General features: G+C 72.7%; 35 protein-coding genes. 14 read left to right on the top strand and 21 right to left on the bottom strand.

Features of this window, described 5'->3' with window-relative positions; all coding sequences use genetic code 11:
- Nucleotides 1–162 precede the first annotated feature (162 nt).
- On the top strand, nt 163–342 hold the full coding sequence (locus ABZ457_RS21890; RefSeq protein WP_359159672.1) for a winged helix-turn-helix domain-containing protein: 180 nt from the start codon (nt 163–165) through the stop codon (nt 340–342).
- Complete coding sequence (locus ABZ457_RS21895; protein ID WP_359159674.1) at nt 312–872, top strand: transposase; 561 nt, start codon at nt 312–314, stop codon at nt 870–872. The genes ABZ457_RS21890 and ABZ457_RS21895 overlap by 31 nt, the downstream gene beginning before the upstream one ends.
- A gap of 131 nt (nt 873–1003) precedes the next feature.
- On the opposite strand, the gene ABZ457_RS21900 is transcribed toward ABZ457_RS21895, so the two are convergent.
- The 11 genes from ABZ457_RS21900 to ABZ457_RS21950 form a co-directional block, all read right to left on the bottom strand.
- A complete protein-coding gene (locus ABZ457_RS21900; RefSeq protein WP_359159676.1) occupies nt 1004–1330 on the bottom strand; it encodes a hypothetical protein in 327 nt (108 codons plus the stop codon).
- A 16-nt stretch (nt 1331–1346) separates the two neighbouring features.
- Nucleotides 1347–6056, bottom strand: a complete 4710-nt coding sequence (locus ABZ457_RS21905; RefSeq protein WP_359159736.1) for a polymorphic toxin-type HINT domain-containing protein — start codon at nt 6054–6056, stop codon at nt 1347–1349.
- Nucleotides 6037–7965 carry a hypothetical protein gene (locus ABZ457_RS21910; RefSeq protein ID WP_359159678.1) on the bottom strand — a complete coding sequence of 643 codons (1929 nt, stop codon included), beginning with the start codon at nt 7963–7965 and terminating at the stop codon, nt 6037–6039. The genes ABZ457_RS21905 and ABZ457_RS21910 overlap by 20 nt, the downstream gene beginning before the upstream one ends.
- 315 nt (nt 7966–8280) lie before the next feature.
- Nucleotides 8281–12357, bottom strand: coding sequence for a LamG-like jellyroll fold domain-containing protein (locus ABZ457_RS21915; RefSeq protein ID WP_359159738.1), 4077 nt, complete (start codon nt 12355–12357; stop codon nt 8281–8283).
- 702 nt (nt 12358–13059) lie between these two features.
- Entirely contained in the window at nt 13060–13578 is a 519-nt protein-coding gene (locus ABZ457_RS21920; RefSeq protein ID WP_359159680.1) for a universal stress protein, read from the bottom strand.
- Between the two features lie 203 nt (nt 13579–13781).
- Complete coding sequence (locus ABZ457_RS21925) at nt 13782–13997, bottom strand: EF-hand domain-containing protein (RefSeq protein ID WP_359159682.1); 216 nt, start codon at nt 13995–13997, stop codon at nt 13782–13784.
- A 107-nt stretch (nt 13998–14104) separates the two neighbouring features.
- Nucleotides 14105–14749, bottom strand: coding sequence for an ADP-ribosyltransferase (locus ABZ457_RS21930; RefSeq protein ID WP_359159684.1), 645 nt, complete (start codon nt 14747–14749; stop codon nt 14105–14107).
- Between the two features lie 484 nt (nt 14750–15233).
- Nucleotides 15234–15737, bottom strand: a complete 504-nt coding sequence (locus ABZ457_RS21935; RefSeq protein ID WP_359159686.1) for an ATP-binding protein — start codon at nt 15735–15737, stop codon at nt 15234–15236.
- A 274-nt stretch (nt 15738–16011) separates the two neighbouring features.
- The gene (locus ABZ457_RS21940) at nt 16012–16779 is read right to left on the bottom strand and encodes an enoyl-CoA hydratase-related protein (protein ID WP_359159688.1); all 768 of its coding nucleotides are present in this window, start codon (nt 16777–16779) and stop codon (nt 16012–16014) included.
- A 106-nt stretch (nt 16780–16885) separates the two neighbouring features.
- Nucleotides 16886–18136, bottom strand: a complete 1251-nt coding sequence (locus ABZ457_RS21945; RefSeq protein WP_359159691.1) for an Ig-like domain-containing protein — start codon at nt 18134–18136, stop codon at nt 16886–16888.
- A 268-nt stretch (nt 18137–18404) separates the two neighbouring features.
- Nucleotides 18405–19631, bottom strand: a complete 1227-nt coding sequence (locus tag ABZ457_RS21950) for an Ig-like domain-containing protein (protein ID WP_359159693.1) — start codon at nt 19629–19631, stop codon at nt 18405–18407.
- Between the two features lie 338 nt (nt 19632–19969).
- Between ABZ457_RS21950 and glgX the strand changes: the two genes are divergently transcribed.
- Nucleotides 19970–22261 (top strand): glycogen debranching protein GlgX, encoded by a 2292-nt coding sequence (gene glgX / locus ABZ457_RS21955; protein ID WP_359159740.1) that lies wholly within the window; start codon nt 19970–19972, stop codon nt 22259–22261.
- A gap of 66 nt (nt 22262–22327) precedes the next feature.
- On the opposite strand, the gene ABZ457_RS21960 is transcribed toward glgX, so the two are convergent.
- The 4 genes from ABZ457_RS21960 to ABZ457_RS21975 form a co-directional block, all read right to left on the bottom strand.
- Nucleotides 22328–22990, bottom strand: coding sequence for a response regulator transcription factor (locus ABZ457_RS21960; protein WP_359159695.1), 663 nt, complete (start codon nt 22988–22990; stop codon nt 22328–22330).
- The gene (locus ABZ457_RS21965) at nt 22983–24218 is read right to left on the bottom strand and encodes a sensor histidine kinase (protein WP_359159742.1); all 1236 of its coding nucleotides are present in this window, start codon (nt 24216–24218) and stop codon (nt 22983–22985) included. Before ABZ457_RS21965 ends, ABZ457_RS21960 begins: the two co-directional genes overlap by 8 nt.
- Nucleotides 24219–24418: 200 nt before the next feature.
- A complete protein-coding gene (locus ABZ457_RS21970; protein WP_359159697.1) occupies nt 24419–25186 on the bottom strand; it encodes an ABC transporter permease in 768 nt (255 codons plus the stop codon).
- A gap of 419 nt (nt 25187–25605) precedes the next feature.
- A complete protein-coding gene (locus tag ABZ457_RS21975) occupies nt 25606–26562 on the bottom strand; it encodes an ABC transporter ATP-binding protein (RefSeq protein WP_359159699.1) in 957 nt (318 codons plus the stop codon).
- Nucleotides 26563–26723: 161 nt separating this feature from the next.
- Between ABZ457_RS21975 and ABZ457_RS21980 the strand changes: the two genes are divergently transcribed.
- The 6 genes from ABZ457_RS21980 to ABZ457_RS22005 all read left to right on the top strand — a co-directional run bounded on the left by ABZ457_RS21980 (nt 26724) and on the right by ABZ457_RS22005 (nt 37089).
- Nucleotides 26724–28616 carry an ABC transporter ATP-binding protein gene (locus tag ABZ457_RS21980; RefSeq protein ID WP_359159701.1) on the top strand — a complete coding sequence of 631 codons (1893 nt, stop codon included), beginning with the start codon at nt 26724–26726 and terminating at the stop codon, nt 28614–28616.
- The gene (locus ABZ457_RS21985; RefSeq protein WP_359159703.1) at nt 28613–30565 is read left to right on the top strand and encodes an ATP-binding cassette domain-containing protein; all 1953 of its coding nucleotides are present in this window, start codon (nt 28613–28615) and stop codon (nt 30563–30565) included. Before ABZ457_RS21980 ends, ABZ457_RS21985 begins: the two co-directional genes overlap by 4 nt.
- A 542-nt stretch (nt 30566–31107) precedes the next feature.
- Nucleotides 31108–33135 carry a M4 family metallopeptidase gene (locus ABZ457_RS21990; protein ID WP_359159705.1) on the top strand — a complete coding sequence of 676 codons (2028 nt, stop codon included), beginning with the start codon at nt 31108–31110 and terminating at the stop codon, nt 33133–33135.
- Nucleotides 33136–33335: 200 nt separating this feature from the next.
- Entirely contained in the window at nt 33336–33980 is a 645-nt protein-coding gene (locus ABZ457_RS21995; RefSeq protein WP_359159707.1) for an ABC transporter ATP-binding protein, read from the top strand.
- Entirely contained in the window at nt 33977–36271 is a 2295-nt protein-coding gene (locus ABZ457_RS22000) for an ABC transporter permease (RefSeq protein ID WP_359159709.1), read from the top strand. The genes ABZ457_RS21995 and ABZ457_RS22000 overlap by 4 nt, the downstream gene beginning before the upstream one ends.
- A gap of 74 nt (nt 36272–36345) precedes the next feature.
- Nucleotides 36346–37089, top strand: a complete 744-nt coding sequence (locus ABZ457_RS22005) for a Clp protease N-terminal domain-containing protein (RefSeq protein WP_359159711.1) — start codon at nt 36346–36348, stop codon at nt 37087–37089.
- 112 nt (nt 37090–37201) lie between these two features.
- On the opposite strand, the gene glgP is transcribed toward ABZ457_RS22005, so the two are convergent.
- The 6 genes from glgP to ABZ457_RS22035 all read right to left on the bottom strand — a co-directional run bounded on the left by glgP (nt 37202) and on the right by ABZ457_RS22035 (nt 46780).
- Complete coding sequence (gene glgP / locus ABZ457_RS22010) at nt 37202–39865, bottom strand: alpha-glucan family phosphorylase (protein ID WP_359159713.1); 2664 nt, start codon at nt 39863–39865, stop codon at nt 37202–37204.
- A 221-nt stretch (nt 39866–40086) separates the two neighbouring features.
- Nucleotides 40087–41397, bottom strand: coding sequence for an FAD-dependent monooxygenase (locus tag ABZ457_RS22015; RefSeq protein ID WP_359159716.1), 1311 nt, complete (start codon nt 41395–41397; stop codon nt 40087–40089).
- 48 nt (nt 41398–41445) lie between these two features.
- Nucleotides 41446–42612 (bottom strand): monodechloroaminopyrrolnitrin synthase PrnB family protein, encoded by a 1167-nt coding sequence (locus ABZ457_RS22020; RefSeq protein WP_359159718.1) that lies wholly within the window; start codon nt 42610–42612, stop codon nt 41446–41448.
- Between the two features lie 79 nt (nt 42613–42691).
- Nucleotides 42692–44134: an MFS transporter gene (locus ABZ457_RS22025; RefSeq protein ID WP_359159720.1), complete on the bottom strand. Its 1443-nt coding sequence runs from the start codon at nt 44132–44134 to the stop codon at nt 42692–42694.
- Nucleotides 44131–45624, bottom strand: coding sequence for a 4-hydroxyphenylacetate 3-hydroxylase N-terminal domain-containing protein (locus ABZ457_RS22030; RefSeq protein ID WP_359159722.1), 1494 nt, complete (start codon nt 45622–45624; stop codon nt 44131–44133). The genes ABZ457_RS22025 and ABZ457_RS22030 overlap by 4 nt, the downstream gene beginning before the upstream one ends.
- 112 nt (nt 45625–45736) lie before the next feature.
- Nucleotides 45737–46780 carry an AraC family transcriptional regulator gene (locus ABZ457_RS22035; protein ID WP_359159724.1) on the bottom strand — a complete coding sequence of 348 codons (1044 nt, stop codon included), beginning with the start codon at nt 46778–46780 and terminating at the stop codon, nt 45737–45739.
- Nucleotides 46781–46897: 117 nt separating this feature from the next.
- Between ABZ457_RS22035 and ABZ457_RS22040 the strand changes: the two genes are divergently transcribed.
- The 5 genes from ABZ457_RS22040 (at nt 46898) to glgB (ending at nt 57007) form a co-directional block, all read left to right on the top strand.
- Nucleotides 46898–47845: an NmrA family NAD(P)-binding protein gene (locus ABZ457_RS22040; protein ID WP_359159726.1), complete on the top strand. Its 948-nt coding sequence runs from the start codon at nt 46898–46900 to the stop codon at nt 47843–47845.
- Between the two features lie 340 nt (nt 47846–48185).
- Nucleotides 48186–50183 carry an alpha-1,4-glucan--maltose-1-phosphate maltosyltransferase gene (locus ABZ457_RS22045; protein WP_359159728.1) on the top strand — a complete coding sequence of 666 codons (1998 nt, stop codon included), beginning with the start codon at nt 48186–48188 and terminating at the stop codon, nt 50181–50183.
- A complete protein-coding gene (gene treS, locus ABZ457_RS22050; RefSeq protein WP_359159730.1) occupies nt 50180–51949 on the top strand; it encodes a maltose alpha-D-glucosyltransferase in 1770 nt (589 codons plus the stop codon). Before ABZ457_RS22045 ends, treS begins: the two co-directional genes overlap by 4 nt.
- A gap of 216 nt (nt 51950–52165) precedes the next feature.
- Entirely contained in the window at nt 52166–53542 is a 1377-nt protein-coding gene (locus tag ABZ457_RS22055) for a maltokinase (RefSeq protein ID WP_359159732.1), read from the top strand.
- Nucleotides 53543–53611: 69 nt separating this feature from the next.
- Complete coding sequence (glgB, locus tag ABZ457_RS22060) at nt 53612–57007, top strand: 1,4-alpha-glucan branching enzyme (RefSeq protein ID WP_359159734.1); 3396 nt, start codon at nt 53612–53614, stop codon at nt 57005–57007.
- Nucleotides 57008–57078: the final 71 nt, after the last annotated feature.

Consider the following 57078-nt stretch of genomic DNA (forward strand, 5'->3'; position numbering starts at 1 on the left):
AACTCTTCCGGATAGGGCTTGGGCACAGCGACATCCTTCCCACCTGCCTCACAGGGCAAGCCAGTTCAGATGTCACCCGATCGTGCACCAGACCCCAGCGGTGGACCCTGGCGAGGGTTGCGGAGTTGATCCACCTCCTGTTCGGGTACCGGTACACGCCACGTGGGGTGTCGTCTGTTGCACCGGCTGGGCTGGTCACCGCAGGTCCCCGCGCACCGGGTGGTCGAGCGCGACGAGCAGGTCGTGGCCCGGTGGCGGTCGGAGCAGTGGTCACGGGTAAGAGGACGGCCCAGCTCCTGGGCGGGTGGATCGTGTTCGAGGACGAGGCCGGGCAGGACCTGAAACCCGGCAAAAGCCGGACCTGGTCACGGCGCGGGCGGACGCCGCTGGTCAGAGTGACGGGCAAGGGTTCCGGCCGGGTCCTGATGGCCGGGATGATCTGCGTCAGACCGGGCCGTGAGACCCATCTGATCTACCGGACGCAGACGTACCGGGGCCGGACCGGCGAGAAGAAGGGCTTCCGGGCCCGCGAGTTCGCGGACCTGCTGACCTCCGCCCACCGGCAGCTCGGCGATGCCCCACTGATCGTGCTGTGGGACAACGCCAGCACCCACCACGCCAAGGCGTTGCGGGAGTTCTGCGACCGCAACAGCGACTGGCTCACCATCGTCAAGCTCCCGCCCTACGCACCCGACCTCAACCCCGTCGAAGGCGTATGGGCCCACCTGAAGAAATCCCTGGCCAACCTCGCACCCCGCACGATCGACAACCTCACCCCACACGTGAAGAACCGCCTGCGCACCATCCAACGCCGACCGCAGATCCTCAACGGCTTCATAGCCGAGACCGGCCTCGGACTGGAGCCCCCGTAGCCCCGTCACCCTGCCCTTTCAACCTCAGCGTCAACTACTGCCGTCAGGGCAGGATGTAAGGCCTCATACCGGTCATGAAGCGGCCCTGCCTCTTCGCCTGAGCGAAGAGGCAGGGCCACCCCTGTGGATGATCAGGCGATTGGCTCGCCCGCCACTCCGCTAAATCCAACGAGTCCGTTCCTCTTCGCCATGTCGAGAATCTCCGGGAGATAGTCAAGCTGGCGAACCGAAAGGGTCAGGAGGACGTACTTGGATGCATCGTCAGGCTCCTCCTCCAGGTCAAACTGAGACGGCTCCAGAACGTCGTTCACGTCCGGCCACCTAGCCAGCAATTCTTCCCGAAACCGCAACACGTCGGGGCTTACGGCGAGGGCGCTAGTGTCACCTTCAGCGAGGGCGTCAAAGACTTCCTCGGGGTCCCCGACGCAACGCTTCCAGAAGCCGAAGTCGCTACTCACTGGCCATCCTCTCAGGTTAGGGGTTGCAGATCGGACACTCTGTACTGCGACGGACTACCGAGGTTTCAAACCCGTACGTCTTCGCTAGCCATTCGTCCTTCCTTCGCTGGCCCCTTGTGTAGTTCGATTTATTCACCTTCACCTCGTAAAGGTGAAGATTGCCGTTTGGCTGCCTGACCGCGATATCCACTTGACGAACGCCATAGGGAGTCCAGAGTTCGAGCCCGTTCCCGTAGCTCTCGCTGTATATATCGGACTTCTTGTAGAACTTCTCAAACGTCGCCGTCATTTCATCAACGCCGGCGGCACCCCTGGCTTTGTCGTGCTGACGCACGCCACAGTTGCTGTTGTGAACGAGTACCGAAGTCTGACCCGCCAGCACATAGTACGTGTGGAGGTCAGCGATGGTGAGGTTGTGGACCTGAGTCGGCTGCTCTGCCCGATCAATGCGCTGGATACGGACGGACTCGCCGTCAGAGGTTTCGAGATGCTGTCCTGTCTCCAGATCGCCAGCGTCGACCCACTCAGTGCCCCCCGGTAGCCAGAAGGGGTGGTTGTCGGTCGCCGTGACCTTCACCTTCTTGCCGTCAACGGTAAGGGTGATCGTCACCAGGGACTTCAATCCCGTGCTGGTGATCTCGGCGGTCACCGTCTTGACCGTGGTCTGGCCGGTTTCAGGGTCAGTGGCCAGAACCTTGTCACCGATCCGGACATCCTCGATGGGCTTCGTTGTTCCATCCGCCAGGAGGACGTGCGTACCGGGCACAAAGCTACTACAAGGCAACCTCTCGGCCTTCAGGACCCTGAGGCCCTTCAGTACGCGTGCCCAGGGGAGGTCAAGAGCGGCGCTTCCACAGGCGGTGACGCTTTGCCCGCCAAGACAGCTCTTCCAGGCGTCGACGTCGGGGACGACCAGTGCCGTGACGATGCGTTCGAAGCGGTTGGGTGTGCGGTCGATTATTCCAAGCGCTTCTGCAGCGCCACAGAAGGACTTTGTCTGATCCTGCACGATGTAGCAAAGACTTTCCGCCCAGGCTTCGAGCCTCTTTTCCTCGCCATACTGAGGGAACCTTGCCTCCAGTTCCCGCGCCGTGAGGATTTCAACTCCCTCGATCGTCACCCTGCCGTTTTTCTTGCCGATGACAATCGTTCCGGACGGGGAGCTGCTGGACTTCCCCTTTCCTCCGTTCCCCTTACTGCCGTTGTTCCCCTTCTTCTTCGGCTTCTCGTGACAGCTGTAGGTGGTGCAACCAGGGCCGTTGCCCTTGTCGGGGGCCCAGACGGAGTCGGGGTTACCGGCGCTGCACCCGTCGCAGTAGAGGCCCGAAGGGTCGGAGAAGGTGAGGGGGTTGTTGTTGGCGTAGGCGTAGCCGTTGATCTGCTGGGGGTCGGTCAGGTCCATGATCGGGTCGACCGACAGGAAGCGGCCGGTTGCCGAGTCGTAGGAGCGGGCGCCGACTTGGGTCAGGCCGGTGGACTCGTCGATGGTGCCGCCGACGAAGCCCTTGGTGCCGGGCCAGGTGGCCGGCTCAGGGCCGCGGGTGCCGCCGAAGGGCAGAGTGCGGCGCTGGCTGAGCTGCTGGGTTGCTGCATCGATGGCGAGCAGGGCTGTGCCGTGGTGATCGGCGGTGGTGAAAGAGACCTTCCCGTCGTCGGCCTGGACGGCCTGATGGCCGCCGCCGAGAGCGATGTAGCGGGTGGCCTTGGGGGTGGTCGTGCCCTTGGCGACCGTGATCTCGGTGCCGTCGAGGTAGAGGACGGCCTGGGTCGGAGTGCGGGCGATCAGGCGGTTGCCGTCGGCGTCGTAGAGGTACTCGGTGACCTTCGGTGAGCCGCCCTCGACCGGTTCGGTGACCTTGACGAGCCGGCCCTCCGCGTCCCACTTGAGGGTCTGGCTGGTGCCGTCGCCCAGGGTGCGGGTCTCGGTGTTGCCGGTGGCGTCGTAGGTGAAGAAGTCGCCCTGGGTGACGCCGGGGCCGTTGCGGGTGATGGATGTCAGGCCGTGCGGGCGGACCGCGTTGGCTCCGGGCGCCGGGTAGTCGTAGGTGCTCGTGACGTTCTTGGTGGTGTCACCGGCCGTGTTGTGCTGCGTCTCGGTGGTGCGGTTGCCGGTCTTGTCGTAGCCGTAGGAGGACCAGTACGGGGCCGGTCCGCCGACGACCGCGGCACTGGGCGCGTCCGCGCAGGTCTTGGTGGACTGGGCCCACGCCTTCGTCAGGCGGCGCAGGTAGTCGTAGGTGAAGCACTGGGTGTCGGTGCCGGCGCGCGAGGTGTCCGAGACGGACAGGACATTGCCGGCCTCGTCGTAGCGGAAGGTCGACGCCTGGTCCACGCCCGCGACGTCCTCGCGGTCGACCCGGGTGTACGAGAGCCGCTGGGTGCCGGCCTCGTACTCGTTCGTCACCCAGGTCTTCTTGCCGCCCGCGTTGGACAGTTCGTGCTGCAGGGGCTTGCCGGTCAGGCTGTAGGACGTCGTGGCCTTGATGCCCTCACGGCCGTCCACGGCAAGCGGACGCAGTGTCGCGTCCTCGTAGACGAAGACGACGGACGAGGCGGCCAGGCTGCCCGCCTTGGGCAGGCCGATCCCGCTGACCAGGCCGGATTCCTTGTAAGTGGCGCTCGACTGGTAGGTGCCGGCGAGTCCGGCGTTGGCGGTGGTGGCCGGGATCGTCACGGAGGTGCGAAGCGGCCGGTAGAGGCGGTCGTAGGCGATCACCTTGTTGACGTAGGCCGAGCCGTCGTCCGCGTACCGCGTGGATTCGGCGAGGTGGCCCTTGGCACCGCTGATGGTGTCGTACGTCCACTTGGCTCGCAGGGCGCCGGTCGACGAACCGGAACGAATCTCGGTTCTGCGGCCGAGACCGTCGTAGGTGTAGGCGAGCGTGGTGTTGCGGGCGTCCTGGGTGGAGGTGAGACGGCCGCGGTCGTCGTAGAAGTACTTGAGGGTGCCCTTGTCGGGGTCCTTGGTCTGCTTGACCTGCCCGAGAAGGTCGTACTCGTAGGTCCATTCGTTGCCCGCGGGGTCCGTCGCCCTGGACAGGGACCCTGCCGGGGTGAAGTCGTACTTGGTGGTGTCGAACGAGGCGCCGGCCGTGCGCTGGTGGTGCTGGCGGAGTTCGGTGGTCTGGCCCCGGGCATCCGTCAGGGTGGTGGTGGCGGTGCCGCCCTGGGGCGGGATGACCGTGGTGCGGTCGCCGCCGTAGACGGTGCGGGTGATGCCGAGGACCTGGCCGCCGTCGCCGTTGCCGAAGATCTGCCGGTGCTCCGTCTGCCTGCCGAGCCCGTCGTGGGTGTAGCGGTTCTGGGTCTCCACGCCGAGGGCGTCCTGCGGCTTGACGAGCGTGGTGGAGGGCTTGTTGGTGGCGTAGTAGGGCAGGAACTCCTTCGCCGTCAGGCCGCGTTCGTCGTAGAAGACATCGGTGAGCAGCCGTCCGCCGTTGGGCCCGGGGGCCTGCGTCTGCCGCGGGCGGAGGAAGCCGTCGTAGAGGACATAGGAGGTGTCCTGGCCGCCGTTGTTGCCGATGGTCTTGGTACCGACGGCGACGGGCTGGTTCTCCGCGACGGTGTAGGTGTACTCGTAGGTGGGGGTCTGGCCGGTCAGACGGTCGGCGAGCCAGACCTTGGTCTTCCGCCCCAGCGCGTCGTAGGCGAAGTTGGTGACCTTGTTGTTGGTGTCCGTGATGCTGAGCTGCATGCCGCGGAGCGGGTCGCGGACGGTGGTGGTGGTCTGCGCGGTGGCACTGTCTCCGGTGGTGACCGGCGGCGTCGTGACCTTGGCCGAGTCCGGGAAGCCGGTGCTCGGGGTGTAGGCCGTGGTGGTAACGCGGCCGTCGTTGCGCGCGGTCCGGGTCACCGTGTCGTTCTTGACGGTGACAGTGCCGCTGAGGTCGTTCGTCGTGAGCCTGCGGCCGTAAGCGTCGTACGTGGCAGCGGTCTCGGTGTAGGTGGCCGTGGTGCCGTCGTGCGACTTGAGCATCGCCGTCGCCGTGGCGCTGCCCTTGGTGGGCGCGGCGCCGTAGGCGAGGCCGTCGTAGGCGGTGCGGACGTCGGATATCACGTCACCGGGGCGCGTGGGGGTGGTGCCGCATGCCTTGGAGACCGCTTCCACCCGGGCAGGCAGGGTGAGGATCGCGCCCGCCGACGGGTAGGAGGTGCGGGTGCACTTGTCGTCGGTGGTGGTGGAGTCGTCGCCACGGTCGTCGATCTGGGTGATGCGTCCGGCGACGGTGTCGAACGTGTTGACGGTCGTGGTGGTCCGCCAGCGATTGCCCGCGCCGTCGTCGAGTGACGTCCAGGCGCGGGTCTGGGCGGTGCCGGTGAGGTTGGCGGTCACCGTGCCCCAGGAGCGGACCTTCTTTGCCGTCTCGTGGTGCCAGGGGCGGCTCACGGTCTTGCTGAGCACGCGGCCCTGGGAGCCGGAGTACTGCACGGTCTTGTACTCGAAGCCGGCGGCCGACTCGTGGTCGGTGAGCTGGGCCCCCTCACCCTCGCCCAGGGCGACGGTGACGGACTTGGTGCCCCCGTCAGGCGTCTTGCGGTCGCCGTCCATGCCGCGGAGGAAGTAGCTGTCGGCCTGGGACTTCATCGCGGCGGCGCCGCCCTGCCCGCCCGTCCTGACGCGGACGTGGCCGTAGCCGCGCCACTGCGACCAGGTCTTGGCCTTCTCCTTGGTCAGCCCGTCATCGTCGTCGTAGTGCCAGGCGGCGTCACCTAGGTAGTCGTACATCGTGACCTGGTCGGGAGCGCCGCCCGTGCGGTCGGTCAGCGTGACGGTGGAGGTGACGTACTTGTTGAACCAGTGCAGTTCCGGGTCGTCGCTGCCGCTGCCGCCGATGTACTGGGGAAAGCAACGGGTGATGTTGGTCTGCGGGGTGGGCAGCGCCGAGGCATTGCACACGGGCGCCGAGTAGTTGACGTCGATCTGTCCGCCTGCCTCGTCGGCGACGGAGGCAAGGCGTTCCTTGATGAAGGGGGCGTAGCCGTCGCCGGTCCGGTCGAGGCGGTTGGCGTGCTGGGTGTACCCGAGAGTGGTCTTCGGCAGGGTGATGGCCGGACTGGCGCTCTTGCCGGTGCGCTGGATGGACTGCAGCAGAAGCTGGTAGTCCGTGTCGGCCTGCCCCCACCGGTGGCCCAGCGTCCACGAGTCGGTCCGCGTAGGTGCCGTTCCTCAGGACCTGGGTGGCGACGGTGGCGAGGCGCTTGGTGGTGAAGAAGACGGGTGCCAGCCGTCCCTGGTCGCAGGTCGCACCGGCGTTGCAGTTCAGGTCCCAGGGGGTGTCGTACCAGTGGAAGGCGTCGGTCTCCACCTCGGCGCAGGTGCTGCCGCCTGCGGGCAGGCACCGCTTGCCGTTGGTGAAGTCGACCTTCGCCAGGGCCTGGGCCGAGTACATGCTGGTGGAGCGCAGTCCGTACTCGATGCGGTCGAGGGAGCCGCCGCGGACATAGCGAGTATTGGCCTTCTCGTCCAGGTTGCGGCCGTAGGAGTTCGACTCCTTGTCGTAGTAGTAGGCGATCGCGTTGCCGTGCGGGTCGACCACGTAGTCCAGGTTCCAGCGCCAGCCCTGCTGGCACCAGGAGTCGGCGAACGCGGAGGCGTGGCACGGCTCGTTCGCGTCGTCTCCGAAGACCGGGGCGGTCCAGGTGGAGTCGGTGGTCTCCTTGCCGGATGCCCAGCCGGGCAGCCGGTTGTATCCGAAGTAGTACTGCACTCCGTCCGGGGTGGTGACCTTCCAGTACTCGTCGTCACGGGCGCCGTTGGCACGTACGTCCGTGCTCGTCCCTCTCAGGCGCTGGACCTTGGTGCCGTCGTCGTCACGCAGCCGGAAGGTGTCGGCACCGGTCGGCACGAGTTCGCCGCCCTTGCCGTTGAAGGAGATGAACGCGTTGTCGTAGGCCCAGCACAGGTCGGCCGGCTTGGCTCCGTCGGGGCGCTCGACTCCGTCGTCGGCGCACGACTTGTAGCGGCGCTCGATGGAGCCGGGCCACAGGTCGAACCCGTCCCCGACCCATGAGGCCTGGTTGTTGCTGTTACCGGTGCGCCCGTCGATGGACCCCGAGGAGTACGAGAGACCGACGCTCGGCGCCAAGCCACCGGGGACCTCGGGCACGTTCATGGCGTACGACCAGGAGAAGTCACCGGTGTTGAGACTGGTGCTCCACTGCGCGGAGGGCGAGAGCGGGGTCGCCTTGTAGTCACCACCCATACTGGCGTCGTCGGCGACGGCCGCCAGAACCGTGGCACGGGAGGGCGCGAGGGTGACACTCCGGGCGGTGAGCGTCTGCTTCTCGGTGTCGTTGACGGTGTCGACGGGCTCGGCGGAGCGGCATTCGGCCTTTTCCGGCGTCGACACCGCACAGGCCGGCAGCTCGACCAGCTTCAAACGGTCGGCGTAGCCGCCACCGAAGGCCGCGGCGAAGGCCGAATAGTCGAGACGGGCGCGGACGGACGTCGTGGACCTGGTGGTCCCGGCAGCCTCCAGGCTGAACAGCGGGCCGTCCGCTCCCGCACGACGGGCCGCCTCGCGGTCGAGCATGCGGGCCCGTACGGACGCGGAGGCCCGGGAGTTGCCCAGGGCGATGGGAAGCTTTCCGGCACGGACGACGGACGAACCGCTCTTCGGCACCTCGACGGTCACGGTGCCCGCCTCCGGCCAGACGGCTCGCGGGACCCGAACGGGTGCCCCGGACTGGGCAGGATCTCGTGGAACGAACGGGACCGGCGTGACCGCCACCGGCTTCTCCGAGGTCGGAAGGTCGGGACGGCCCGTGCCACGATCGACCGCGGAGGCAACGGGCTGGGTCGCCGCCTGGAGCAGGGTTCCCATCATGACCACGGCCGAGGCCAGCGCTATTCGGCGGCGCAGGGAACGGACTCGCGTCCGCTGTCTACCGTTCATCCTCATCCTTCGTCGTGCGAGTCCGTCAGAAAGTGCGTAGGTGGCAGTCGGTGGTCAGTCGCTTCCGGGGACGACGGTGTCGGCACCGGGAATTCCTTGGGACAGGTGGCCGATGGCGGTCTCGCTGAGCGCCCCCTGGAAGGTCCACACGTCCGAGACAGCACCAGGCCAGTACTCGCCCCAGGTGTTCGCGCCGGTCTTCGTCCGGCCGATGTGGAGCCCTTGCGAAGCCTTGAACGTGATCACGTTCTCGGCGCGGGAGATCCTCTCCTCACAGGCGGAGTCGTCCGCCACACCGTCGCCGTCGGTATCGGCACATGCCGTCTCCTCCAGCTCACCGCCGACGTAGAGACGCAGCTCCCGAGCGAATCCGTCGTAGACCAGGGCGACGTGGTGCCACTCCCCCACTCCGCCGAACGGTCCGTACGCCACATCGGTCCCGGTGGCCGACGTGGTGTCGGCCTGGTTCGTGGTGATCTGCCAGCGGCCCCCGGTGTCCGGTGTCGCATTCGGGACGTAGCGGACCTCGAAGGCGTTCTTGCTGCCTCCGGGGGCACTGATGAGAACGGCCGGTGCGGTCGGCGTGGCCGCGGCCTGGACGAACGCGCTGACGGTGAAGCTTCCGGAGGTGTCGACGGGAACAGCGCCGGCCGTGGTCGCGGCGTAGTCGTCCACGCCGTCGAGCTCCAGACCGCCGTCCACCCAGCCCGATCCCAGCCTCGCGCCGTTGTGCAGGCTCAGACCCACGCCCGTCGGAGACGCGTCCGGTGTGGTGGGCGGCGTGGCCGAACTGGCCGTCTCGAACTTCCAGCGAGCCTTGACAACGGGACGCTGCCGGAAGAGCTGCTGGACCTCCTCCGCCGAGACCGGCCGGTCGTACAGCCGCACATCGTCGATCTGTCCGGGGAAGAACTGGGTCAGCTGTCCGCCGTCGATGCTCAGGGCACCGACCTGGACCCGCCCGCCCGCGTACCAGGGGGCGGCCTGCGGCACGCTCCCCACCTTGGTGCCGTTGACGTACAGGGTGAGCGTCTTGTCCACTGCGTCATGGACGCCCACCAGGTGCACCCATTCTCCCGGCCTCGCGGTAGTGCCCTCCGGCTGCACGACCCGGATCTGCTGAGCCCCGGGAGTATCGGCGGAGTACTGGGTGAAGCCCCACCGGTTGTGGGTCTTCGAGTAGTACAGCTCGAATCCGGGCCGGTTCGTGCCGAGTTGAGCGACCACGGTGGCCGCCTGACTCGGGGTCCGGGCGAGCTTCGCCCACGCCGAAACGGTGAACGGGCGCTGGGTGTCGGTGTGGGGTGATGTGGTGTGCGCGTAGTCGCCCGCGCCGTCCAGTTCCAATGCCTTGCCCGCGACACCGGGACTCCCCAACCGCGCATCGCCGGCGAGAGCGAGGGGCTGGGTGTCGGCCCGACCGGTGACCTGGGTGGCCCCGGCATCCTCGTCCATGGGGAAGACGGCGCGCGCCGTCCGCCCGGTGCCGATGGGTTCCAGGTTGTGCAGGCGGGTCACCTCGGTGGCGCTGACGGGCTTGTCGAAGATGCGCAGCTCGTCGATGGCTCCGGGGAAGTGGTTGGTCACGGAGCCGTTCAGGTTCGCTGCGCCGACTTGGAGCCCCCGCCTGGCGTCCCAGGCGGTCGTGTACGGCGTGGAGCCGGCCAGCACTCCATTGACGTACAGGCGCAGTTCCTTGTCGCCACCGCTGTAGACACCCACCAGGTGGGTCCAGGTGTTCGCGGTGACGCCGCCGGCCTGCGGGGCCATCGCCCGTGCGATCGAAGCGCCCGCCGTGTCGGAGGTGTACTGGTTGAAGACCCAGCGGTTGTAGCCGTGGGAGTAGTACAGCTCGAATCCCGGGGAGTGGTTGCCCGGCTGTGTCGCCACCACGGCGGCACCCGTGGGCACTCGGTCGAGTTTGACCCACGCGGACACGCTGAATCCGTTGGCGGTGTTGACCGTCGGGATGTCGGTCGCCGCGTACCCGCTCGTGCCGTCCAGGTGGAGGGCCTTGCCCAGCTTGCCGGTGGCTCCGGTCGTGGCGCCACCGTGCAGCACGGCGGCGCGGGCACCCGAGGAACCCGCGGCCTGACGCGCCGCGCTCCCCTCGTCGAGCGCCCAGACCGCCCGCTCGGGCTGTCCTGCCTTGACTCTGAACCGGTAGGTCCGGGTCTCACCGCCGTTGCCCGCTTGGTCGAACGCCCGGGCTGTGACGAAGCTCAGCCCCGGCTTGGCCGGCAGCAGCGGGATGCTCCGCGCGGCGCCTCCGGACGTCGGGAGCGTGTTCTCGGGTTTGGGGTCGCTGTTGATGCCGAACCAGTACTTCGTCACGTCACTGTCGGCGGCCTTGAACGTGAAGGTGCCGTGCTTGCCCACTCCGTCGTGCCAGGGGTCGTTCGGGTCCTCGGGATCGGATGCCGGGTAGTCGCCGGAGGTAATGGTGGGCGCCTTGGGGAGAGCTGTGTCGTAAACGAAGTAGCAGCCCGTCGGATCACCGGCGGTCGACCAGGGGGAGTACTGGGCCCCGTCATAGCTGCGGGCGTACCAGAAAACCTGCTTGTTCTTCGGTACCGAGGAAGGCAGGCTGACGACGAAGTCGGAACCCGACTTCTTCGAGGTCGTCCGCCCCGACTTCCACCGGACGATCGTGCCCTTGCCGTCCCCGGAGTCCCACTGGGCCTCGAACTCAACGGCGACATTGTCGCCGTCCGGGTCGGTCACGCCAGTGGCGTATATCTTGCCCAGGGTGCGCACGCGGGCCGCGTCGGACGGTCTCTTGCAGGTGCCGCCGTACTCCGCCGAGAGCTGCGACATCTTGATCTGCGACGGCGCCCGGTTGTACTTCACCCGCAGGTGCGCCTTGTCCGAGAAGCGCTTCCAGGCGTAGCCGTCGTTCTCGTTGGCTGCCTGCAGGCCGAACGTCATGGTCGGCCTCTTGTTGTTCGCGGCGGCCTGCAGCGCCGACTTGACGTCGAACTCGGCGTCCTTGGCCGAGCAGCCCGTATAGCCGTGAGCGAACGAGTCGGAGTCCAGGTGCTCGATCCAGAAGCCGGAAGCCTTCTGACTGTTCCATGTGGTCGACGAGGAAATGCCCTCCGTCCTCCACAGCTCGACGGAGCGCGGCGAGCAGGACGCCGACCAGGTGTTGCGGACCACGAACTCCGCGGACAGGATCGTCTTGCCCGCGAACCGGGACACCGGGATCTGGTAGAAGAGCCGCTTGGTGTCGTGCGGAGCGCAGTAGGACCAGTTGCAGTACCCGAGCCCGGCGTCCGGATCCCCGTTGAACTTCCACTGCGGTGCCGACGCCCAGTACCGGGACGCCATCGTCCACGCCGTGTTCCGCGGGGTGTACCACTGCGGATCGATGAACACCGGGTAGACGGTGTCGTCCGACCGCAACACCTCGGCGTCCGGGGTGAGCACCAGCTCCGCCTGCCCGGCCGGCACCTCCACTCCCACCGGAGCGAGCTTGCCCGACTCGCCTGCGCCGGGCTCGGTCCCGGCAGCCTCGGGGGCCCCGGCAGCCTCAGGGGCGTCCTGCGAGCGGGCCGCCCTCGCACCCGCCGGGGATGCCTTCCCCACCGGGGCGGTGGCCGCGGTTCCCGGGCCGGGGCTGGAATCCCACATCATCGGCTTCGGCGCCTCGAAGACTGCCGCTCCGGCGCCGGCGTCGACGGCCTCCAGGCCGTCCTCGTCCGTCACCCGGACCTCCAGCTTCTCCGTGGAGAGCCTCAGCCGGAGCTCCTCCAGCTGGGGACTCCGGGCGGCTTCCGCCGACTTCACCACCAGGAGCTGAGTGAACCCGTCCTCCTGGGCGGTCATGCGCAGGTCGACGCCCGGCAGCACGGACTCGTACGTGGCCACCGGCCCGTCGAGTCGCGGGGCGGGCAGCGAACCGGGCCATGACAGGCTCAGCTCGCGGCCGGAGCGCTCCAGCCGGACGAGCGGATCGTCAGCACCCCCTCCGGAGAACTCCAGATTCACCGTGGACGCAGCAGGTGCAACCGCCCCCTCGTGCGTGGTCGCCAAGTCGGTGTCGACGCGCTTCCACGTACCGTCGGCCCGAGTCCACACCGGCCGCAGGTACTCGCGGGCCTCCAGATCGCCTTCAGGGGTCACGAACACTTCACGCGTCTCGCCGCGGAGCGCGGTGAGCTCCACCGGATTGCCGGTCCGCGAGGCCTTCGCACGCGCCTCCGCTTCCGACGGCGCTTGCTCGCCGGATCCGGCAGCGTCTTCGCGGGACGACTGCGCCACAGTATCGGCGGGCGCACTTCTCTCCACCGCCTCTGCGCTGCCGACTGTGGACGGCAGGACACCGAGAAGCAACGGCACCCCGAGCAGGGCGGCAACAGCCGGGCCAACGTACCGATTTCGGGTACACACCTTCGGCGCACCATGCCCGCGAAGCATCCACAGTTTTCTCACAGGCACAACCAACACTCACCCGTGACAGAAGGTCAACGGAGATAAACCGGGCGTCAACGACACGAAAGCCCGGCAACATTCCTGTGATCTTCGGCACGTCCTGCTCGGGCGAACCGGTCCCTGCCCGGTCAACGGCAACTAACCGCTGGTGGAACGGATCTGGAGACGACCAGCGTCTCTGCGATCTCGTTCGCGGAGCCCTTGGGGGGGACCACTCATGCGCGTTCACGCCCTGTGCCGTACGCCGATGCTCGTCGCTCTGGTCACCGGAGCGCTGCTCGTTTCGGGATGTGCCGTACGCCGATGCGGATCCCGGGCGACCGGCAGATCAAGCGTCTGCGGGACGCCCCGAAGCCCTGACGTCGCGCAGATCGCCGACGGCAGCCCCCCGGGCCCGGTTCACGCCGCCAGGTCGCGGACGCGTACCGGGAGGTGCCAGCGGTTGCGGCGGTGGAGGCGGTCGAGGTCGGCCTGGAGTGGGGAGGGCGGGACGGTCAGGACCGGGCAGGTGGCGCGGGTGCGGCAGTAGCCCGCGACGGAGGGGCGCAGGCGGCGCAGCGCGCGGCGGGTGCCGGTGCCGACGACGATCAGGTCGGCGGGGCCGTCCGCGAGGTCGACCAGGGCGGCGCCCGGGGTCGCCTGGGAGACGACCGCGTGCAGGGGGACGTCCGGGCCGGACGGGCCGAAGAGGGTGGTCAGGAGGGTGCGCAGGCGGTCGGCCGCCGCGTCGCGGCAGACGGTGGTCATGCAGGTGCCGGGACCGTGGCCCGGGCTGCCGATCCCGGCGCCCGGCGCCTGCCAGGCGAGGACCGCCCACAGCTCGGCGTCCCGGGCCCGCGCCTCGTCGAGTGCCCGGCGCAGTGCCGTCGCGCTTCCCGGGGTGCCGCTCGCACCCGTGACCACCCGAGGCCGCCGCATGGTCCCCACCCCCTGTCCGTCCCCTACCGGTGCCTGCTCGGATGCCCGCTCGCGCCGGTTCCACGCACACCCGCCGCGCCCGACGCTGCGCCCGGGCCGGGGAGTCCGGGTGGAGGGCCGGTCGAAGGGCCCCGGGGAACGCGACGGCCCCGGCCCCACCGCGCACGTGGTGGGGCCGGGGCCGTCGGCGGGACGGGCGGGCGTCAGCTCTTGTTCAGGCTCGCCCAGAACTCGTCGAACGACAGGAGCTTGTCCCGGTCGGTGTCCGAGGCGGCGATGACGGCCGCGGCCACCGTCGCGGTGACGTTCCAGTCGCCCATCTGCGCCATCGCCGTCTTGTACTCGGCCGCAGTGATGAAGCCGTCGCCGTCCGCGTCGTAGCGGTCGAACGCCTTGCGTGCTTCCTCGATGTCCGCCACCGGTCCACCCCTTCTTGGTGCCTTACTGACGGGGCCCGGATTATCGGGCCGTGCCGGCGGTCCGGTGGGCGAGGGCGGGCGGGGACGCGGGCCGGTCCGGTCGCGGGTCAGCCGCGCCACGGGCGGTAGTGCGGGTTGTCCACGCACCCGCTCATGATCTCCCGCTTGGCCTGGCGGTCGACCGGGCAGGCGCCGACGACGAACTCGCGGGCGATGCCGCCCGGGAAGGCGACCTCCTGCTGGTCGGCCCACTGGTGGGTGTCGCCGATGGTGCGGTTCACATCGATGCCGCCGGGGGCGTCGATGTAGTAGTTCCAGGCGCTCTTCCACTGCTTGTAGAGGTCGTGGTCGTAGGTGGTCGAGACGAACGGCGAGGGCTGGTTGACCAGGACGTAGCTCTCCAGGTCGTACTGGCCGTCGAGCGGGGCCTTGGGGTGGAAGCCCTCCTCGAAGACGACGGCGGGAGCGCGGCCGTCGGCGCGGTAGAGCTGCCCGCAGGAGGCGCGGTGGACGGGCTCCGGGGTGACGCGGTCGACGTCGACCCGCTTGTCGGCCGCCGCGTGCAGCCGGTCCGTGACGACGGGGCAGACCGCGGCCGCCGCGGCGGCGGGAGCGGCCGGGGCGACCACCGGGCGGACCTGCGCGGGGGCCTGCGCGGCACCGGCGGCGGTGGAGACGGCGGCCGGGGCGAGGGCGGCCGACAGGGACAGCACGAGGACCGCGGCACGGCGCCGCAGACGAGAAACGATCATGAGGAGCACCCTGCCGCAGGGCCGCGCGCCGGGAGCGCAACCTCACCCGCCCGTGGGCGAGTTGCCGTCATGCCCCCGGGCGCCCGGGCGGCGCGGGGAGACCGGGCCGTGAGCGGCCCCGGCCGACATGTTCGCGATCATCAGCTTCGATGATTCACGCGTGCAACCTCACATTCATGCATCGTTTTGCAGGCCGATGGGCGGCCTCGCCTAAGATTCACATTTCATTTGGGTCACATGTACCTTTTTGTCCGCTATACAGTTTTGGCGTGGCGGCGTCCGTCTGCCATAGTCGGTGGCACGACCCCCATTGACCCGGGCCAGGTCGTCACAAAGCGGCCGTGGATACACCCCACCCCGTCCACGGCGCTCCACACAGAAGCCCCCACGCGCCCCACCCGGGCGCACGGGGGCTTCTGTGCGTCCGGGTGCGGGGCCCTACGCGAGCCGGGCCCACACAGGCCGGGCCGGGGCCGGGGGGCCGTCAGCGCTCCGCGACGCGCATCTCGAACCAGGTCGTCTTGCCGCGCGGCAGCAGGTCCACCCCCCAGCGGTCGGACAGGGTGTCCACCAGGAACAGCCCCCGCCCGCTGATGTCCGTCTCCTGCACCGGCATCAGACAGGGCAGACCGCGCGAGGGGTCGTTCACCTCGACGCGGATCCAGCCGCGCCGGCGCAGCATCTTCAGACCGAAGACCCGCGCCCCGGTGTGGCGCACCGCGTTGCCCACCAGCTCGGAGACGAGCAGCACCGCGTACTCGCAGGTCTGGGCCGGAAGGGCCCACTGGCGCAGCACCACGTGCTGGGTGAGCCGGCGCGCGATCCGCGCGGATTCGGGCAGGGACGGCAGGCGCACCTCGCCGTCCGCCGGACTGCCGTGCAACTCCAGCGCCTTGAGCGCCTGTTCGTCCTCCACGGCCGGGACCCACCGCGCGGCGGCCGTACCGGCACGCTGCCGCGCTTGTCCCACACCCTCCAGGCCCGCCATGCGTCCATGATGGCGGCAAAGGCGGCGCCCCGGAGGTGTTCCGGGGGAAAGTGGCCCCCGGTATGACTCATTCCGGAGGTAGCGAAAGTCATATGCCAGAGGCATTAAATGATCACTCACACCCCGCGCCACCTGCGAAGACGGCCCCGAAAGAGGCACCCGCGGGCCCCCGAGCCAGGGGGCGGACGGCGGGACCCGTACGGGGACTCGCCCCGCGCACAGCCGGTTGACGCGGCGGCCGGCGCGACGGCCGGCCGCCCCAACCGGCCCTGCCTCAGAGGAACTTGGCCTTCCCCGGGCCCTCCTCCACGAAGCTGCGCATGCCCCGCTCGCGGTCCTCCGTCGCGAACAGCCCCGCGAACCAGGTGCGTTCGATCGCGAGACCGGTGTCGATGTCGGTCTCCAGACCCGCGTCCACCGACTCCTTCGCCGCGCGCAGCGCCAGCGCCGGGCCCTTGGCGAGCTTCCCGGCCCAGGCGAGGGCCTGCGCGTACACCTCGGCGGCGGGCACCACCCGGTCCACGAGTCCGAGGGTGAGAGCCTCCTCGGCCTTGACCATGCGGCCGGTGAAGATCAGGTCCTTGGCGCGGGAGGGGCCGATCAGCCGGGAGAGCCGCTGGGTGCCGCCCGCGCCCGGGATCAGGCCGAGCAGGATCTCCGGCTGGCCGAGCTTCGCGTCCTCGGCCGCGATCCGGTAGTCGGCGCAGAGCGCCAGCTCGCAGCCGCCGCCCAGGGCGTAGCCGGTCACGGCCGCGACGACGGGCTTGGGGATGCGGGCCACGGCGGTGAACGCCTCCTGGAGGCCGCGGGAGCGCAGCACCATGGCCGTGTGGTCCATGTTCTGCATCTCCTTGATGTCCGCGCCCGCCGCGAACACCTTCTCGCCGCCGTAGAGGATCACGGCCCGGACGTCCTCGCGCCGGGTCGCCTCCTCGGCCAGCTCGCGCAGCCCGTCCTGCACGGCCACGTCGAGGGCGTTCATCGGGGGGCGGTCCAGGCGGATGGTGCCGACGCCGTCGGAGACTTCGAGGGAAACAGTCATGGGCCGAGGTTAGCCCGCGTCAACGCGAGGGGACCCGGTGCCGTTGCTCACAGCACCGGGTCCCGTGCGCGGGACGCGCCGAGGACGCCGAGGTCCGCGCGGAGGACTACTTCGTCCACTCCGCCCAGGACATGTTCCAGCCGTTGAGGCCGTTGTCCGGGGCGATCTGCTTGTCCTTGGAGTTCTTCACGATGACGACGTCGCCGATGAGGGAGTTGTCGAAGAACCAGGCCGAGGGCATGTTCTTGTCGTAGCCGCCGCGCACGTCCTGGAGGCCGACGCAGCCGTGGCTGACGTTGGCGGAGCCGAAGGTGCCGGGCGAGGCCCAGTAGTTGCCGTGCACGAAGGTGCCCGAGGTGGACAGGCGCATCGCGTGCGGCACGTCCTTGATGTCGTACTCGCCGCCGAAGCCGACGGTGGCGCCGTTCATCCGGGTCACCTCGTACTTCTCGCTGATGACCATCTGCCCGTTGTAGGTGGTGGTCGACGGCGCGCCCGCGGTGATCGGGACCTTCTTGATCTCCTTGCCGTCCCGGACCACCGACATGGTGTGCGCGGACGCGTCCACGGTGGAGACCTGGGAGCGGCCGATGGTGAAGGAGAAGGACTTGGCCTGCTTGCCGTAGACGCCCGGGCGGCCCTCGACGCCGTCCAGGTTGAGCTTCACGGTGACCTTGGTGCCGGCCTTCCAGTACGTCTCCGGGCGGAAGTCGAGGCGGTCGTTGCCGAACCAGTGGCCCTCGATCCGCACCGGCGGGTCGGCGGTGACGGTGATGGCCTTCTCGACGGCCTCGGGCGCGGTGATCCCGCGGGTGAAGTTGATGGACACCGGCATGCCCACGCCGACGGTGGTGCCGTCCTCGGGGGTGTAGTGGCCGATGAAGGTGTTCTGCGGGACGAGGGTGGTGAAGGTGGTGTCCTTCGCGGACTCGCGTCCGTCCGCGTCCTTGGCGACCGCGTGGACCTTGTACTTGGTGGCGCCCGCGAGGTGGTGCAGCGGCTCCCAGGACGCCCCGTCCGAGGAGGTCTTCCCCTCGATCTTCGTGCCCTTGTCGTCCTGCACGGTGACGGTGGTCAGCTTGCCCTTGGCCGCGGTCACCTTCAGCGCGCCCGTGGTCGGGACGGCGTCCGCGCCGTCCTTGGGCGCGACGGTGACGACCGCCTGCGACGGGCCGTCCGCGACCTTGCCGGCCCCCTTGCCGTCCGAACCCGCGTCGCCGCCCTTGCCGTCCCCGCCGCCCGCGCACGCGGTCAGCGCGAGCAGCGCGCCCAGTGCCAGTGCGGAGAGCCGGACGCCTCTGCGTCCCCGCCCCCGTCCGGCTCCGGCCGATGCCCCCGATATCGGCTGCCCGTTCACGTCTCGTTCTCCCCTCGCACGGCCTGGCCCCGCCACGGCCCGCACCCCCGCGCCCTATCCGCGCACAGTGTTCAGAAAATCACACGGATCGTCTCGGGACGTACCCCTGGATGTCACCGTTCGGTCCCAACCTGTCCACCGGGACAGACGGAGAAACGCCAGGCAGGGGGCGCGTGGCGAGGGGGCGGGGCGCGCGTGGCGGGCCGTGACGGAGGGGGCGTGGCGGAGGGGCGGGACCACGGCGGAGGGCGCCCCGGCGGAGGGGCGGTCAGCGCAGGGCCGAACCCGCCTTCCAGGTACGCCAGTCGAGGTTCCAGCCGCCGAGGCCGTTGTCGGGGGCGACGGTGCGGTCCCGGGAGTTGACCACCTCGACGACGTCGCCGATCAGGGTCCGGTCGTAGAACCAGCCGGCCGGGGACTCGCTGCTGCCGCCCTTGTCGTCACGGAGGCCGACGCAGCCGTGGGAGACGTTGTCCGAGCCGAAGGTCTCGGGCACGGCCCAGTAGTTGCCGTGCAGGAAGGTGCCCGAGGTGGTGAGCCGGATCGCGTGCGGGACGTCCGGGATGTCGTACTCGCCCCGCCCGTCCTTCTTCTTGAAGCCGACGGTCGCGCCGTTCATCCGGGTCACGTCGTACATCTCGGTGACCACCATCCGGCCGTTGTAGGTGGGCGTCTTGTCGGCGCCCGCCGTGACCGGGACCTCCGCGAGGAGCTTCCCGTCCCGGACCACCCGCATGGTGTGGGCCGCCGCGTCGACCGTGGAGACCTGGGAGCGGCCGACGGTGAAGACCACCCGCTTCTGCTGGATGCCGTACGCGCCCGGTGCCCCGGCCACATCGCGCAGCCGCATGTCGACGGTGACCCGGGTGCCCGGCTTCCAGTACCGCTCGGGCCGGAAGTCCAGGCGGTCCCGGCCGAACCAGTGCCCGGCGATCTCCACGGGCGGGTCGGAGGTCACCCGGATCGCCCGTTCGACCGCCGCCCGGTCGGCGATCTCGCGGTTGAAGGAGAAGGAGACGATCATCCCCGTGCCGACGGTGGCGCGGTTCTCCGGCTTGAAGTAGCCGATGAACCGGTGCTCGGGCACGGCGGTGGCGAAGGTGGTGTGCCGGGCCGTGCGCCGCCCCCGCGCGTCCAGGGCGACCACGTCCACCCCGTACTTCGCGGCGAGCCCCAGCCGGGTCCCCTTCTCCGGCGTCCAGCTCAACCCGTCCGCCGCGATCCGCCCGGGGACCTCGGCCCCGCCGTCCGCCTCGATACGGGTGACCCGGACCCGTTCCAGCCGGCCGCCGTCGAGTTCGACGCGGAGGGGGCCGTCCGGGGCGACGCCCTTGGCGCCGTCCTCGGGTGTCACCCGGATCACCTCGTCCCGGCCGCTGCCCTTGCCGCCGCCGTCGGGCGCGCCGCCGGTGCACCCGACGAGCCCCGCGACCAGTCCCGCTCCCGCCAGCGCCAGGCCCGCACGCCGTACCGCGCGTTTCAGTGCATCTCTCACGCACCGCCCAACGACGGCCCCCCGCCCCGGGCAACGTGACCCGCCGCCGTACGGGCACCGGGGCCGGGCGGGCCGGTCCCGGGGGCCGGCGGAGGGGTGCGATGTTGGGAGGCGGGCCGGACGGGCAGAAATGACGGGAGGACCGACGACGGGCACGGGGCCGGGACGCCGCGCACGCCCGTCCGGGCCCGCCGGTGTCAGGGGCCCGACGAGCCGCGGGAGGCCGAGAGGTGTCGAGCGCAGCGGAAACCGAACAGGAGACGCCGGCCGAGGGAGCGCGGGACGCACGGGGTGCGCCGCCGCGCGCCCCGGCGCCGTCCGCCGCGGGCAGCCGCCCGGTGGTCCGCGCGGGACCGGCCGCCTGGCCGGGCGCGCCGACCCCGCTCGGCGCCCGGTACCGGGTGGGTCCGGACGGGGTCGCGGGCACCAACTTCGCGCTCTGGGCGGGCGGGGCGGAGGGGGTCGACGTCTGCCTCTTCGACGGCCCCGGCCCGGACGCGACCGAGACCCGGGTGCCGCTCACCGAGCTGACCCACGAGATCTGGCACGGCTTCGTCCCCGGCGTCCGGCCGGGGCAGCGCTACGGCTTCCGGGTGCACGGCCGCTGGGACCCGTGGACGGGCGCCCGCTGGAACCCGGCGAAGCTCCTCCTCGACCCGTACGCCCGCGCGGTCGACGGCGACTACCGGCTGCCGCCCGAGGTGTACGGGCACGTACGCGACTGGCCGCAGCAGCATGTCGCCGACACCGTGCGCGACGACCGGGACTCGGCGCCGTTCGTGCCCAAGGGCGTCGTGGTCCACGACGACGCGGGCGGGGGCGACGAGTGGCGGGACGACCGCCGGCCCAAGACCCCGTGGTCGGACACGGTCATCTACGAACTGCACGTACGCGGCTTCACCAAGCGGCACCCCGGCATCCCGGAGCAGCTGCGCGGCACCTACGCGGGCCTGGCCCACCCGGCCGCGATCGAGCACCTGACCTCGCTCGGGGTGACGGCGGTCGAGCTGCTGCCGGTGCACCAGTTCGCCCACGAGGACCATCTGCTGCGCCGGGGCCTGGTCAACTACTGGGGCTACAACTCCATCGGCTACTTCGCCCCGCACGCCGCCTACGCGGCCTCGGGGACGGCCGGGCAGCAGGTCGGCGAGTTCAAGCGGATGGTCCGGGCGCTGCACGCGGCCGGGATCGAGGTGATCCTCGACGTCGTCTACAACCACACCGCCGAGGCCGGGGAGCTGGGCCCGATGCTGTCGCTGCGCGGCATCGACAACCGCGGCTACTACCGCCTCCAGCACGACGCCCGCCGCTACGCGGACTACACGGGCTGCGGCAACACCCTGCACGTGGTGCAGCCGCAGGTGCTGCGGCTGATCACCGACTCGCTGCGCTACTGGGTGACCGAGATGGGGGTGGACGGCTTCCGCTTCGACCTGGCGGCGGCGCTGGCGCGCTCGATGCACGACGTGGACATGCTCTCCCCCTTCCTCGCGGTCATCGCCCAGGACCCGGTGCTGCGCCGGGTGAAGCTGATCGCCGAACCGTGGGACGTGGGCAGCGGCGGCTACCAGGTGGGCGCGTTCCCCCCGCTGTGGACCGAGTGGAACGACCGCTACCGGGACGCGGTCCGGGACTTCTGGCGCGGCGCGCTGCACGACGTACGGGATCTCGGCTACCGGCTGTCCGGCTCCAGCGACCTGTACGCCTGGGGCGGGCGCCGCCCGTACGCCTCGGTCAACTTCGTCACCGCGCACGACGGTTTCACCCTGCGCGACCTGGTCTCCTACGAGCACAAGCACAACGAGGCCAACGGCGAGGGCAACCGGGACGGGACCGACGACAACCGGTCCTGGAACTGCGGCGCGGAGGGCGACAGCGACGACCCGGCGGTCAACGCGCTGCGGCGGCGGCAGCTGCGGAACCTGCTGACCACGCTGCTGCTCTCCACCGGGGTGCCGATGCTGGTCGCGGGCGACGAGATGGGCCGCACCCAGCGCGGCAGCAACAACGCGTACTGCCAGGACAACGAGATCAGCTGGCTGGACTGGTCGCTGCCGCAGGAGCCGGGCGGGCAGGAGCTGCTGGCCCTGACCCGCCGGCTGCTCGCCCTGCGGCACGCGCATCCGGTGCTGCGCCGCCGGGCCTTCTTCTCGGGCCGCCCGCAGGCCCCGGACGGGCTGCGGGACCTGGCGTGGTTCACGCCCGAGGGCACCGAGATGACCGAGTCCGACTGGTACGCACCCTCCGCGGCGCTGGCCCTGTACCTCTCCGGCCGGGACATCCCCGGGCGGGACGCGCGGGGTGAACAGGTCACCGACGACAGCTTCCTGACGGTCCTGCACGCGGCGCACACCCCGGTGCCGTTCCGCCTGCCGGGCCGGCCGTGGGCGGAGGCGTACGAACTGGTGGTGGACACCTCCCGGGAGGACCAGACCGAGCCGCCGGGCACGGTGTACGCGGGCGGCACGACGGTGACGGTCCCGGCGCGGTCGGTGCTGCTGCTGCGGGTGCTGCCGGGGGCGGAGCTTTCGGAGGCGGCCGTTCCGGACGGAGGCGAGAGCGGGGACCGGGCAAGGGACGGAGACGGAGACGGAGGCGGCGACGGAGGCGGCGGCACCGGTTCAACTTAGGGTAGCCTTACCGGACCTGCCGGGCGGGTCGGCCTGAACCCGTCCGGCAGGTCCGTCCCTCTGGGGTCAGCCGGCGGCGGGGCCGAGGATGCCGCGGTCGTACGCCGTGGCCACCGCCGCCGCCCGGTCGCGGGCGCCCAGCTTGGCGAAGATGTGCGTCAGATGCGTCTTCACCGTCGCCTCGCTGATGAACAGCTCCCGGGCGATCTCCTTGTTCGAGGTGCCCCGCGCCACCAGCTCCAGCACCTCGCGCTCCCGGGCGGAGAGCTGCTCCTCCTCCGGGGCGGCCGGGCGGCGGACCCGGGAGACCAGGCGGGAGGCGACCGCCGGGGAGAGGACGGTCCGGCCCTCGGCGGCGGCCCGCACCGCGGTGAACAGCTCCTCGCGCGGGGCGTCCTTGAGGAGGTAGCCGGTGGCCCCCGCCTCGATCGCGGGCAGGGTGTCGGTGTCCGTGTCATAGGTGGTGAGGACCAGCACCCGGGACCGGGCGCCGCGGCGGACCAGTTCGGCGATGGCCGCCACTCCCCCGCCGCCGGGCATCCGCAGGTCCATCAGGACGACGTCCGGGTCCAGCCGGAGGGCGAGGGCCACGCCCTCCTCGCCGTCGGCGGCCTCGCCGAGCACACGGAAACCGGGCGCGGACTCGAACATGCCGCGCAGGCCGTCCCGGACGACGGGATGGTCGTCCACGAGGATCAGGGTGATGGAGGTGAGGGAGTCGTCAGCCATGGCGGACCAACGGTACGCGAGCGGACACCGCGGTGCCCTGGCCCGGTTCGGACTCGACCTCCGCCGTCCCCGCGATCCGCTCCGCGCGGGCCCGCATGCCCGCGAGGCCGAAGCCGCCGTCGGCCGAACGGGGCGGCAGGGCACCGGGGTCGAAGCCCCGGCCGTCGTCGCGGACGTCGAGGGTCACCTCGTCGCCCATGTAGGACAGGGTCACGCCCACCCGGCCGGCCGCCGCGTGCCGCGCGGTGTTCGCCAGCGCCTCCTCCGCGATCCGCAGCAGGGTCGCCGCGACCTCGGTGTGCAGCGGCTCCTCGGTGCCGGTCACGGTGAACGCGGCGGCCACCCCGTGGTCGTCCGACCAGGCGGTCACCGCCTTGCGCAGCGCCTCGGGCAGGCTGTCGTGCTCCAGCGCGGCCGGGGCGAGGTTGTGCACGGACCGGCGGGCCTCGCCCAGGCTGTGCCGGGCCAGAGCCGCGGCCCGGTCCAGATGCTGCCGGGCGAGGGCCGGGTCCTTGGCGGCGGCGACCACCTGGAGCTGGGCGATGATGCCCGCGAGCCCCTGGGCGATCGTGTCGTGGATCTCGGCCGCGAGCCGGCGGCGTTCGTCCGCGACGCCCGCCTCCCGTGCCTGGACGAGGAGTTGGGCGTGCAGCCCGGCGTTCTCGTCCAGCGCCTGCGCCAACCGCGCGTTGGCGTACTCCAGTTCGGCGATAGTGGCGAGCCGCTGCCGGGCGCGCTCGTCCTCCTGGAGACCGATGTTCACGAACACCAGGCACAGGGTGCCGTTGAGCGCGAACAGGGCGACGAACAGCATCCAGTTGAGGGCCTCGGCGGGCGGCAGGCCGCCCGACTGGGAGCCCGCCACGGTCACGGCGGTGGCCAGCAGCCCGGCGCGGGCCCAGCGCGGCGGCAGCAGGTGCACCGAGTCGAAGTAGCCCATCACCGCGTAGACGGCGAAGAGCGGGTTCAACCAGGTAAGGGCGAAGCCGACGAGGGTGCGCAGCACGAAGTAGACCCGGCCGGGCACCGCGTACGCCGGTTCCCCTTCCTCCGGGGCGGACGGGACGGGGTGGTCGCGGCTGATCGTGCGCCAACCCCACTCGATCGCGACCGCCACCAGGGTCAGACCGCCGGCCGCCCACATCTCGGCCGGGGTCATCAGCGCGGGGGCGGTGGCGGCGGCGGTCACCGTGCCGACGGCCAGCAGGATCCAGGGCCCGAGGCGGATGAACTGCTCCCAGCGGTCCTGTCCTTGCGGGGTGGTCGGGGTGGTCGGGGTGGTCGGGGTGGTCGGGGTGGCGGGCGGCGCGGGGGCGGACGGGGGCGCGGGGTGGCCTTCGGGACTCCCATGCCGTCAGTCTCCCTCTCCCGCCCGGGCGCCCCCGGCCCCGTCACCGTGCTCACTCCCGGCTCCTCACTCCCGACCCCTCACTCCCAGCGGAACCAGCGCGCGGCGGCGGCCGTGAGGACGACGGCCCAGAGCGCGGTCACGCCCAGGTCCGCCCAGGCCGGCCAGCTCCCCGAGGCGGCCCGGTCCAGTGCCTGGGAGGCCGCGCCGAAGGGCGTGAAGGCGACCACGTCCCGGAGCGCGCCGGGCATCGCCTGGACGGGCACCCACACCCCGGCCGCGAACATGCTCGGGAAGAAGACCACGGAGCCGATCGCGGTCGCGATCTTCTGGGTGCGCGACACGGCGCAGACGGTCGCGCCGAGCGCGAGGGCCGCGGCGGCGGTCAGCAGCAGCGCGAGCGCGTACCCCGCGGGCTGCGCGGGGAACGCGACGCCGAACGCGATCCGGCCGACGGCCAGCGCGAGGACGGCCGCGACCAGGACGGCCGCGCCGTGCAGGGCGAGTTGCGCGCCGAGCAGGGCGGACGGACGCACGGGGGTGGCGGACATCCGCCGCAGGATGCCGCGTTCGCGGTAGCCGGTGAGCACCGGCGGCATGGCCTGGAGCCCGGCCATGACGGTGGAGAGCAGCACGACCACGGGGACGTAGAGGTCGATGACCCGCTTGCCGCCGAGGTCCTCGGACGCCTCCCGGAAGGAGGGGATCATGCCGAGGATCAGCAGCAGGACGGTCGGAAAGAGCACGATCCAGAAGAGCGACCCGGGCTCCCGCCCGAAGAGCCGCGCCTCGGCCCGCAGCACCGCACCCCCGGCACCCCGCGACCGCCGCGCACCGGCGCGGCCCACCGCCGGAACGGCGGCTGCCGCCGGGCTCGCGCCGGAGGCGGAGGCCGCGCCCGTGCCCGGGGCCGCCGGCGCGGCCGTGTCCGGGCCGGGAGTTGCTCGCGTGGACGGGTCCGGTCCGGCGCCGGAGGCGGCGACCGGACTGGCGGCCGGGCGACCGGCCCCGACCGGGTCATGGGCCGATCCCGAGCCGGAGGCCGCCCGCGCGGCCGAGTCCGCACCTGGGGTGGCTCGCGCGGGCGCGTCCGGTCCGGAGGCGACGACCGGACGGCCGGAGGCCGGGCGACCGGCCCCGACCGGGCCGGAAACCGGGCCGGAGGCCCCAGGCGCGGCCGGGTCCGGGCCGGGGCCGGCGGCCCGATTGCCCAGGGCCGGGCGATCGGCCCGGTCACGGCCGGGGGTCGGGGGGTGGTGCGGTGAGGTCATCGAAGGCTTCCTTCGTCCGGGAGGGGTACGGGGGTCGGGGCGGGGCCGGTCGGGCGCTGCCGCCCCGTCAGGTCGAGGAACGCGTCGTCCAGCGACGCGTCCGCCACCCGCAGCCGCGCCGCCGTGATGCGGTGGCGGGCCAGCAGGGAGACCACCGCGTCCACCGTCTCGTCGGTGCCGTTGACGACGATCCGGCCGTCCCGGTGCTCGACGGACACCGCCTGCGGCAGCCGGGCGAGTTCCGTCTCGTCCAGCGGTGCGGACGGCGTGAAGGAGATGACCGTCGACGCCGACGCCCGGCCGATCAGGCCCGCCGGGGTGTCGAGCGCGGTGACCCGCCCCCGGTCGATGACGGCGACCCGGTCGCAGAGCCGCTGGGCCTCCTCCATGAAGTGCGTGACGAGCAGGACGGTCACGCCCCCGTCCCGGATCTCCTCGATGAGCCGCCAGGTGTCCCGGCGGGCCCGCGGGTCGAGGCCCGTCGTCAGTTCGTCGAGCACCACCACCCGGGGCGCGCCGACGAGCGCCAACGCGATGAACAGCCGCTGCTTCTGCCCGCCGGACAGCTTGGCGAACCGGGTGCCGAGCCTGTCCGTCAGCCCGAGGCGTTCCGCCAGCGCCCGCCAGTCCGCGGGGTGTTCGTAGAAGGAGGCGTACAGCTCCAGCGCCTCCCGGACGGTGATCTTCGGCTGGAGTTCGCTCTCCTGGAGCTGCGCGCCGAGCAGCCGGGTGACCCGGTCCCGGTCCGCGACCGGGTCCAGGCCGCAGACGGAGACCGTGCCCGCGTCCGGGACCCGCAGCCCCTCGACGCACTCCACGGTGGTGGTCTTCCCCGCGCCGTTCGGGCCGAGGATTCCGAAGATCTCGCCCTCCTCGACCGCGAAGCCGATCCCGTCCACGACCGGCCGTACGCCGTACGCCTTGCGCAGGCCCTTCACTTCGACAATCGCCATGCGCACAGCGTCCCGTCGGGCGGGGGCCGGCGGTATCGTCCGTCGCGCTCGAAGCCGCATCGGCCGATCGGTTGATACGGCGGTACGACCGCGCCCACGGCCACCGGCGCCGCGCGAAAAACAGATGAGTCTGTCAGTGGTGAACCGTACTCTCGGTGCTGATGCCCACTTCACTTCCCACCCCCACCCCGCCGGCCCCGGACGTGGAGCGGCGGTCCGCCGTGCGCTCCCTGCTGCGCCTGTGGCCGTATGTGCGGCCGGTGCGCGCCCGGCTGTTCAGCGCGGCGTTCGTCGCGGTCGTGGCCTCCTGCCTCAGCCTCGTCATCCCCCTGGTCCTCAAGTGGATGGTGGACGGCCCCGTCGCGGACCGTGACCCGGGCGGGGTGTGGCTGGGCGCGCTGGTGGTGCTGCTGCTCGGCATCGCGGAGGCGGTCCTGTTCGGCTTCCGGCGCTGGCTGGTCGCCCGGCCGCTCGCCGGTGTGGAGGCGGCCATGCGCGCCGACCTCTACGGGCATCTGCAACGGCTGCCGGTGGCCTTCCACGACCGCTGGGCCTCGGGCCAGTTGCTGTCGCGCGGGACCACGGACCTGATGCTGCTGCGGATGTTCCTGGCCTTTCCACTGACCTTCCTCCTGGTCAACGGCACCACGATCCTGGTGGGGTTCGTGATCCTGCTGGCCCAGGAGTGGACGCTGGGGCTGCTGCTGCTCGGTCCTGTGGTGCCGCTGGTGATCGCGTGCGCGCTGTTCGAGACGAAGTACTCGCTGGTCGCGCGGCGGGCGCAGGACCAGGTGGGCGATCTGACGACCGTGGTGGAGGAGAGCGTCCTCGGCATCCGGATCGTCAAGGGCTTCGGGCGGCACCGCAGCCAGTCGGAGGCGTTCCGGGGGCTCGCGGGCCGGCTGCGCGGCACGGAGCTGGAGAAGGCGCGGCTGCTGGGCGGGATCTGGGCGCTGATCACGGTCGTGCCGGAGCTGGCGATCGGCGCGGCGCTGGTGCTGGGCACGGTGCAGGTGGCCGACGGGGACCTGTCGGCGGGCACGCTGGTGGCCTTCCTGTCGACGGCGCTGGCGCTGCGCTGGCCGATCGACTCCATCGGCTTCCTGCTGGCGATGAGCCAGGAGGCGGCGACGGCGGCGGACCGGTACTTCGAGGTGCTGGACGCGGAGCCGGAGGCCGACGACGGCGACCGGGCGGGCGCGTTCCCCGGCACCGGTCCCGGGGAGGGCGGCACGCACCGCGAGGGACTGCGCTTCGAGGGCGTGACCTTCCGCTACCCGGACGCCCCGCCCGGCTCCGCCCCGGTCCTCGGCCCCGTCGACCTGCATGTGCGCACCGGCGAGACGATGGCCCTCGTCGGCGGCACGGGCAGCGGCAAGACCACCCTGACCGCGCTCGTCCCCCGGCTCTACGATCCGACCTCCGGGCGGATCACCCTCGACGGCCGCGACATCACCGCCCTGCCCCGGGAGCGGCTGCGCGAACTGGTCTCGGTCGCCTTCGAGGAGCCGACGCTGTTCTCCGCGACCGTCGGGGAGAACGTGCTGATGGGCGCCGGTCAGGACGCGGACGAGGAGGCCCTGCGGCGGTCGCTGGACATCGCCCAGGCCGGTTTCGTCGACACCCTGCCCAAGGGGGCGGACACCCAGGTCGGGGAGCAGGGCCTGAGCCTGTCGGGCGGTCAGCGGCAGCGGCTGGCGCTGGCCCGCGCGGTGGTCGGCGAACCGCGCTTCCTGGTCCTGGACGATCCGCTGTCCGCGCTGGACGTGCACACGGAGGCGCTGGTCGAGGCGGCGCTGCGGCAGGTTCTCGCCCGGACCACGGCGCTGGTGGTGGCGCACCGGCCGTCGACGGTGATGCTCGCCGACCGGGTCGCCCTGCTGTCCGGCGGGCGGATCGCGGCGGTCGGGACACACCAGGAACTGCTGCGCACCAACGCGGAGTACGCGTGGCTGATGTCCGGGGCGGACCGGCGGCCCAAGGACGCGGGCGCGGAGACGGACGCGGGCGCGGAGACGGTGGCGGAGACGGAGACGGAGAGGACGGCCCGGTGACGGCGGAACCGACGACGAGCGCGGTGGAGGAGCGGGCGGGCGACCCGGCCCGCCCCGAGCCCCCCGCGTCCCCCACCGGCCCCTCCCGGCCGGCCCCGCCTTCCGGGCCCTCGAACCCGGACGCCTCGGACCCGAACGCCTCGGACCCGGACGCCTCGGACCCCTTCGACCGGGACGCGCTGCCCGCCCCGCCCGGGGCGACCGGCGCGCTGCTGCGGTCGCTGCTCGCGCCGCACCGCGCCCGGGTCGCGCTCACCGCCCTGTTCCTGCTGCTCCAGCAGGCCGCCGTCCAGGCGGGTCCGCTGCTCGTCGCGTACGCGATCGACCGGGGCGTGCCCGCGTTCCGGGCGGGTGACCACGGCCCGCTGGTCGCCGTCGCCGCCGGGTACGCGGTGTGCGCGCTGGCCGGGGGCGTCCTCCAGTACGCGTTCATCCGCTCCGCGGCCCGGGTCAACCAGGACGCGCTGCTGGATCTGCGCGGCCGGATCTTCCGGCACGCCCAGGCGCTGAGCGTCGACTTCCATGAGCGCTACACCTCGGGCCGGCTGATCTCGCGGTCCACCGCGGACGTGGAGTCGCTCCAGGAACTGCTGAGCGAGGGCCTCCAGGAACTGATGGCCGTGGTGCTGTCGTTCGTCTACATCTCGGCGATGCTGCTCTGGCTGGACCTGGGGACGGGTGCGGTGGCGGTGGCCTCGTTCGTGCCGCTGTATCTGCTGGTGCGGCTCTACCGGCGGCGTGCGCGCAAGGTGTTCGCCGCGCGGTCCACCGCGATCGCCGCGGTGATCGTGAAGTTCGCGGAGACCCTGAACGGCATCCGGCCGGTGCGCGCGTTCCGCCGGGAGCGGGCCAATGACGCGGCCTTCCGGGCGCTGAACCACCGTCATGAGCGCAGCAACGGGGACTCGCTGCTGGAGATGGCCCGCTATGTGGTCGGCTCCCGGCTGGTCGCCAACACGGCGGTGGCGGCGATGGTGCTGTGGGGTGCGTGGCGGGTGGCCGGGGACACCCTGGCGCTCGGTGTGCTGGCGGCGGCGGTGCTCTATCTGCGCCGGCTGTACGACCCGATCGACCGGCTGGGGATGTTCCTGAACTCCTACGAGTCGGCGGCCGCGTCGCTGGAGAAGATCGCGGGTCTGCTGGCGCAGGTGCCCTCGGTGCCGGAGGCGGCCCGTCCGCGCGAACTGCCCGCCCCGGCGGGCGACGGCCCGGGGCGGGAAGTCGTCTTCGACGGGGTCTCGTTCGCGTACCGGACGGGTGGCGAGGTGCTGCCGCGGTTCGATCTGGCGATCCCGGCCGGGCAGACGGTGGCGGTCGTCGGCTCGACGGGCGCCGGGAAGTCGACCCTGGCCAAGCTGCTGGCCCGGTTCTACGACCCGACCGAGGGCCGGGTCCTGCTGGACGGCACGGACCTGCGCGAGCTGGCGGTGCCGGAGCTGCGGAGGGGCGTGGTGATGGTGACGCAGGAGGCGTTCCTGTTCTCCGGGACGGTCGCGGAGAACATCGCGATCGGCCGTCCGGACGCCACCCGGGCGGAGATCGAGCAGGCGGCGAAGGCGATCGGGGCGCACGACTTCATCGCGTCCCTGCCGGAGGGCTACGACACGGACGTGCGCAAGCGCGGCGGGCGGATCTCGGCGGGCCAGCGGCAGTTGGTGGCGTTCGCCCGCGCCCTGCTGGCGGACCCCTCGGTGCTCATCCTGGACGAGGCGACGAGTTCCCTGGACATCCCCGGGGAGCGGGCCGTCCAGCAGGCCATGGACACGGTCCTGCGCGGCCGCACGGCGGTGGTCATCGCCCACCGCCTCTCCACGGTCGAGATCGCGGACCGGGTGCTCGTCATGGACCGCGGCCGCGTCGTCGAGGACGGCCCGCCCGCCGCCCTCATCGCCGACGAGGGCCGCTTCGCGGGCCTCCACCGGGCCTGGCGGGACAGCCTGGTGGGCTGACGGGGGTGGACTGAGGGGCGGGAGTGACGGGCAGGGCGCTCCGGGCCACCGGGGAGCCCGGCCCGCGGGGCCATCGGGCGGGGCTCCCGCGCCGGTGTGCGCCGGTGTGACGGAGGCCGGGGTTCCGGGCGCGGGACGGATTCAGGAGGGGATTCAGGAGCGGGTCCGGGGCGGGTTCGGGGCGGGTTCGGGGGCGCACGGATCCGGCCATGCGCCGGGGGCGCGTGCGGGTGGGACGCGGCGTCACACTCAACCCTCCCGTCACAATCCGCGCCCCCGCCGGGACCACCCGCGGCCTTGCCGCGCCGGTGCGGGCGAACTCCGCGCCGAGGGGGGCCGTCATACCCCTGAAATGTCCGCTCAACGAACAACGACCTTCACGGACCGGACGACTTCCGGCCAAGTTCTTGTCGCGCTCCTGACAGGAACCGCTCACGGCTGCCACTCTTCCCCCGTTCCACGCATCACCGCTCCGAATGCCCCACTGCACGCCCGGCCCGCCCACCCAGCCGGCCGGTACCCCCCTCGCAGAAGGAGTTCGCGTGAGACCCACGCATCGCCGTCGCGCCACCGCGACCGGAGCCCTCATCGCGTCGGCCGCCATGATCGCGGTCGGATTCCAGACCGGCGCCTCCGCCGCCCCGCAGCCCGCCGCGGCCCCCGCCGCCGCGCAGCAGACGCAGGCGGATCCGGGCGCGCTCCCGAAGAGCCTCTCCCCCTCGCAGCGCGCGGAGCTGATCCGCGAGGCGTCCGCGACGACGGCCGCCACCGCGAAGGAGATCGGCCTGACGGCCAAGGAGAAGCTCGTCGTCCGGGACGTGGTCCAGGACCGCGACGGCACCACGCACACCCGCTACGAGCGCACCTACGAAGGGCTGCCGGTCCTCGGCGGCGACCTCGTGGTCGCGGAGTCCCCCGCCGGGGCGACCGAGGCGGTCACCAAGGCGTCCCCGGCACGGCTCGCGGGCGTGGACACCACGGCGGACGTCCCCGCGGCGACCGCCGAGAAGCAGGCCCTCGGCGCCGCGAAGGCCGAGGGCTCCAAGGCGACGAAGGCCGAGCGGGCGCCCCGCAAGGTCGTGTGGATGGGCTCGGGCAGCCCGACCCTCGCCTACGAGACCGTCGTCGGCGGCCTCCAGCACGACGGCACCCCGAACGAGCTGCACGTCGTCACCGACGCCGCCACCGGCGCGAAGCTCTTCGAGTGGCAGGCCGTCCACAACGGCACCGGCAACACCCAGTACAGCGGCCAGGTGACGCTGGGCACCGCGCCCTCGTACACGCTGACCGACACCACCCGCGGCAACCACAGGACCAACAACCTCAACCGCGGCACCTCGGGCACCGGCACCCTGTTCTCCGGCTCCGACGACGTCTGGGGCGACGGCACCCCGTCCAACCCGGAGACCGCGGGCGCGGACGCGCACTACGGCGCGGCCCTGACCTGGGACTACTACAAGAACGTGCACGGCCGTTCCGGCATCCGGGGCGACGGCGTCGGCGCGTACTCCCGGGTCCACTACGGCAACAACTACGTCAACGCCTTCTGGCAGGACAGCTGCTTCTGCATGACGTACGGCGACGGCGCGGGCAACGCCAAGCCGCTCACCTCGATCGACGTGGCCGCGCACGAGATGACCCACGGCCTGACCTCCAACACCGCGGGCCTGATCTACAGCGGCGAGTCCGGCGGCCTGAACGAGGCGACCAGCGACATCTTCGCGGCGGCCGTCGAGTTCCACGCCAACAACCCCCAGGACCAGGGCGACTACCTGGTCGGCGAGAAGATCGACATCCGCGGCAACGGCACCCCGCTGCGCTACATGGACAAGCCGAGCAAGGACGGCTCCTCCAAGGACTACTGGTACGCGGGCATCGGCAACATCGGCGTCCACTACTCCTCGGGCCCGGCGAACCACTGGTTCTACCTGCTCTCCGAGGGCAGCGGCGCCAAGACCATCAACGGCGTGAACTACGACTCGCCGACCTCCGACGGCCTGCCCGTGACCGGCATCGGCCGGGAGAAGGCGGCGCTGATCTGGTTCAAGGCGCTGACCACGAAGTTCAACTCCCGTACCGACTACGCGGGCGCCCGCACCGGCACCCTCGCGGTGGCGACCGAGCTGTACGGCGCGAGCAGCCCCGAGGTCAAGGCCGTCACGGACGCCTGGGCCGGCATCAACGTCGGCTCCCGCCCCGGCGGCGGCGACCCGGGTGAGCCCGGCGGCGTCTACGAGAACACCACCCCCGTCGCCATCCCGGACGCGGGCGCCGCGGTGACCTCCACCATCGACGTCACCGGCCGCACGGGCAACGCGCCCGCCGCGCTCAAGGTCGACGTGGACATCACCCACACCTACCGCGGCGACCTGGTCATCGACCTCCTCGCCCCGGACGGCACGGCCTACCGCCTGAAGAACAGCAGCGGCTCCGACTCCGCGGACAACGTCAGGGCGACCTACACCGTCAACGCCTCCTCCGAGACGGCGAACGGCGCCTGGAAGCTCCGCGTCCAGGACGTGTACCGCTACGACACGGGCCGCATCAACAGCTGGAAACTCACCTTCTGACCCACCGGCCCCGCCCCGCACCACACCACGTGCGCGCCGCCCGCCCCCTCCCAGGGGGCGGGCGGCGCGGTGTGCGTCGACCGTTCCACGTAGTGTTCTCGTCGCCCTGGAAGCACCATGGCCAGCGGGGGAAAGCCATCAGCACGTCAGTCGTACTCTCCGCCGAAGGAGTCGACCTCTCCTACGGCAGCCGTCCCGCCGTGCGCGACGCGCAGCTTCGCGTCGGGCGGGGCGAAGTGGCCGTCATCAGCGGCCAGAGCGGATCGGGCAAGTCCTCGCTGCTGTACTGCCTGGCCGGGGTCCTGGCGCCCGCGCGGGGGCGGGTGCTGTTCGAGGGGCGCTCGCTCGCGGACCTGGACGACGAAGGCATCAGCGCACTGCGCCGCGAGCGCTTCGGGTTCGTCTTCCAGTACGGGGAGTTGCTCCCCGAACTCACCGTCGAGGAGAACACCGCCCTGCCGCTGCGCCTGGCGGGGATGCGCAAGAAGCCCGCGCTGGCGGCGGCCCGGGAGGTCCTGGAGCGGCTCGGTATCGAGGAGTTGCGGGAGCGCAGGCCGTCCCAGGTGTCCGGCGGGCAGAGCCAGCGGGTGGCGGTCGCCCGCGCCCTGGTGCACCGCCCGGCCGTGGTGTTCGCGGACGAGCCGACCGGGTCGCTGGACAGCGCCAACGCCGCCGCCGTGCTGCGCGAGTTCCTCGAACTGGCGCGGTCGCAGGGCACCGCGGTCGTGCTGGTGACCCACGATCCGGCGGTGGCGGCCCAGGGGGACAGCCGTTACACGATGGCGGACGGGCGGCTCACCGCGGAGGCCGCGGCTCGCGCCGGAGCCACGGAGGCCGGCGCGTGAGGGAGTTCCTGCTCGGTCTGCGACTGCTGTTCGGCGCGGGCCGCGGCAGCCGCGTGCGCTTCCTGCTGATGGCCGCCGGCAGTTCCTTCGGCGTCTGCTGCCTCGCCCTCGTCCTCACCATCCCCGCGATCCTGGACGCCCACGACGGCCGCGCCGCCGACCGCGAGCCCCAGACCGTCTCGGAGCGGACGGCGGGCGCGCCCCTCGTCCTCCAGCGTTCGGACCCCTACGGCTCACAGCCCTTCACCCGGGTGTTCGTCGCGCGGGGCACCACCGGCGGGACGGCCACCGGGCCCGCACCCCCCGGCCTGGACGAACTCCCCCGCGCGGGAGAGGTGTTCGTCTCCCCTCGCGTACGCGATCTGCTGCGCGAGCAGCCCGGCATCAAGGGACGGCTGCCGGGCACGGTGGCGGGCACCATCGGGCCCGCGGGCCTCGCCCACCCCGATGAGCTGTTCGCCTACGTCGGCACGAGCCCCGAGCGGATCACCGGCGAGGCGCGCACGCTCACCGGCTTCGGGTACCCCTACGCGCCGTCCCCGGCGGTCGAACCGTCCACCCTCGGCAATCTCCGGTTCGCGCTGGGCACTCTCGTCCTGCTCCCGCTGGGCATCTTCCTCTCGGTGTGCGCCAGGCTGTCCGCCGCCGCCCGCACCCGCCGGCTCGCCTCGCTGCGGCTGCTCGGACTGAGCATCAGGGGCACCCAGCGGGTGAACGCCGCCGAGACCGTGGTCGCCGCGCTGATCGGCGCCCTTCTGGGACTGGCCGAGTACGCGGTGCTCAACCAGGTCATGTCCCGGACCGGTCTGCCCAGCCTGCGCTGGTACCCCGAGGACGGCGCCCTCTCCGCGGCGACCGTCGCCGTCTGCCTGATCGGCTGCCCGGCCCTCGCCTGGTTCGCGGGACGGGCCGGCGGACGCGACGCGGCGGCCCGGCCGCTGGCGGTACGGCGCACCGCGCCGCCGGGGCCGCCGTCGAAGTGGGGGGCTCTGCTGCTGGTGACCGGGCTCGGCATCGTCTGCGGGTACTGCGCGACCGACCTCGCCGGACGTCCCGCGTCCAATCTCGGGCTGAACGCCCCGCTGATCCTCGCGGGGGTGCTCCTCACCGGCGTCGGGCTGGTCACCACCCTGCCGCTGATCTCCCACACGGTGGCCCGGCGGGTGGCCCGCTCGGCGGACTCCCTGGCGCTGAGCCTCGCGATGCGGCGCAACGAGGTGGAGCCGGGCGGCACGATGCGGGTCGTCTCCGGGCTGGTGCTGCTGGTGTTCGCCGCCTCGCTCGGCCAGGGCGTGCTGATCCAGCTGGCGGAGGTCACCCGCCCCTCCGGACCCACCCAGGACTACGCCCTGCCCCTGTCGGGCATCACCCCCGCCCAGCAGCGCGAGCTGACGGAGGTGCCGGGCGTACGGGCCGGCGCCCTGACCATGGACTCCTGGGCGGACCTGGAGGCCGAGGGCGACGAGACGAGCTCCCGGGCCACCGCCCTGGTCGCCACCTGCGCCCAACTGGAGCGCCTGGTCCGGCAGTCCGATGGCTGCGCGGACGGACGGGTGCTGCGGCTCGTCGACCCCAACTCCAGTACGGACCCCGGCGTCGTGCCCGGTGCCGCCTTCCCGTACCGGCTGGACGCGCCGGGCGGGAAGCGGACCCTGGAGATCACGCTGCCGTCCGAGGCAGTGGTCTTCCGGGCGCCCAGCCCCTCGGCGGTCGGCTCGGCCGCCGTGCTCGTCCCGCCGTCGATGCTGCCCGCGGGCGCCCGGCCCGAGTCGGCGCAGCTGGTGCTGTCCGGCGGCTCGGACCCGGACGCCGTCCGCGGTGTCCTGGACGGCATCGGGGCCGTCGCCCCCACGGCGGAGGTCGTACCTCTCGGGGTCAACGTCCAGGGGCTCCAGCAGATCGCGGTGATCGAGACCCTGCTGGGTCTGGGCATGGTGATGGGGCTGGCCATCGGGGCGGCGGCCTTCACGGTCTCCGTCACGGACCGGGCGGTGGAGCGGCGGCCGCAGGTCACCGCCGTGACCCTGCTCGGGGCCCGGGCCCGGACCCTGCGGGCCGTGCAGTGCCTGCAGGTGGTGGTGCCGCTGGGCATCGGCCTGGCGCTCGCCCTCCTGCTGGGCAAGCTCGCCGAGGCCTGCTATCTGATCACCGCGGGCACCGAGGTGCGCTGGGACACGGCCGGGCTGCCGGTGCTGGCGGGCGCGGCGGCGGGGGTGCTGGTGACGACCGCGCTGGCGACCCTCCCGCTGGTCGGCCGCCGGGTGGACCCGGAGCTGATCCGGCGCGACTGACGAGGACCGACGACGACTCCCGGATCGTCAACCCGTGGTTGACGACCCAGGAGTCGTCAACCTAAGGTTGTCGCATGACCGAGCCCGTGCGTCTGACGCATCCCGTACGCCTCGACGACCTGATCGAGGCGATCAAGAAGGCCCACACCCAGCCCCTCGACCAGCTCTCCGACGCGGTCATCGCGGCGGATCATCTCGGGGACATCGCCGACCACCTCATCGGCCACTTCGTGGACCAGGCCCGCCGCTCCGGCGCGTCCTGGACCGAGATCGGGAAGTCGATGGGGGTCTCCAAGCAGGCCGTCCAGAAGCGCTTCGTCACCAAGGAGTCCGACCAGCCGCTCGACCTGGACCCGAGCCAGGGCTTCAGCCGCTTCACCGCCCGGGCGCGGAACGTCGTCGCGGCCGCGTCGAACGAGGCGCGCGAGGCCCGCAACACCCATGTCGGGCCCGAGCACCTGACACTGGGTCTGCTCGCCGAGCCGGACGGTCTCGCCGTCCGGGCCCTGGCCGCCCGGGGCGCGGACGCGGCCCGGGTCCGCGAGGCGGCGGCCGCCGCGCTGCCCCCGGCCGCCGACGACCTCCCGGAGATCGCCCCGTACGACGCCCGCGCCCGCAAGGCCCTGGAACTCACCTTCCGCGAGGCCCTGCGCCTGGGCCACAACTACATCGGCACCGAGCACATCCTCCTCGCCCTCCTGGAGGCGGAGGACGGCACCGGCCCGCTGTCCTCCCTCGGCGTGGACAAGGGCGCGGTGGAGGAGTGGGTGCGGGAGACGCTGGCGGCGATCACCGCAGGGCGGCCGGATCAGCCCTGAGCGCGGGTGTGCCCCGGGCGGCGGAACCCGATCCCGCCGCCCGGGGCACGGCCCACGCGCACGGCGCACCGCTCGCGGAAGCGGTGCGCCGTGGGTGGTGCGGGTGCGCCCCTCAGCGCAGCAGCACCCCCGCCTTCGGCCCCACCCCGTCCGGCGCCTCCGCCGGCAGGGCGACCAGGCCCATGTCCGCGCCGGCCGGGACCAGGCGGTGGGCGGGCAGGACCCGGACGGTGTAGCCGAACGGGCCGGTCCGGTCCAGGGCGAGGGGGCCCTCGTAGGTCCAGCGGCCGTCCAGGTCCGGCCCGCCGGCCGGCTTCAGCGGGAAGGTCCGGCCGTCACGGATCGCGTCGTCCGAGTCGACCCGGCCCGCGACCGCCTGCACCTCCACGTCGTCCGGCCCCAGGTCACCGAGGGTGGCCTGCACCCGCAGGATCAGCGTGGAGCCGAGCCCGGCCGTCGCCGCGCCGCCCGCCCCCGCGTCCTGGTCCACCGCCTCGACGTGCTCCACCGCGACCCGCGGCCAGCCCGCCCGGACCCGCGCCTTCCACTCGGCCAGGGCCTCGGCGGCGGAGGCGTCCAGGGCCCGGTGCGCCCCGGCGGCCGGGACGTACAGCCGCTCCACGTACTCGCGCACCATGCGCCCCGCGAGCACCTTGGGGCCCAGGGTGCTCAGGGTGCGGCGGACCATCTCGATCCAGCGGTCCGGCAGCCCGCCCGCGCCCTTGTCGTAGAAGCGGGGCGCGACCCGGTCCTCGATCAGGGAGTACAGCGCCGCCGCCTCCAGGTCGTCGCGGCGGTCCTCGTCGGTGGCCGCGCCGTCGGCGGTGGGGATCGCCCAGCCGTAGTCCGGCTCGAACCACTCGTCCCACCAGCCGTCCAGGACCGAGAGGTTGAGGGACCCGTTGAGCGCGGCCTTCATCCCGCTGGTGCCGCACGCCTCCAGCGGGCGCAGCGGGTTGTTGAGCCACACATCGCAGCCCGGGTACAGCTTCTTCGCCATCGCCATGCCGTAGTCGGGCAGGAAGACGATCCGGTGCCGCACCCGCGGGTCGTCCGCGAACCGGACCAGCTCGCGCACCAGCCGCTTGCCGCCGTCGTCGGCCGGGTGGGCCTTGCCGGCGACCACGATCTGGATGGGGTGGGTCGGGTGCAGCAGCAGCTCGGTCAGCCGCTGCCGGTCGCGCAGCATCAGGGTGAGCCGCTTGTACGAGGGGACACGGCGGGCGAAGCCGATGGTCAGCACGTCCGGGTCCAGCACCCCGTCGATCCAGCCGAGTTCGGCCTCGCCCGCGCCGCGCTGCCGCCAGGAGGCGCGCAGCCGCTGCCGCACCTCGTCGACCAGTTGCTCGCGCAGGGAGCGGCGCAGCTCCCAGATGTCGGCGTCCGGGATCTCGGCGACGGCGTCCCAGCGGGAGGAGCCGCCGACCGAGAGGGCGTCCTCCGCGCGGCCCGCGCCGATCTGGCGGGCGCCGAGGCGGAAGACCTCGGGGGCCATCCAGGTCGGCGCGTGGACGCCGTTGGTGACCGAGGTGATCGGCACGTCGGCGGCGTCGAAGCCCGGCCACAGCCCGGCGAACATGTCCCGGCTCACCGCGCCGTGCAGTTCGGAGACGCCGTTGGCGCGCTGGGCGAGGCGCAGGCCCATCACGGCCATGTTGAACACGCCCGCCTCGCCGCCCGGGTAGCTCTCGGCGCCGAGCTGGAGGACGCGGTCGACGGGGACGCCGGGCAGCTCCGCGCCGTCCGCGAAGTGGCGGGCGACCAGGTCGCGGTCGAAGCGGTCGATACCGGCCGGGACGGGGGTGTGGGTGGTGAACACGGTCCCGGCGCGCACCGCTTCCAGGGCCGCGTCGAAGCCGAGGCCGGGCGCCTCGCCCAGTTCCCGGATGCGCTCCAGGCCGAGGAACCCGGCATGGCCCTCGTTGGTGTGGAACACCTCGGGCTCCGCGTGCCCGGTGATCCGGCAGTACGCGCGCACCGCGCGCACCCCGCCGATCCCGAGGAGCATCTCCTGGAGCAGCCGGTGCTCGCTGCCGCCGCCGTACAGCCGGTCGGTGACATCGCGTGCGGCGGGGGTGTTGCCCTCCACGTCGGAGTCGAGCATCAGCAGCGGGACGCGGCCGACCCGGGCGATCCAGATGTGCGCGTGCAGCAGCCGGCTGGCGGGGAGGGTCAGGGTCACCCGGGCCGGGGTGCCGTCCTGCTCGCGCAGCAGGGAGACGGGCAGCTCGTTGGGGTCGAGGACCGGGTAGTGCTCCTGCTGCCAGCCGTCCCGGGAGAGGGACTGGCGGAAGTAGCCGTGCCGGTAGAGGAGTCCGACGCCGATCAGGGGGACGCCGAGGTCGCTGGCGGCCTTGAGGTGGTCGCCGGCGAGGATGCCGAGGCCGCCGGAGTACTGCGGCAGGGCCGCGGTCACGCCGAACTCGGGCGAGAAGTAGGCGATGGCGGCGGGGAACCGGGAGGGGTCCTCGCCGGCGCCGGCGCTCTGGTACCAGCGGCGGCCGCCCAGGTAGTCGTCCAGGTCGTCGGCGGCGGCCGCCAGCCGGCGCAGGAAGCGCCGGTCCCTGGTGAGCTCGGCCATCCGGGCGGCGGACACCTCGCCGAGGAGCCGCACGGGGTCGCCGGCCACGGCCTGCCACCCCTCGGGGTCGACGGAACGGAACAGTTCTTGGGTCTCGGTGTGCCAGGACCAGCGCAGATTGCGCGCCAGGTCACCGAGCGGTCGCAGGGGTTCGGGCAGGACGGGACGGACGGTGAAACGACGAATGGCCTTCACAGGTCCCACCTTCGCAGGGGATATACGCATCTGAGCGGACGCACGGCGGTGACGTGTCGTCCGTCCGCTTTCGTCGCGCACGACCGTAGCGGCCCGCCGGCCCGCGGGGGAGGGCGCACAGCGGCCCCGGGGGCTCGCCGGGGGGCACGCGGTCGGGGGCGGGGTCCGTCAGGACCCCGCCCCGCACCCCGCGCCCGGTCCCGTCGGCGCGCTCGGTCCCCTCAGCGCGCCCGCCCCCGCGCCGGAACCCCGTACGGCGAGCCCGCGTTCACCGTCTCGCGGTCGAAGGCGCCCTGGGACGCGTACCGGGCCGCGATGGCGGCGCGTTCGGACGGGGGGATCACCGTGTCCACGTCCCGGAAGCCGCCGGGGGCGCGCTCGTGGGCGAGGTTGATGACGACCTCCGGGCCCTGCCGCCGGTTGGCGCGCTGGAGGGCGGTGGTGACGGGCCGCCGGTCGGCCTCGTACGCGGCGAGGGCGGCGACCGGGTCCCGGTGGGTGGCCAGCGCGTGCGCGAGGGCGCGGCCGTCGACGACGGACTGGGTGGCGCCGTTGGAGCCGACCGGGTACATCGCGTGGGCCGCGTCCCCGATCAGGGTGGTGCGGCCGCAGGTCCAGGACGCCAGCGGCTCCCGGTCAACCATCGGGTACTCGTACGCCGCCTCGGCCGCCGCCAGGACCTCGGCCACCCGGACCCCGCCGAACTCCCAGCCCGCGAAGCGGTGGGCGAAGTCGCCGACGTCGACCGCCCGGTTCCAGTCGCCCCGGTACGCGCCGTCCTCGGCGTCGTGCGCCGCCGAACCCGGGCCCAGCAGGGCCCAGTTGACCTGGACCGTGCCCTCGGTGCCGGGTTCGGTGAGCGGGTAGACGACCGCCTTGTGGGTGTCGTCGCCCGCGATGAACATGAAGGTCCCGGCCCGCTCCGCCGGCATCCGGGACACCCCGCGCCAGATGACCGCCCCGTTCCACGGCGGCGCGCCCTCCCCCGGGTTGAGCGCCGCGCGGACCGCCGAGCGGATGCCGTCGGCGCCGATCAGCAGGTCCGGCTCCAGGGAGGCGCTGCCGCGCCGGGCGCCGTCGCGGTACTCCAGGGTGACCCGGGGCCGCCCTTCCGGCATGCCGTCCGGCAGCGGTTCGACGCCGGTGACCCGGACCCCGGTGAGCAGGGCGGACGGTCCGAGCCGGGCGCGCACCGCCTCCGCGAGGACGCGCTGGAGTTCGCCGCGGTGCACGGAGAGCTGGGGCCAGAGGTAGCCGGCGCGCAGCCCGCGCGGGTCGCGGGAGATCAGGGAGCCGCTGCGGTGGTAGTAGCGCAGCTCCCGGGTGCGCACGGCGCCGCGTTCGACGGCGCCGAGCACGCCGAGGGCGTCGAGTTCGCGGACCGCGTTGGGCATGAGGTTCAGGCCGGCGCCCACCGGGCGGATCTCGCGGGCGGCCTCGACGACCGTGATCCGTGCGAATCCGGCCGCGTGGAGGGCGAGTGCCGCCGTGAGGCCGGCGACGCCACCGCCGACGATCATGATGTGGGTCATGGGGACGGGTCTCCTCGAAAGTCTGCTCGGTGCTCTCCTTCTCGCCGGTCAGTGCCGGGCGGCGCGGGCCGTGGCGTCGGGTGCCGCCGTACCGGAGCCCCGTATCGAGCGGCGCACCAGCGTCTCGTTGGCACGAGTCAGGTCGAGCACGGAGCGCAGCAGGGCCACCGGCGCGCCCCCGCTGCCCACGTCGTAGAGGCGGACCTCCTCGCTGTACGCCTTGCGGGCGATGGTGATGTGCCGGGCGCGGAAGGTCTTCAGCAGGCGCAGCACCCGGGCGAGGGCCACGGCGGAGGCGGCGAGCGAGGCGGGGACCGAGCCGGTGCCCTCCCAGCTGAAGGCCGCGGAGAGCTTGGAGACCGCCGAGACGCCGCCCCGGTGCACGGCGTGGTGCGCGCGCCAGGACGGAAGGCTGTAGCGGACGGAGTCGTCGAGGAAGGCGTCGTAGGCGTCGTCGCTCCGGTCGCACTGCCACAGCGTCAGATCGACGAGCCAGAGGGGGACCTGCGCGGCGGCGGGGCCGAGGAGGTCCTCCCCGGCGACGTCCACCTCCTCGAAGTAGGAGCGCAGCTCACGGGCGAAGAACTCGGGCGAGACCCGGGCCACGGTGAAGTCGATGGAGTCGACCATGCGGGCGACATGCCCGGCGGTGCGGTCCAGCGCCTCGGCGAAGGCGGGGTCGTACGGTTCCAGCCGGGCCAGCTCCGCGCAGGTGTCGAGGCAGGCGACCAGGCTGGGGAAGACCATCCGGACGGCGTCCTGGAGATTCCCCTCCATCGGGTCGCCGGTGTACATCCGCTGCCGGGGGCCGGTGGGGTTCCAGGCCGTGTAGTGGTGCACGGTGTCGCGCGGCACCATGTCGGTGCGGCGGCCGAGCAGCCGCAGGACGGGCAGGGCCTCCGGCACGGCGGCGAGCGGCTCGGTGCCGTGACGTTTCAGCGACCCCAGGAGGATGCCGAGGTCCCGCATCGCGGCGAGGGCGTCGACGACGGAGAACGACGCGGCGCGCTCCGGCTCGGGCAGCAGGGCGCGCAGGGCGACGGCGAGCGCGGGCACGTCGGCGGCCGCGTTCATCGCCGGGAGGGCCCCGAGCAGCGGGTCCGCGCCGAGCGGGTCGGCGGCGCGTATCTCGGCTATCCGGTAGCGCGGCTCGGCCCGGTGGCGGGCGTCGTCCAGCGGCTCGGGTGCGGGCACGACGAGGTCGTTCAGGGTCAACGGACTGTCCCCTCGGGTCGGTTCACTGGTGGATGCGGGGCGGCGGCGCGCACGGCCCCGGCCGGGCGCCCGCCCCGGGTCACTCCACGGCCCGGCCGACCCGGTCCTGGCGTGGCGGCGCCATGGCGGTCCCGGGCAGCCGCAGCCGGAGGGCGAGCAGGACGGCCGGCACGGCGAACGCGGCGCCGGCCAGCAGGGCGTACCGGAAGCCCTCGGTCCCGTCCCCGCCCCCGGCGGAGCCCGCGCCGATCACCGCGACGGCGACCGCGAGGCCGAGGACGGAGCCGAACTGCTGGCTGGTGCTGACCAGTCCGGAGGCGAGCCCGGTCTCCCCGGGCGCGGCCCCGGCGGTGGCGGCCACGTTGGTGGTGACCATGACCAGCGGCAGGGCGACGCCGAGGACCAGGCTGGGGGCGAGGACGGTGCCGGCGAAGCCGCCGTCGGCCCGCAGCGCGAGCGCGAGCCACGCCGTCCCGCCCGCGAGGAGGACGAAGCCGCAGGTCATGACCGGCCGCAGCCCGTACCGGCCGATCAGGGCGCCGGTGCGCGGGGCGACGGCGACCACGACGAGGGAGAGCGGCAGCAGGCCGAGCCCGCCGGTGAGCGGGGAGTGGCCGAGGGAGCGCTGGAGGTAGAGGCTGACCACGAAGAACATCGGGAACAGGGTCGTCTGGGCGAGGGCGGCGAGCACGTTGGCCCGGGCGAGGGCGGGCCGGCGCAGCACGTCCGGCGGCACCAGCGGGTGCGCGGCCCGGCGCTCCAGCAGGACGAACGCGAGGAGCAGGGCGGCGGCCCCGGCGAGCGCCCCCGGCGTCCGCGCCCCGGTCCACCCCGCGTCCCCGGCGCCGACGAGGGCGTACGCGAGCAGCGCGAGCCCCCCGGTCGCGGTGAGCGCGCCACCGAGGTCCGCGCCCTGGTCCCGCCGCCGGGACGCGGGGCCGAGGACCCGCAGCGCGCCCACGGCGAGCAGACCGGCCGCGGCCACATTGAGCCAGAAGGTGGCCCGCCAGCCGGCCAGGTCGGTGAGGACGCCCCCGAGGACCGTGCCCAGCACCCCGCCGAGCCCGCCCATGGCGGCGAACACCCCGAGGGCCCGGTGGCGTCCGGGGCCGTCGGGGAAGAGGGCGAGGAGGGCGGCGAAGGCGGCCGCCCCGGCGAGCGCCGCGCCCACGCCCTGGGCGGCGCGGGCCGCGGTGAGCTGGGCGGCGCTCTGGGCGATCCCGCCCGCCGCGGAGGCGGCGGCGAGCAGGGCGAGGCCGGTGAGGCAGACCCGGCGGTGGCCCAGCAGGTCGGCGGCGCGCCCGCCGAGGAGCAGCAGCCCGCCGAAGGCGATGAGGTAGGCGTTGGCCACCCAGGACAGTCCGGCGGAGCCGGTGCCGAGGTCCGTCCCGATCGAGGGGAGGGCCACGTTGACGATGGCGGTGTCCATGATGAGCAGGAGCTGCATGGCGGCGAGCACCATCAGTGCGGCCCCGGCCGGTGCGGTGGCGCCGGCCGGTCGCCCGGTCGTGTCGGCTCTCACCGCTGCACGGTCTCCTCGGACAGCCCGTGGCCCGGCCGCACGGTCCCCTCGGACAGCCCGTAGCCCGCGAGGCAGGACCGGACCAGGGCCTCGCAGCTCGCGGTGTCGCCCTCCCACGCCTGCTGCGTGAGGTAGACGTGCGGGGCGCCGTGGTAGAAGCGCTCGTACTGCTCGTGGCGGGCGGCGAACTCCGAACCGAGGGCGTCCCAGGCGAGTTTGAGGAGCTTGATCCGCTCCTCCGCGCCGTGCCCGGGCGAGCGGATGTACTTGCGGACCAGCGGGCCGAGTTCCGGGTGCAGCAGATCGGCCCCGGAGGCGGGGAGCTGGATGACGCCGCCGCCGGCCAGCAGCTTGATCTCCTGGAGGGCGGCCGGGTACAGCTCACCGGCCACGATGCGCTGGGCGTAGGAGATCTCCTTGCCGGGCCGCACCCCGCCGCGTCCGCCGTCGACCTCCTCGAAGGACGCCTCCGCCGCGAGGACGAACGCCTTGGCCTGCGCGACCCGGCCCATCAGCCGGCCGATCGCCTGGACGACCTGCGGCAGCTCATGGGTGTTGTTGGCCCGGGTGAGCAGGATCGCGAGGCCGGTCAGGAACTCCAGCTTGGTCCAGAAGCGGGTGGCCCCCTGGTGCACGAAGTTCACGTACGCGGGGGTGTCCCACCACATCCGGAAGGTGGTGTCGGTGTTCCGGTAGGTCAGGACCCGCTCCCAGGGGACGAAGACGTCGTCGCAGACGAGCAGGGCGTCGTTCTCGTCGAAGCGGGCGGAGAGCGGGTTGTCGAAGACGCTGCGGGCGCGGCCCTCGTAGGAGGTGCGGGAGACGAGGGTCAGTCCGGGGGTGGCGAGGGGCAGGGTGAAGCTGAGGGCGTGCTCCACGTCCTGCGGGGCGAGGGGTTCGATGGTGCCGACGACCACCTCGTCGGCGAAGACGGCGGCCGTGCCGATGGTCTTGGCGCCGCGCACCACGATCCCGCCGTCCTTCTCGGCGACGACGCGGACGACGAGGTCGTCCTCCTCCTGCTCGGATGCGGGCCGGGTGCGGTCGGACTGCGGGTTGGTCAGGGTGAACGCGGCGTACAGGTCGCCCTCGGCGAGCCGGCGGTGCCAGGCGCGGGCGTGGTCCGCGCCGTCGAAGGCACCGGTGGTGAAGACCCCGGGGGCGGCGGCGAAGCCGGTCGCGCCGGCCGCCATGCAGTCGGGGGTGCGGCCGAGGAAGCCGTAGCCCGCCTCGGCCCAGACCTTGTGGGCGCGGCGGCGGGCGACCAGTCCGGCGTGGTCCCTCGGCACCAGGAAGGCGCGGTGCACGCCGTCCTCGGTCAGCTCGGCGGTGTGCGCGGAGTCGTGCGCGAGGTCGTAGAGCCGGGCGATCGACGCGGCGGTGTTCCGGAAGGCGGGGTGGCGGGTGACGTCGGCGACGCGCTCGCCGTCGAGCCACACCTCCCGTCCGTCCCGCAGCGAGGCGAGGTATTCCTGGCCGGACCTGGTCAACGTTGCTCCTCGAACCGAAAGAACCGCGGACGACGGGTTTCAGCCGAGCCAACAGGGCCCCGGCGGCGCCCGGCAATGAACGACCGTCCAGCGGTCCTTAAGAACCGGCCAGTCATGCGGCGGACGCGCCCCGGTTGCGGTACTCGCCGGGCGTCATGCCGTACCACTTGCGGAAGGCGAGGTGGAAGCCGACCGCGCTCTGGTAGCCGACCCGGCCGGGGACGGCGGACTGCGGCAGCACGGTCTCGTCGAGCAGCCGGGCCGCCTCCTGCATCCGCCGGCCGGTCAGATGCCGCGCGGGCGCCTCGCCGACGAGTTCGCGGAAGGCGGCGGTGAACGCGGAACGGGACATGCCGACCTCGCGGGCGAGGGACTCGATGGTCCACGGCTCGGCGAACCGGGTGGCCACGATGACCATCGCCTTGCTGATGCCGGGATGCCCGAGGACCGGCAACGCGGCTGGTTTGTCGGCCAGTTCGCGCAGCAGCGGCCGCAGCGCGAGGACCAGGGCCATCTCGAAGGCGCGCAGGGTGATCAGCCGGTCCCCCGGGCCGACGGGCCGGTCGGTGGTGGCGAGCAGCCGCAGGGTGTCGCGGAGCAGCGGCTCCCGGTCGATCTGGGAGCGGTCCAGGACCAGGGCCCACGGGAGGGCCTTGTAGAGGTTGCCGGCCGCGCTCTCGTCGTAGTGGAGCCCCGCGCAGAGCAGCCGGCTGACCGGGCCGTCGCCCTCGATGCGGATCTCCCCCGAGGTGCCGGGGGTGCGTTCGGGCAGCACGGCGGCGAGGGAGACGCCTCGGCGGTCGGGGCGGTCGGCGAGGCGGTGCGCCGTGCCGGTGGGGAAGAGGGCGAGGTCGCCCTCGTGCAGTTCGACGGGGGCATGGCCCTCGGCGGTGATCCAGCAGCCGCCCTCGGTGAGGAAGTGGAGCACGGCGCAGCTCTGTTCGGAGTCCCCCTCGATGGCCCACGGCGCGCGCACGTACCAGCGGCTGTCGAAGACGCCGGTGAGGCGCAGTGGCTTGAGCAGTTCGCTCAGCAGGTCGTCGCGCTCGCGCTCGCGTTCACGCTCGCGCGTGTCGGGGTCTCGCGCGTTCTGGCCGCGCGTGCCCCGGTCGTCACGGCCGCGTTCGCTCTGGGTCGGTCCCGGTGGTCGTTCCATGGACGATCCTTCAACCCCCGCCCCGGATTGTTAATTGATCGGCCGAACTCGCCCCCGCGAGCCTGGAACAGCCGCTCGCGGCAACACGCACACCTTATCGAAGGGCGTTTCACACTCATGTCCGATCACATTCCGATGCGCGTCGCCGTGGTGGGGGCGACGGGTCACCAGGGCGGCGCGGCGGCCCGGCTGCTGGCCGGCCTGGGTCACCGGGTGCGCACCATCAGCCGGCGGCCCGAGGCGGAGCGCCCCGCCCTGCCGGGGGTCCTCGTGGCGGACGGCGACCTGGGCCGCCAGGAGGACGTGCGCCGCCTGTTCGAGGGCGCGACGCACGCCGCCGTGACGATGCCGCTGGTGTACGAGGCGGAGAAGGTGATGCGCTACGCCCAGCACATCGCCAAGGCCGCGCGCGGGGCCCGGCTGGAGCGGATCGTCTACAACGCCAACACCCGCGTCCCGGAGCGGACCACACGGCTGGCCGCGTTCGAGACCCGGCGGCTGGTGGAGACGGTGCTGCGGGAGGGCCTCGCGGACAGCGGCACCGAGCTGGTGGTGCTGCGCCCGCCGGTCTATCTGGACAACCTCTTCAGCCCGTGGAACGGGCCGGCCCTGGTGGACGAGGGCGTGCTCGCGTACCCGCTGCCGGCCGACTGCCGGGCCGCCTGGCTCTCCCACACCGATCTGGCGCGGGCCGTGGCGGCGGCGCTCACCGCCGAGGGGGCCGGGGGGCGCACGTTCGACATCGGGGGCGCGCGGGGCCTCACGGGCGCCGAGCTCGCGGAGGCGTTCGGGCGCGGACTGGGGCGCGCGGTGGAGTACCGGGCACTCGAACCGGACGTCTTCGAGCGGGCGCTCGCCCAGATCATCGGACCGGAGACGGCGCGCGGAGTGGCCGGAATCTACCACTGCATGGCGAGCGGCGCGGAGCCCGATCTGATGGCCGACGACGGCGGCGCCTGGACGAAGGCGCTGGCCGTGGAGCCGGCCCCGGTGGAGGAGTGGGTGGCGCGCCAACCGTGGCAGGTGTGGTCGGGGGCATCCGCCCGGACGGCGGAATCCGCCTGAGCAGGATGAGGAACGGCCCGTATACGAGGGCCGCGGGAAGGGCCGGTTCCGTCCATGTGACGGCCGGTCCTTTTTCGTGTGTCTTGTGCGGGCCGCTACGGGCGGCAAAGTTAACAGATAGCCGGATTGCCCCCCGGGGGACCGGGGGAAGGCTCATCCGGTACGCACGCGAGCACGCCCCCGATCGCATCCGTTCCGTCCACCCGAGTGAACGCGGACTGGAGCCGACATGCCCGCACCCGGCCAGCCACCTGCCGAGCAGTTACAAATTAGACACACACCGCGCATTTCACGCCTTCGTGCTCGACCCGCCCTGTCCGCACAGCCCCCAGGTGATGTTGTGAACTCGCTCATTGGCCGTATCCCCGTCCTGGACGTACGCCCGCTCGTCGACTGCGGCAGACGGCCCGCGAAAGCGGTGGCGGGTGAGACCTTCGAGGTCACCGCCACCGTGTTCCGCGAGGGCCATGACGCGGTCGCCGCCAATGTGGTGCTGCGCGACCCGAAGGGCCGCCCGGGCCCCTTCACCCGGATGCGGGAACTCGCCCCGGGCACCGACCGCTGGGGCGCCTTCGTCACCCCGGAGACCGAGGGCGACTGGACGTACACGGTGGAGGCGTGGAGCGACCCCGTCGCCACCTGGCACCACCACGCCGGAATCAAGATCCCGGCCGGCGCGGACACCGAACTCGTCCTCGCCGAGGGCGCCGCGCTGTACGAGCGCGCGGCGGCCGGCGTCCCCAAGAAGGACGGCCGGGAGTCCGTCCTCGCCGTCGCGGACGCCCTGCGCGACACCGACCGCTCCCCCGCCGACCGGCTCGCCGCCGCCCGCTCGGCCGCGGCCGCCGCGGCACTCGGCCGCCACCCGCTGCGCGAACTGGTCAGCTCCTCGGCCGAGCTGCCGCTGCGGGTGGAGCGGCAGCGCGCCCTGTACGGCTCCTGGTACGAGCTGTTCCCGCGCTCCGAGGGCGCCGTCGTCGAGGAGGGCGCGCCGCCCGTCTCCGGCACCCTCCGCACCGCCGCCGAGCGCCTGCCCGCCGTCGCCGCCATGGGCTTCGACGTGGTGTACCTGCCGCCGATCCACCCCATCGGCACCACCCACCGCAAGGGCCGGAACAACTCCCTGACCGCCGGGCCCGAGGACGTCGGCGTGCCCTGGGCGATCGGCTCGGCCGACGGCGGCCACGACGCCGTCCACCCGGATCTCGGCACCCTCGCCGACTTCGACCACTTCGTGCGCGCCGCGCGCTCGCTGCGCATGGAGGTCGCGCTCGACTTCGCGCTCCAGTGCTCCCCGGACCACCCCTGGGTGAAGGAGCACCCGGAGTGGTTCCACCACCGGGCCGACGGCACCATCGCGTACGCGGAGAACCCGCCGAAGAAGTACCAGGACATCTACCCGATCGCCTTCGACGCCGATATGCCCGGACTGGTCGCGGAGACCGTACGGATCCTGCGCTTCTGGATGGACCGCGGGGTGCGCGTCTTCCGCGTCGACAACCCGCACACCAAGCCGGTGGTGTTCTGGGAGCGGGTCATCGGGGAGATCAACGCCGCCGACCCGGACGTCCTCTTCCTGGCGGAGGCGTTCACCCGCCCGGCGATGATGCGCACCCTGGCCGCCGTCGGCTTCCAGCAGTCGTACACCTACTTCACCTGGCGGAACACCAAGCACGAACTGACGGAGTACGTCACGGAGCTGGCCGGGGACTCCGCCTCCGTCATGCGGCCCAACTTCTTCGTGAACACGCCCGACATCCTGCACGCCCACCTCCAGAACGGCGGCCGCCCGGCCTTCGAGACCCGGGCCGTCCTCGCGGCGACCCTCTCCCCGTCCTGGGGCGTCTACGCGGGCTACGAGCTGTGCGAGAACACCGCCGTGCGGCCCGGCAGCGAGGAGTACCTCGGCTCGGAGAAGTACGAACTGCGGCCCCGCGACTGGGAGTCGGCCGAACGCGAGGGCCGCACCATCGCCCCGCTGATCACCCTGCTGAACCGGCTGCGGCGCCGCCACCCCGCGCTCCAGCAGCTGCGCGACGTCCACTTCCACCACGCCGACAACGACGCGGTGATCGCCTACTCCAAGCGGTCCGGAACGGATGTCGTGCTCGTCGTGGCGAACCTCGACCCCCACCACACCCAGGAGGCGACGGTCTCGTTGGACATGCCGAGACTCGGGTTCGAAGAACACGAGACCGTACCGGTGCGCGACGAGCTCACCGGCGAGACCTATCACTGGGGCAGGGCCACCTATGTGCGCCTAGAGCCGGGTGTCACGCCCGCGCACATCGTCACCCTGCGACCCACCCCGCAGACCGGAGGGTCACCCACATCATGATCGTCAACGAGCCCGTCCCCGACACCTTCGAGGACACCCCCGCCCGCGACCGCGACCCCGACTGGTTCAAGCGGGCCGTCTTCTACGAGGTCCTGGTCCGCTCCTTCCAGGACAGCAACGGCGACGGCATCGGCGACCTGAAGGGCATCACCGCCAAGCTGGACTATCTGCAGTGGCTGGGCGTGGACTGCCTGTGGCTGCCGCCCTTCTTCAAGTCCCCGCTGCGCGACGGCGGTTACGACGTCGCCGACTACACCTCGGTGCTCCCGGAGTTCGGCGACCTGGCCGACTTCGTGGAGTTCGTCGACGCGGCCCACCAGCGCGGTATGCGCGTCATCATCGACTTCGTCATGAACCACACGAGCGACCAGCACGAGTGGTTCCAGCAGTCCCGCAGCGACCCGGACGGGCCCTACGGCGACTACTACGTCTGGGCGAACGACGACAAGCAGTACCAGGACGCCCGCATCATCTTCGTGGACACCGAGTCGTCCAACTGGACCTTCGACCCGGTACGCCAGCAGTACTACTGGCACCGGTTCTTCTCCCACCAGCCGGACCTCAACTACGAGAACCCGGCGGTGCAGGAGGAGATCGTCTCCGCCCTGCGGTTCTGGCTGGACCTCGGCATCGACGGCTTCCGCCTCGACGCGGTCCCGTACCTCTACCAGGAGGAGGGGACCAACTGCGAGAACCTGCCGCGCACCCACTCCTTCCTGAAGCGGGTCCGCAAGGAGATCGACGCCCACTACCCGGACACGGTCCTGCTGGCCGAGGCCAACCAGTGGCCCGAGGACGTCGTCGACTACTTCGGCGACTACCCGTCCGGCGGCGACGAGTGCCATATGGCGTTCCACTTCCCGGTCATGCCGCGCATCTTCATGGCGGTGCGCCGCGAGTCCCGCTACCCGGTCTCCGAGATCCTGGCCAAGACCCCGGCCATCCCGAAGAACTGCCAGTGGGGCATCTTCCTGCGCAACCACGACGAGCTGACCCTCGAAATGGTCACGGACGAAGAACGCGACTACATGTACGCGGAGTACGCCAAGGACCCGCGGATGCGGGCCAACATCGGCATCCGCCGGCGGCTCGCCCCGCTGCTCGACAACGACCGCAACCAGATCGAGCTGTTCACCGCCCTGCTGCTCTCCCTGCCCGGCTCCCCGATCCTGTACTACGGGGACGAGATCGGCATGGGCGACAACATCTGGCTGGGCGACCGGGACGCGGTGCGCACCCCGATGCAGTGGACGCCCGACCGGAACGCCGGGTTCTCCTCCAGCGACCCGGGCCGGCTCTATCTGCCGACGATCATGGACCCGGTCTACGGCTACCAGGTCACCAACGTCGAGGCGTCGATGTCCTCGCCGTCGTCGCTGCTGCACTGGACCCGCCGGATGATCGAGATCCGCAAGCAGAATCCGGCCTTCGGTCTCGGCTCGTACACGGAACTGCCCTCGTCCAACCCGGCGGTGCTCGCGTTCCTGCGCGAGTACCAGGACGATCTGGTGCTCTGCGTGCACAACTTCTCGCGGTTCGCGCAGCCGACCGAGCTGGATCTGCGCGCCTTCGCCGGGCGCCACCCGGTGGAGCTGATCGGCGGGGTCCGCTTCCCCGCGATCGGCCAGTGGCCGTATCTGCTCACCCTCGCCGGGCACGGCTTCTACTGGTTCCGCCTGCGCAAGGACGCCGCGCCGGGCCTGCCGCCGGGCACGGCGACGGGCGACGCGCGGGGTACGGGCGGCACGGGGGCGGCACCGGCGTAGGAGGTGTCCGGCCCTGATCCGCCGGGCACCTCCTGACCGTCCGTCGGGAGCCGGGGCGCCGATTGTCCGAAAGGCGCCCTTGCTCCGGCGGGGCGGTTTCCGTCGCCCCGCACCGGGCACTCTCCACCTCATCCCCGCGCGCCGCCGGACAGCAACCGCTGCAATCCGGGACACTTTGCGCATTCGTGGTGTACCCGGGGAAAGGACGCGATGCCCATGTCGGAGGCTGCATCGATCCAGGCTCCGCTCGCTCTGCTTCCCTCCCTCGCACCGCTGCTGCGCCCCTGGCTGCCCCAGCAGCGGTGGTTCGCGGGGAAGGGCTCCGCCCTCACCGGCTTCACCCTCGTCTCGGCCACCGAACTCCTGCCCGCCCGCGGCCCGGGACCGGGCCTGCTGCATCTGCTCGTCGGGGTCCGGCAGCCGGATCAGCCCGCCGGGTCCACCGGCGACTGCTACCAACTCCTCGTCGGGACGCGGAAGACCCTGCCGCCCGCCCTGGCCCACGCCCTCATCGGCCGGGTCGGCGGGGGCCCGCTGGACGGGCTCACCCTCTACGAGGGGACGCACGACCCCCGGCTCGCGGCCCTGCTGCTGGAACGGCTGCGCACCCCGGGCACCCTCGGCCCGCTGCACTTCGAGCGCTTCGACGGGGCGCCGGCCATCCCCGGCGGCCTGGCCCCGAGACCACTGGGCGCGGAGCAGTCCAACTCCTCGCTGGTGTACGGGGACACGTACATCCTCAAGGTCTTCCGCCGCCTCCACCCCGGGCGCAATCCGGACCTGGAGCTGCCGCTCGCGCTGGCCCGCGCCGGGTGCGAGCGGGTGCCCGCGCCGGTCGCCTGGTACCGGGCCGCCACGCCGGAACCTTTCACCCTGGGGGTGCTCCAGCCGTTCCTGCACGGGTCCCGGGACGGCTGGGTCCTCGCCCTGGACGCCCTGGCCTCGGGGGACTCCTTCCGGACCGAGGCACGTGAACTGGGCGGTGTCACCGCCGAGGTGCACACCGCGCTCGCCGACGCGCTGCCGGTGGTGAAACTGAGCGGCGGTCAGGCGGAGCAGCTGGCCGCGCAGATGGCGTCCCGGCTGGAGGCGGCGGCCCGCACGGTACCGGCCCTCCAGCCGTACGCGCCCCGGCTGCGGACCGCGTTCGACGCGGTGGCCGCCCTCGGGCGGCGCGGCCGGATCTGGGCCGCGCAGCGGGTGCACGGGGACCTGCACCTCGGCCAGATACTGCGCGGCCCCCGCGAGACGCCCTGGTCGGTCATCGACTTCGAGGGCGAACCGACCCGCCCCCTGACCGAACGCGCCCGCCCCCAGCCCGCCGTCCGCGACGTCGCCGGAATGCTCCGCTCCTTCGACTACGCGGCCCGTACCCACCGTCCCTGGAACCCGGCCTGGGCCCAGGCGTGCCGCGACGCGTACTGCGCGGGTTACGCGCAGACCTCGGGCACCGACCCGCGCGAGGAGCCGGAGCTGCTGCGCGCGTACGAGACCGACAAGGCGGTGTACGAGGCGGTGTACGAGGCCCGGCACCGGCCGGACTGGCTGCCGGTGCCGATGGCGGCCATCGAGCGGCTGGCGTCGCTCGACTGACCCGTCCCGTCCCCCGGACCCCGACCCGCCCCCGAACGCCCCGCAACTCGCGCCCCAGGAGGCCGAACCGTGACCCCCCGTCGTACTCCCCCGTCCCGCGGCACGTCCGACCCCGCCACCCCGCAGCCGCCCGCGCCGGACCCCACCCCGGGCCCCACGGAGCGGGCGGACACCACCGAATCGGGTCCGGGCCCGGAGGGCACCCCGCCACCAGCGGCGACCCGCAAGCCCGCCCGCCGCGCCCGCGCGGGGGGCGGGGGCGCCTCGGGGGCTCGCGCCGCGTCCGGCAAGCGGCCCGGCGACGCGCCGGAGGCGGGCGCCGCGGCGACGCCGGGCGACGCGGACGAGCACGCGCTCGGCGTGGGCCCGTCCGCCCCGGGGGCGGCGGCCCCGTCCGCCACTCCGACCGGCGACGGCACGAGCCCGGTCTCCCGGCGGGCCCGGAAGGGGTCCGGCACGACCGCGGCCGGGCAGGCTGCGCTGCCGGGAGCGGCCCCGGCCGAGGGCGCCTCGCGCGGGGCGAGCCGGGCCGCCGGGCAGGGCGGGAAGCGGGCCGGCGAAGCCGTGGCCGCGCAGGAGGCCGACGCCGGGCCGGGGCACGGCCCGGTCGCGGCAAGCGGCACCGTCCCCGACCCGGCGGGCGCGGCGGACGCCGCCCCTGGCGCGGGCCAGGGTTCCCGGCGGGCGCGGAAGGGGTCCGGGGCGCCCGCAGCCGGGCAGGACACCCTGCCGAAGGCGGCTCCGGTCGAGCCCGTTGGGCAGGGCGGGAAGCGTGCCGGCGAAGCCGTGGCCGCGCAGGAGGGCGCGCGCGACGCGACCGAGCCGGCGAGCGCCACCGTGCCCGGTCCCGCCGAGGAGGCCGTCGCGACGCCCGGTACCGCCGAGGAGCACGCGCTCGGCGCGAGCGCGGGGCGGGGCGCCGAAGTGCCCTCGCAGGCGCAGCCCGCCGAGGAGGAGACCGCCGCGCTCGCCGCGAGTGCGGGCTCCGGACCCGCGCGCAAGGCGGCCCGGTCCGCACCGGCCCGCCCGGCCGAGACGGGCGTCGGGGCGGCGTCGGCGACCGGTACGACCGCGCGTCCCAAGGCCGCACCCACCGGCACCCCCGCCGCCAAGTCCCCCGCGTCCGGGGGAGGTCCCGCGCCCGGCGGCACGCCGAGCACCCCCGTCGCCAAGTCCCCCGCATCCGGGGGCGGTTCCGCGTCCGGCGGTGCGCCGAGCGCGCCCGGCGGCACCGGCCGCACCGGCGGGGGGCGGAAGCCCGCCGCCACCCCCCGCCCCCGCGGCCTCCGCGCCGCCGGCCCGCTGAGCGACGAGGACCGCGGGCGGCTGCTCGGCGGCTCGCACCACGACCCGCACGGGCTGCTCGGCGCCCACCTGGTGCGCGGCGGCGTCCAGATCCGCGTCCTGCGCCCGTACGCGACCGGGGTCACGATCCTCGCCAAGGGGCTGCGCACCGAGCTGAACGCCGAGGGCGACGGCCTCTTCTCCGGCGTGCTGCCGCTCCGCACCGTCCCGGAGTACCGGCTGCTGGTCGCCTACCCGGACCACCCGGAGGGCTTCGAGACCGAGGACCCGTACCGCTTCCTGCCCGCACTCGGCGATCTGGACCTGCATCTGATCGGCGAGGGGCGGCACGAGGAGCTGTGGCGGGCGCTCGGCTCGCACCCCATGACCCACCAGGGCGTCACCGGCACCCGGTTCACCGTCTGGGCTCCGGACGCCCGCGGCGTACGCGTGGTCGGCGACTTCAACTACTGGGACGGCACCGGCTTCCCGATGCGCTCGCTCGGCGCGACGGGCGTGTGGGAGCTGTTCGTGCCCGGCGTCGGGGACGGCGCGCTGTACAAGTTCGAGATCGCCCGCCCCGACGGCTCGCACACCGTCCGCGCGGACCCGATGGCCCGCCGCACCGAGGTGCCCCCGGCCAACGCCTCGGTCGTCACCGTCTCCCACCACGAGTGGCGGGACCAGGACTGGATGGCCCGCCGGGCCGACCGCCCCGTCCACGAGGCCCCGTTCTCCGTCTACGAGGTGCACCTCCCCTCCTGGCGGCCCGGTCTGACCTACCGCCAACTCGCCGAGCAGCTCCCTCGCTACGTCAGCGACCTCGGCTTCACCCACGTGGAGTTCATGCCGGTCGCCGAGCACCCCTTCGGCGGCTCCTGGGGCTACCAGGTCACCGGCTTCTACGCGCCGACCTCCCGGATGGGCAGCCCGGACGACTTCCGCCACCTCGTGGACAGCCTGCACCGCGCGGGCATCGGCGTCCTCGTCGACTGGGTGCCGGCCCACTTCCCGCGCGACGACTGGGCGCTCGCCGAGTTCGACGGCCGGCCGCTGTACGAGCACGCCGACCCGCAGCGCGCGGCCCACCCGGACTGGGGGACCCTGGAGTTCGACTACGGCCGCAAGGAGGTGCGGAACTTCCTGGTCGCCAACGCCACGTACTGGTGCGAGGAGTTCCACATCGACGGCCTGCGGGTGGACGCCGTCGCCTCGATGCTCTACCTGGACTACTCGCGCGAGGACGGCCAGTGGTCGCCCAACGAGTTCGGCGGCCGGGAGAACCTGGACGCGGTCTCGTTCCTCCAGGAGATGAACGCCACCGTCTACCGGCGCAACCCCGGGGTGGTCACCATCGCCGAGGAGTCCACCGCCTGGGACGGGGTGACCCGGGCGACCCACCACGGCGGTCTCGGCTTCGGCCTGAAGTGGAACATGGGCTGGATGCACGACTCCCTCGGCTATGTGGAGCACGAGCCCGTGCACCGGCGCTTCCACCACAACGAGATGACCTTCTCCATGGTGTACGCCTACAGCGAGAACTACGTCCTGCCGATCTCGCACGACGAGGTGGTGCACGGCAAGCGCGCCCTGGTGAGCAAGATGCCCGGCGACTGGTGGCAGCAGCGCGCCAACCACCGCGCCTATCTGGGCTTCATGTGGGCCCACCCCGGCAAGCAGCTCCTGTTCATGGGGCAGGAGTTCGCCCAGGGCGCCGAATGGTCCGAGGGCCACGGCCCCGACTGGTGGCTGCTGGACCCGTCGTACGCGGCGGAGCCGGACCACCGGGGTGTGCGGGACCTGGTGCGGGAGCTGAACACGGTCTACGGCGTCACCCCCGCGCTGTGGGAGCAGGACACCGTGCCGGACGGCTTCACCTGGGTGGACGGCGGGGCGGCCGAGGACAACGTCTTCGCCTTCCTCCGCTTCGACCGGGCGGGCGCCCCGCTGCTCGCGGTCACCAACTTCTCGCCGGTCGTACGGCACGACTACCGGCTGGGGGTGCCGCCGTCGGTGCCGGTGTGGACGGAGGTCCTCAACACGGACGAGGAGCGCTTCGGCGGGTCGGGCGTGCTGAACGCGGACCCGGTGAAGGCCGAGCCGGTGGAGGCGCACGGCCGGCGGACCTCGGTGTCCCTGACCCTGCCGCCGCTGGCGACGGTCTGGCTGCGGCCGGCCTGAGCCGTTGCCGACGGGGTGTGTGGGGGGGGGGCGGGGGGCCACCCCCCCCCCCCCCACCCCCGGCAGCAGCT

This window comes from Streptomyces sp. NPDC005805, assembly GCF_040630445.1.
Taxonomy (GTDB): Bacteria; Actinomycetota; Actinomycetes; order Streptomycetales; family Streptomycetaceae; genus Streptomyces.

Excerpts from the sequence above, each read along its gene's own strand:
- ABZ457_RS21920 (WP_359159680.1), bottom strand. The coding sequence starts at position 13,578 with ATGCGGCGGCCTCGGGTGGTCACGGGTGCGAGCGGCACCCCGGGAAGC.
- ABZ457_RS21935 (WP_359159686.1), bottom strand. The coding sequence starts at position 15,737 with ATGGCGGGCCTGGAGGGTGTGGGACAAGCGCGGCAGCGTGCCGGTACG.
- ABZ457_RS21975 (WP_359159699.1), bottom strand. The coding sequence starts at position 26,562 with ATGGCGATTGTCGAAGTGAAGGGCCTGCGCAAGGCGTACGGCGTACGG.
- treS (WP_359159730.1), top strand. The coding sequence starts at position 50,180 with ATGATCGTCAACGAGCCCGTCCCCGACACCTTCGAGGACACCCCCGCC.
- ABZ457_RS22040 (WP_359159726.1), top strand. The coding sequence starts at position 46,898 with ATGTCCGATCACATTCCGATGCGCGTCGCCGTGGTGGGGGCGACGGGT.
- ABZ457_RS21930 (WP_359159684.1), bottom strand. The coding sequence starts at position 14,749 with ATGATCGTTTCTCGTCTGCGGCGCCGTGCCGCGGTCCTCGTGCTGTCC.
- ABZ457_RS21905 (WP_359159736.1), bottom strand. The coding sequence starts at position 6,056 with ATGTACGACTACCTAGGTGACGCCGCCTGGCACTACGACGACGATGAC.
- ABZ457_RS22005 (WP_359159711.1), top strand. The coding sequence starts at position 36,346 with ATGACCGAGCCCGTGCGTCTGACGCATCCCGTACGCCTCGACGACCTG.
- ABZ457_RS21960 (WP_359159695.1), bottom strand. The coding sequence starts at position 22,990 with ATGGCTGACGACTCCCTCACCTCCATCACCCTGATCCTCGTGGACGAC.
- ABZ457_RS22055 (WP_359159732.1), top strand. The coding sequence starts at position 52,166 with ATGTCGGAGGCTGCATCGATCCAGGCTCCGCTCGCTCTGCTTCCCTCC.
- ABZ457_RS21980 (WP_359159701.1), top strand. The coding sequence starts at position 26,724 with ATGCCCACTTCACTTCCCACCCCCACCCCGCCGGCCCCGGACGTGGAG.
- ABZ457_RS21940 (WP_359159688.1), bottom strand. The coding sequence starts at position 16,779 with ATGACTGTTTCCCTCGAAGTCTCCGACGGCGTCGGCACCATCCGCCTG.
- ABZ457_RS22015 (WP_359159716.1), bottom strand. The coding sequence starts at position 41,397 with ATGACCCACATCATGATCGTCGGCGGTGGCGTCGCCGGCCTCACGGCG.
- ABZ457_RS22035 (WP_359159724.1), bottom strand. The coding sequence starts at position 46,780 with ATGGAACGACCACCGGGACCGACCCAGAGCGAACGCGGCCGTGACGAC.